Origin of the sequence: Streptomyces sp. NPDC051172, from assembly GCF_040682555.1 — a bacterium.
Classification (GTDB): domain Bacteria; phylum Actinomycetota; class Actinomycetes; order Streptomycetales; family Streptomycetaceae; genus Streptomyces.
In genome coordinates, this window is the sequence record NZ_JBFBBE010000053.1 from 1 (window position 1) to 56,328 (window position 56,328).

Annotated in this window: 49 protein-coding genes and 8 pseudogenes (1 of these 57 only partly in view); 30 read left to right on the forward strand and 27 right to left on the reverse strand. The window is 71.4% G+C overall.

The features are described from left to right. Positions 1-172 precede the first annotated feature (172 nt). The 6 genes and pseudogenes from AB0N07_RS28340 to AB0N07_RS28365 form a co-directional block, all read left to right on the forward strand. A pseudogene (locus AB0N07_RS28340) lies at positions 173-739 on the forward strand (transposase); the annotation flags it as partial. Continuing rightward, positions 684-878, forward strand: a pseudogene (locus AB0N07_RS28345) (transposase); the annotation flags it as partial. The pseudogenes AB0N07_RS28340 and AB0N07_RS28345, both read left to right, overlap by 56 nt. A 36-nt stretch (positions 879-914) precedes the next feature. Continuing rightward, positions 915-1,184: a hypothetical protein gene (locus tag AB0N07_RS28350; protein WP_365839862.1), complete on the forward strand. Its 270-nt coding sequence runs from the start codon at positions 915-917 to the stop codon at positions 1,182-1,184. A gap of 188 nt (positions 1,185-1,372) precedes the next feature. Then, positions 1,373-2,929 (forward strand): hypothetical protein, encoded by a 1,557-nt coding sequence (locus AB0N07_RS28355; protein WP_365839760.1) that lies wholly within the window; start codon positions 1,373-1,375, stop codon positions 2,927-2,929. A 7-nt stretch (positions 2,930-2,936) separates the two neighbouring features. Next, a complete protein-coding gene (locus AB0N07_RS28360; protein WP_365839762.1) occupies positions 2,937-3,878 on the forward strand; it encodes a lysylphosphatidylglycerol synthase domain-containing protein in 942 nt (313 codons plus the stop codon). A 67-nt stretch (positions 3,879-3,945) separates the two neighbouring features. Further along, complete coding sequence (locus AB0N07_RS28365; protein ID WP_365839764.1) at positions 3,946-5,175, forward strand: hypothetical protein; 1,230 nt, start codon at positions 3,946-3,948, stop codon at positions 5,173-5,175. 39 nt (positions 5,176-5,214) lie between these two features. Here the strand turns inward: AB0N07_RS28365 and AB0N07_RS28370 are convergent, their stop codons facing one another. Genes AB0N07_RS28370 through AB0N07_RS28390 form a run of 5 tightly spaced genes read right to left on the reverse strand, consistent with a single transcriptional unit; the run spans position 5,215 to position 10,758 of the window. Next, positions 5,215-5,961 carry a response regulator transcription factor gene (locus AB0N07_RS28370; protein ID WP_365839766.1) on the reverse strand — a complete coding sequence of 249 codons (747 nt, stop codon included), beginning with the start codon at positions 5,959-5,961 and terminating at the stop codon, positions 5,215-5,217. A gap of 38 nt (positions 5,962-5,999) precedes the next feature. After that, entirely contained in the window at positions 6,000-8,645 is a 2,646-nt protein-coding gene (locus AB0N07_RS28375) for an FtsX-like permease family protein (protein WP_365839768.1), read from the reverse strand. Further along, positions 8,642-9,358, reverse strand: coding sequence for an ABC transporter ATP-binding protein (locus tag AB0N07_RS28380; protein WP_365839770.1), 717 nt, complete (start codon positions 9,356-9,358; stop codon positions 8,642-8,644). The genes AB0N07_RS28375 and AB0N07_RS28380 overlap by 4 nt, the downstream gene beginning before the upstream one ends. Continuing rightward, positions 9,345-10,085: an ABC transporter ATP-binding protein gene (locus AB0N07_RS28385; protein WP_365839772.1), complete on the reverse strand. Its 741-nt coding sequence runs from the start codon at positions 10,083-10,085 to the stop codon at positions 9,345-9,347. Before AB0N07_RS28385 ends, AB0N07_RS28380 begins: the two co-directional genes overlap by 14 nt. Positions 10,086-10,089: 4 nt before the next feature. After that, positions 10,090-10,758: a hypothetical protein gene (locus AB0N07_RS28390; protein ID WP_365839774.1), complete on the reverse strand. Its 669-nt coding sequence runs from the start codon at positions 10,756-10,758 to the stop codon at positions 10,090-10,092. Positions 10,759-10,912: 154 nt separating this feature from the next. Here AB0N07_RS28390 and AB0N07_RS28395 point away from each other — a divergent pair, with 154 nt between their 5' ends. Beyond that, positions 10,913-12,241: a HAMP domain-containing sensor histidine kinase gene (locus AB0N07_RS28395; protein WP_365839776.1), complete on the forward strand. Its 1,329-nt coding sequence runs from the start codon at positions 10,913-10,915 to the stop codon at positions 12,239-12,241. On the opposite strand, the gene AB0N07_RS28400 is transcribed toward AB0N07_RS28395, so the two are convergent. From AB0N07_RS28400 to AB0N07_RS28415, 4 genes are all read right to left on the reverse strand, one after another. Beyond that, a complete protein-coding gene (locus AB0N07_RS28400; protein ID WP_365839778.1) occupies positions 12,211-13,284 on the reverse strand; it encodes a sodium-dependent transporter in 1,074 nt (357 codons plus the stop codon). The genes AB0N07_RS28395 and AB0N07_RS28400 overlap by 31 nt on opposite strands. 587 nt (positions 13,285-13,871) lie before the next feature. Beyond that, on the reverse strand, positions 13,872-14,183 hold the full coding sequence (locus tag AB0N07_RS28405; RefSeq protein ID WP_365839780.1) for a hypothetical protein: 312 nt from the start codon (positions 14,181-14,183) through the stop codon (positions 13,872-13,874). Between the two features lie 336 nt (positions 14,184-14,519). Beyond that, positions 14,520-15,947, reverse strand: a complete 1,428-nt coding sequence (locus AB0N07_RS28410; protein WP_365839782.1) for an ATP-binding protein — start codon at positions 15,945-15,947, stop codon at positions 14,520-14,522. A 6-nt stretch (positions 15,948-15,953) separates the two neighbouring features. Next, positions 15,954-16,643, reverse strand: coding sequence for a response regulator transcription factor (locus AB0N07_RS28415; RefSeq protein WP_365839858.1), 690 nt, complete (start codon positions 16,641-16,643; stop codon positions 15,954-15,956). 496 nt (positions 16,644-17,139) lie between these two features. Here AB0N07_RS28415 and AB0N07_RS28420 point away from each other — a divergent pair, with 496 nt between their 5' ends. The 4 genes from AB0N07_RS28420 (at position 17,140) to AB0N07_RS28435 (ending at position 21,688) form a co-directional block, all read left to right on the forward strand. Next, entirely contained in the window at positions 17,140-17,568 is a 429-nt protein-coding gene (locus AB0N07_RS28420; RefSeq protein WP_365839784.1) for a hypothetical protein, read from the forward strand. Between the two features lie 209 nt (positions 17,569-17,777). Beyond that, on the forward strand, positions 17,778-18,950 hold the full coding sequence (locus AB0N07_RS28425) for a hypothetical protein (protein WP_365839786.1): 1,173 nt from the start codon (positions 17,778-17,780) through the stop codon (positions 18,948-18,950). Between the two features lie 744 nt (positions 18,951-19,694). Continuing rightward, complete coding sequence (locus tag AB0N07_RS28430) at positions 19,695-20,828, forward strand: alpha/beta hydrolase-fold protein (protein WP_365839788.1); 1,134 nt, start codon at positions 19,695-19,697, stop codon at positions 20,826-20,828. A 65-nt stretch (positions 20,829-20,893) separates the two neighbouring features. Next, complete coding sequence (locus tag AB0N07_RS28435) at positions 20,894-21,688, forward strand: DUF998 domain-containing protein (RefSeq protein ID WP_365839790.1); 795 nt, start codon at positions 20,894-20,896, stop codon at positions 21,686-21,688. Between the two features lie 68 nt (positions 21,689-21,756). On the opposite strand, the pseudogene AB0N07_RS28440 reads toward AB0N07_RS28435, so the two are convergent. Then, positions 21,757-22,440, reverse strand: a pseudogene (locus AB0N07_RS28440) (phosphopyruvate hydratase); the annotation flags it as partial. 434 nt (positions 22,441-22,874) lie between these two features. Here AB0N07_RS28440 and AB0N07_RS28445 point away from each other — a divergent pair. From AB0N07_RS28445 to AB0N07_RS28455, 3 genes and pseudogenes are all read left to right on the forward strand, one after another. Continuing rightward, positions 22,875-23,372, forward strand: coding sequence for a hypothetical protein (locus tag AB0N07_RS28445; RefSeq protein ID WP_365839792.1), 498 nt, complete (start codon positions 22,875-22,877; stop codon positions 23,370-23,372). A 130-nt stretch (positions 23,373-23,502) separates the two neighbouring features. Next, positions 23,503-25,239 carry a S8 family serine peptidase gene (locus AB0N07_RS28450; RefSeq protein WP_365839794.1) on the forward strand — a complete coding sequence of 579 codons (1,737 nt, stop codon included), beginning with the start codon at positions 23,503-23,505 and terminating at the stop codon, positions 25,237-25,239. Positions 25,240-26,099: 860 nt separating this feature from the next. Beyond that, a pseudogene (locus AB0N07_RS28455) lies at positions 26,100-26,373 on the forward strand (DNA-binding protein). 346 nt (positions 26,374-26,719) lie between these two features. On the opposite strand, the gene AB0N07_RS28460 reads toward AB0N07_RS28455, so the two are convergent. Both AB0N07_RS28460 and AB0N07_RS28465 read right to left on the reverse strand, forming a co-directional pair. Beyond that, entirely contained in the window at positions 26,720-27,682 is a 963-nt protein-coding gene (locus tag AB0N07_RS28460) for a M56 family metallopeptidase (protein ID WP_365839796.1), read from the reverse strand. 13 nt (positions 27,683-27,695) lie between these two features. Continuing rightward, positions 27,696-28,079 (reverse strand): BlaI/MecI/CopY family transcriptional regulator, encoded by a 384-nt coding sequence (locus AB0N07_RS28465; protein ID WP_365839798.1) that lies wholly within the window; start codon positions 28,077-28,079, stop codon positions 27,696-27,698. 187 nt (positions 28,080-28,266) lie between these two features. On the opposite strand from AB0N07_RS28465, the gene AB0N07_RS28470 reads away from it, so the two are divergent. Both AB0N07_RS28470 and AB0N07_RS28475 read left to right on the forward strand, forming a co-directional pair. After that, a complete protein-coding gene (locus AB0N07_RS28470; protein WP_365839800.1) occupies positions 28,267-28,914 on the forward strand; it encodes a phosphatase PAP2 family protein in 648 nt (215 codons plus the stop codon). Between the two features lie 59 nt (positions 28,915-28,973). Next, entirely contained in the window at positions 28,974-29,462 is a 489-nt protein-coding gene (locus AB0N07_RS28475) for a sensor histidine kinase (RefSeq protein ID WP_365839802.1), read from the forward strand. Here AB0N07_RS28475 and AB0N07_RS28480 read toward each other — a convergent pair whose 3' ends face one another. Both AB0N07_RS28480 and AB0N07_RS28485 read right to left on the reverse strand, forming a co-directional pair. After that, positions 29,463-30,362: a hypothetical protein gene (locus AB0N07_RS28480; RefSeq protein WP_365839804.1), complete on the reverse strand. Its 900-nt coding sequence runs from the start codon at positions 30,360-30,362 to the stop codon at positions 29,463-29,465. 151 nt (positions 30,363-30,513) lie between these two features. Continuing rightward, positions 30,514-30,767 (reverse strand): annotated as a pseudogene (locus AB0N07_RS28485) (hypothetical protein); the annotation flags it as partial. A gap of 92 nt (positions 30,768-30,859) precedes the next feature. On the opposite strand from AB0N07_RS28485, the pseudogene AB0N07_RS28490 reads away from it, so the two are divergent. Next, positions 30,860-31,015, forward strand: a pseudogene (locus tag AB0N07_RS28490) (sodium-dependent transporter); the annotation flags it as partial. Here the strand turns inward: AB0N07_RS28490 and AB0N07_RS28495 are convergent. Both AB0N07_RS28495 and AB0N07_RS28500 read right to left on the reverse strand, forming a co-directional pair. Next, on the reverse strand, positions 30,976-31,101 hold the full coding sequence (locus tag AB0N07_RS28495) for a hypothetical protein (RefSeq protein WP_365839864.1): 126 nt from the start codon (positions 31,099-31,101) through the stop codon (positions 30,976-30,978). The pseudogene AB0N07_RS28490 and the gene AB0N07_RS28495 overlap by 40 nt on opposite strands. After that, a complete protein-coding gene (locus AB0N07_RS28500) occupies positions 31,095-32,525 on the reverse strand; it encodes a HAMP domain-containing sensor histidine kinase (RefSeq protein WP_365839806.1) in 1,431 nt (476 codons plus the stop codon). The genes AB0N07_RS28495 and AB0N07_RS28500 overlap by 7 nt, the downstream gene beginning before the upstream one ends. Before the next feature lie 154 nt (positions 32,526-32,679). Between AB0N07_RS28500 and AB0N07_RS28505 the strand changes: the two genes are divergently transcribed. The 5 genes from AB0N07_RS28505 to AB0N07_RS28525 are packed head-to-tail and all read left to right on the forward strand — an operon-like array spanning position 32,680 to position 38,185. Beyond that, complete coding sequence (locus AB0N07_RS28505) at positions 32,680-33,315, forward strand: hypothetical protein (RefSeq protein ID WP_365839808.1); 636 nt, start codon at positions 32,680-32,682, stop codon at positions 33,313-33,315. Positions 33,316-33,320: 5 nt separating this feature from the next. Further along, positions 33,321-34,061: an ABC transporter ATP-binding protein gene (locus AB0N07_RS28510; RefSeq protein WP_365839860.1), complete on the forward strand. Its 741-nt coding sequence runs from the start codon at positions 33,321-33,323 to the stop codon at positions 34,059-34,061. Then, positions 34,048-34,758 (forward strand): ATP-binding cassette domain-containing protein, encoded by a 711-nt coding sequence (locus AB0N07_RS28515; protein ID WP_365839810.1) that lies wholly within the window; start codon positions 34,048-34,050, stop codon positions 34,756-34,758. The genes AB0N07_RS28510 and AB0N07_RS28515 overlap by 14 nt, the downstream gene beginning before the upstream one ends. Beyond that, positions 34,755-37,400, forward strand: a complete 2,646-nt coding sequence (locus tag AB0N07_RS28520; protein WP_365839812.1) for an ABC transporter permease — start codon at positions 34,755-34,757, stop codon at positions 37,398-37,400. The genes AB0N07_RS28515 and AB0N07_RS28520 overlap by 4 nt, the downstream gene beginning before the upstream one ends. 38 nt (positions 37,401-37,438) lie before the next feature. Next, the gene (locus tag AB0N07_RS28525; protein WP_365839814.1) at positions 37,439-38,185 is read left to right on the forward strand and encodes a response regulator transcription factor; all 747 of its coding nucleotides are present in this window, start codon (positions 37,439-37,441) and stop codon (positions 38,183-38,185) included. Positions 38,186-38,599: 414 nt separating this feature from the next. Here the strand turns inward: AB0N07_RS28525 and AB0N07_RS28530 are convergent, their stop codons facing one another. The 8 genes from AB0N07_RS28530 to AB0N07_RS28565 all read right to left on the reverse strand — a co-directional run bounded on the left by AB0N07_RS28530 (position 38,600) and on the right by AB0N07_RS28565 (position 46,101). After that, complete coding sequence (locus tag AB0N07_RS28530) at positions 38,600-39,871, reverse strand: hypothetical protein (protein ID WP_365839816.1); 1,272 nt, start codon at positions 39,869-39,871, stop codon at positions 38,600-38,602. Between the two features lie 38 nt (positions 39,872-39,909). Next, a complete protein-coding gene (locus AB0N07_RS28535) occupies positions 39,910-41,178 on the reverse strand; it encodes a HAMP domain-containing sensor histidine kinase (protein ID WP_365839818.1) in 1,269 nt (422 codons plus the stop codon). Further along, a complete protein-coding gene (locus tag AB0N07_RS28540) occupies positions 41,169-41,822 on the reverse strand; it encodes a response regulator transcription factor (protein WP_365839820.1) in 654 nt (217 codons plus the stop codon). Before AB0N07_RS28540 ends, AB0N07_RS28535 begins: the two co-directional genes overlap by 10 nt. 463 nt (positions 41,823-42,285) lie before the next feature. Then, complete coding sequence (locus AB0N07_RS28545) at positions 42,286-43,113, reverse strand: ZIP family metal transporter (protein WP_365839822.1); 828 nt, start codon at positions 43,111-43,113, stop codon at positions 42,286-42,288. A 485-nt stretch (positions 43,114-43,598) separates the two neighbouring features. Beyond that, complete coding sequence (locus tag AB0N07_RS28550) at positions 43,599-43,898, reverse strand: hypothetical protein (RefSeq protein WP_365839824.1); 300 nt, start codon at positions 43,896-43,898, stop codon at positions 43,599-43,601. Between the two features lie 293 nt (positions 43,899-44,191). Next, entirely contained in the window at positions 44,192-44,599 is a 408-nt protein-coding gene (locus AB0N07_RS28555; protein WP_365839826.1) for a DNA-binding protein, read from the reverse strand. Continuing rightward, the gene (locus AB0N07_RS28560) at positions 44,596-44,871 is read right to left on the reverse strand and encodes a hypothetical protein (RefSeq protein ID WP_365839828.1); all 276 of its coding nucleotides are present in this window, start codon (positions 44,869-44,871) and stop codon (positions 44,596-44,598) included. Before AB0N07_RS28560 ends, AB0N07_RS28555 begins: the two co-directional genes overlap by 4 nt. Before the next feature lie 264 nt (positions 44,872-45,135). Beyond that, positions 45,136-46,101: a LysR substrate-binding domain-containing protein gene (locus AB0N07_RS28565; RefSeq protein WP_365839830.1), complete on the reverse strand. Its 966-nt coding sequence runs from the start codon at positions 46,099-46,101 to the stop codon at positions 45,136-45,138. 105 nt (positions 46,102-46,206) lie between these two features. On the opposite strand from AB0N07_RS28565, the gene AB0N07_RS28570 reads away from it, so the two are divergent. Next, positions 46,207-47,031, forward strand: a complete 825-nt coding sequence (locus AB0N07_RS28570) for an SDR family NAD(P)-dependent oxidoreductase (protein ID WP_365839832.1) — start codon at positions 46,207-46,209, stop codon at positions 47,029-47,031. A 16-nt stretch (positions 47,032-47,047) separates the two neighbouring features. Here AB0N07_RS28570 and AB0N07_RS28575 read toward each other — a convergent pair whose 3' ends face one another. Then, the gene (locus AB0N07_RS28575; RefSeq protein WP_365839834.1) at positions 47,048-47,179 is read right to left on the reverse strand and encodes a hypothetical protein; all 132 of its coding nucleotides are present in this window, start codon (positions 47,177-47,179) and stop codon (positions 47,048-47,050) included. Between the two features lie 271 nt (positions 47,180-47,450). Between AB0N07_RS28575 and AB0N07_RS28580 the strand changes: the two genes are divergently transcribed. The 6 genes from AB0N07_RS28580 (at position 47,451) to AB0N07_RS28605 (ending at position 54,025) form a co-directional block, all read left to right on the forward strand. Next, positions 47,451-48,569 carry a DUF4190 domain-containing protein gene (locus tag AB0N07_RS28580; protein ID WP_365839836.1) on the forward strand — a complete coding sequence of 373 codons (1,119 nt, stop codon included), beginning with the start codon at positions 47,451-47,453 and terminating at the stop codon, positions 48,567-48,569. 147 nt (positions 48,570-48,716) lie between these two features. After that, positions 48,717-49,469, forward strand: a complete 753-nt coding sequence (locus AB0N07_RS28585; RefSeq protein ID WP_365839838.1) for a GntR family transcriptional regulator — start codon at positions 48,717-48,719, stop codon at positions 49,467-49,469. A 352-nt stretch (positions 49,470-49,821) separates the two neighbouring features. Further along, on the forward strand, positions 49,822-50,022 hold the full coding sequence (locus AB0N07_RS28590) for an SPOR domain-containing protein (RefSeq protein ID WP_344405510.1): 201 nt from the start codon (positions 49,822-49,824) through the stop codon (positions 50,020-50,022). Positions 50,023-50,041: 19 nt separating this feature from the next. Further along, positions 50,042-50,440, forward strand: coding sequence for a (deoxy)nucleoside triphosphate pyrophosphohydrolase (locus AB0N07_RS28595; RefSeq protein WP_365839840.1), 399 nt, complete (start codon positions 50,042-50,044; stop codon positions 50,438-50,440). Positions 50,441-50,605: 165 nt separating this feature from the next. Continuing rightward, entirely contained in the window at positions 50,606-51,064 is a 459-nt protein-coding gene (locus AB0N07_RS28600; protein ID WP_365839842.1) for an ATP-binding protein, read from the forward strand. Positions 51,065-51,337: 273 nt separating this feature from the next. Further along, entirely contained in the window at positions 51,338-54,025 is a 2,688-nt protein-coding gene (locus AB0N07_RS28605; protein ID WP_365839844.1) for a SpoIIE family protein phosphatase, read from the forward strand. A gap of 267 nt (positions 54,026-54,292) precedes the next feature. Here AB0N07_RS28605 and AB0N07_RS28610 read toward each other — a convergent pair. Together AB0N07_RS28610 and AB0N07_RS28615 are read right to left on the reverse strand one after the other, a co-directional pair. Next, positions 54,293-55,015, reverse strand: a pseudogene (locus AB0N07_RS28610) (IS5 family transposase). Positions 55,016-55,162: 147 nt separating this feature from the next. Next, positions 55,163-55,860, reverse strand: a pseudogene (locus AB0N07_RS28615) (SDR family NAD(P)-dependent oxidoreductase). A gap of 105 nt (positions 55,861-55,965) precedes the next feature. On the opposite strand from AB0N07_RS28615, the gene AB0N07_RS28620 reads away from it, so the two are divergent. Further along, on the forward strand, positions 55,966-56,328 hold the beginning of the coding sequence (locus AB0N07_RS28620; RefSeq protein WP_365839846.1) for a helix-turn-helix transcriptional regulator. The gene runs 513 nt beyond the window's last position; only the first 363 of its 876 coding nucleotides appear in the window; its start codon is at positions 55,966-55,968; its stop codon lies beyond the right edge, outside the window.

Below are 56,328 nucleotides of genomic sequence, written 5' to 3' on the forward strand. Positions count from 1 at the left end.
ACCGGTCGGACCTGATCGACGGCTGCCTCATCGAGACCGGACTGATCATGGGAGCCGGATGATCGATCGGCCCGCCACCGCGAGTTCAACCCCGGTGAAGGCTGCGCCGCGCAATGCCAGGTGAATTTCACACTGGCGGGGGGCGTTCTACCTGCTGGAGGACTGCCTGAACGTGATCCTGGTCAACGCCGCGCACGCCAAGGGCCTGCCCGGCCGCAAGACCGACGTCGCGGATGCCGCCTGGCTGTGCCAGCTGGGTGAATGCGGTCTGCTCAAGGCGTCGTTCGTGCCGCCCGAGCCGGTCCGGCACCTGCGGGATCTGACCCGCTACCGCACCACCCTGACCGCAGAGCGGTCCCGGGAAGTCCAGCGCCTGGAGAAGGAGCTGGAGGATGCGGGCATCAAGCTCTCCAGCGTGGCCACCGACATCATGGGTGTCTCCGGCCGGGCCATGCTCGCCGCCCTCATCGACGGCGAACGCGATGTCCACACCCTGGCCCAGATGGCCAAGGCCCGGATGCGGCCCAAGATCCCCGCGCTGGTGGAGGCACTGACCGGGAACTTCGGCGAACACCACGCCTTCCTCTGCCGGCTGCACCTGGAACGCGTCGACCATCTCACCGCGGCCATCGGCGAGCTGTCGGTACGGATCGAGGCCGAGATGCTCCCTTTCGCCCAGCAGATTGAGCTGCTGCAGACCATCCCCGGGGTCGGCCGGGCCACCGCCGAGGCCATCATCGCGGAGACCGGGGGCGACATGGGCCGCTTCCGCACCGCAGGGCACCTGGCCTCCTGGCCTCCTGGCCTCCTGGGCCGGGGTCTGCCCCGGCCACCACGAATCCGCCGGCAAGCACAAGTCCGGCCGCAGACGCCACGGCAACCGATGGCTCAGTGCCGCACTCGGCACCGCCGCCATGGCCGCCTCCCGCACCAAGGACACCACCTACCTCGGCGCCCGCTACCACCGCCTGGTGCCCCGCCTCGGCAAGAAGAAGGCCCTCGTCGCTCTCGAACACTCGATCCTCACCGCGGTCTGGCACATGCTCACCGGCAACGTCGCCTTCCACGACCTCGGCGGCGACTACTACGCCAAACACGACCCCGAACGCGCCATGCGCCGGATCACCCGCCAGGCCAACGCCCTCGGCTACACCGTCCGCTTCGAACCCATCGAGGCCACCTGAACTCACCGGCCAACCGAACCTCAGAGGTTATTTTCGGACCAGGGCCGCCAGGACGGCAGCTTCCAGCGCGCCCGCACTACGCCGTTCGGGCCTCTCGCGTTGGCCGCCGCCCGCCATGCCGGTCACCTTACAGAGGTGAGGGGAGAGGCTTTCACACCCGCCTCTAACCCTACGAACCGTAGGGTGGGATGACCACCTACGGGTTGCAGGAGCAGTGGATTCCGGATTGCGCGGTGCGCAGCGACGGGAGGTGGAAGATGGCCGACGGCTCGAGTGCCACGACGACCGGCGCCCCTCGGACCGGCCCTCGACCGCAGACCGCTCGGCCCCGGTGCCGCCTGGGCGAACCCCGGCTCGCGGCGGTCGCGGCCGCCTTCACGATCACCCAGATCGTGCTAGTACGACCGGGTCTCGGTCTCGGCTGGGACGAGACCGTCTATGTCAGCCAGGTCAGCGGCCAGGTTCCCGCCGCCTTCTTCAGCGCCCCCCGCGCCCGCGGCATCTCCCTCCTTGCCGCTCCGATTGCCTCGTGGTCCGACTCCACCGCTCTCCTCCGGATATACCTGGCCGTCCTCTCCGGCCTGGCCCTCTACTTCGCTCTGCGTGTCTGGCGAGCCCACGTCATGCCACGCATCCTCGCTTTGGCTGGTGCCCTCTACGCCTCCTTGTGGGTGACGTTGTTCTACGGGCCGCAGGCCATGCCCAACTCCTGGGTCGCCATCGGGGCGCTGGCCTGCGTCGGCTGCTATCTGCGCGCCCGCGCCAACGCAGGGGACCGGGCAGCCTGGTGGGGCGTGTTCGCCGGGGTGGCGCTGATGACGTGGATGCGCCCGATGGACGCGGTCTACGTCGTGCTGCCCCTGCTCGTCCTCTCCCTGCGCCGCCCACGCCTGCTGCTCGTGCTGGTCGCAGGGCTGCTTGCGGGCGCAGGCGAGTGGGTGATCGAGGCGTACGCGAGCTACGGCGGCCTCGTACAACGCCTTTCCGATGCCTCTCGCATCCAGGGCGGCCTCGGCTGGCACCTCGCCGTCGTCGACCAACTGCGCAGCCTCGGCGGACGCACGCTGTGCCGGCCCTGCACCGGCCCGATGCCCAGCCCGGTGATGACTCTGTGGTGGTTCGTGCTGCCGCTCCTGGCCGCTCTGGGTGTGGTGGTCGCGGTCCGCGCCCGGCGTGCCCTGCCCGTCCTGCTCCCAGGCGCCTGCGCCGTCACGGCCGCCGTTCCCTACCTGTTCCTCATCGGCTACGCAGCCCCTCGGTTCCTGCTGCCCGCGTACGCCCTGCTCGCCGTTCCGGTCGCCCACGGCCTCGCTCACCTGGTCGCCGCCCCGGCCCGCGGGAGGGCGCGCACCCTTGCGGTCAGCCTGGTGGCGGTCTGCCTGGCGGGGCACCTGGCCGTGCAGTACGTCGTCCTGGAGCGCACCGTGCACAGCTCTGCCGCCAACCGCGCCGACTGGTCCCGTACCGCGGCCGCCCTCCATACGCTCGGCGTACGGCCGCCGTGCCTGCTCAGCGGTGACGAGGCCGTGCCGATCGCCTTCTACGCAGGGTGCGGTTCCGCCCAGACCGGAGGCCACGACGCCAGCACGAGTGCGGCCGACCTGGCCCGAGCCGCCCACAGAACTCCCCTCGCCGTGCTCACCGCGCCCGGTGGCCGCCCGCCCGCTTACGCGCGCACCTGGCCCGTGAAGCGGGTCGGCGTCCTTCAGGCGTTTGTGGCTCCCGACGTGACGCAGGGGCGGTGAGGTAACCATGACCTTGACCGACGGACCGGCGGCGACCATGGGCAGGCGCCTGTACTGCCGGCTGGGGATCACTTTGGCGGTTTTCGCGGGCGCCTGTGGGGTCCTCGCCGCGCATCGGGCCACGCTGGACAGTGGAACGGACAGTCTGGCGGCGGCCGACGGGGAGTGGCTGCTGCTCGCCTGCCTCGCTGCCGTGGCCACCTGGGTGTGCGCGGCCGTGGCGCAACAGGGGGCCGTCACCGAACGCCTGCCCAGGGGGCGGCTGGTGGCCGTGCAGTTCGCCGCGTCCGCCGCCAACCACCTCCTCCCGGCGGGCGCGGGTGCGACCGTGGTCAACCTGCGGTTCCTGAAGCGGTGCGGTCTGTCCACCCGGCGCTCGGCGACCGCGCTGGCAGTGAAGGCGGTCGTCGGCGGGGTGGTCCGGTTGGTGCTGGGTGTGGTCCTGCTGGTGACCTCGCCGGGCACGGTCCGGCTGTCGGCGCGGGTGCCGCACTTGGTGGAGGTGCTGTTGCCGGTGGCGGCCGGAGCGTTCCTGCTGCTAGTCGTGACGAGTGGCCGGCTGCGGCGGGCGGCAAGCCGGGCTTTCGCCGACGTGCGTGAAGTGCACCGGAGCCGCGCACGGGCGTGTGCGCTGTGGGGCGGCTCGCTCGCGTTCGCGCTGCTCCACGCCGGCGTGGTGGTCGCCGTCGTCCACGCGCTCGGTCTCGGACTGCCGACCGGCCACGTGGTCATGGCGTACCTCGTCGCCAGCGGCGCGGCGGCACTGCTGCCCACACCCGGCGGACTGGGGTCGCTGGATGCCGCGCTCGCCCTCGCGCTCACGGCGGCCGGCGCGCCAGGGCAGACCGCGATCTCCGCGGTCCTCGGCTACCGCCTGCTGACCGGATGGCTACCGATGGCCCCCGGGCTGCTGGTCATGGGCTTGCTGGCCCGCCGTTCGGTGCTGTGAGCCGGCGACGGTGCCCCCTGTCCCGGCCTCCGGCCGCACCCTCCTGCATGAAGAGAAGGAAATCGAAATGGGCGACAGCCTCATGAAGAAGAGCGACCCGCTCACGCGGCGGTTCGCGCCGAGGCTGGGTCCGCCGCCGCCGCCGCCTCAGCAGCAGCAGCAGCGGCGGCGGTGGCGTGTCGAGTTGGGGAAGGCGCTGCCGGCACTGTCGTTGTTCGCCTCTGTGCGGCTGACGGGTGTGATCATGGCGACCTTGTGGTCGCTGCACCTGGGCAAGCACCCGCGCACGGTGCTCGGTCTGGAATGGGACGGCCGCTGGTACCGGCACATCGCCGATCACGGCTACGGCCTGATCGAGCATGCCAAGACGGGCGGCTTCATCTGGAACGACCGGGCGTTCTTCCCGCTCTTCCCCGGCCTGATCCGTGCGGTGAACACGGTGCTGCCGATCGGCTCCGTCAACGTGGCGCTGCTCATCGCCTGGACTGCCGCCCTGGTGGCGGCCTGGGGTGTCTACGGGGTGGGTGAGCTGCTGCACAGCCGCCGGGTGGGGATCATCCTCGTGGCGCTGTGGGCGCTGCTGCCGCACGCGATCATCCTGACGATGGCGTACACCGAGCCCCTGATGACGGCTTTTGCCGCGTGGGCGCTGTATGCGGTGCTGACCCGTCGCTGGCTGACCGCGGGGACGCTGGCGGTGCTGGCCGGGCTGTGCCGTCCCAATGGTCTCGCGGTGGCGGCCGCCGTTTTCGCCGGTGCCGTCGTTTACCTGTGGCAGCTGCGCCGTGCCGGTGAGCCCACCGCTGCGCGCGCCTGGGCGGCCGCGGCCGTGGCTCCCCTGGGATGGTTCGGCTACATCGGCTGGGTGGGGTTCAAGACCCACAGCCTCCTTGGCTACTTCCACGTGCAGAGCCGGTGGGGCTCACGGTTCGACTTCGGTGTCGGCACGGCCGACACGTTCAAGCACCTGATCGTCGGGCACGACACCCTCGTCGTCTATGCGACCGCTGCGATCGTCCTCGGCTACCTGCTGCTGTTCGTCTTCTGCGTCCTGAACAGGATGCCTCTGCCCCTGCTCGCGTACTGCGCGGTGCTCATAGTGATGGCCGTCGGCGGCACCCACTTCTTCAGCAGCAAGCCGAGGTTCCTGCTGCCGGCCTTCCCGCTGCTGATCCCCCTCGCCCTGCATCTGGCGCGAAGCCGCCTGCGCACGATCGTCGTCCTGCTCACCGCCCTGGCCGGCGTCTCCCTCTTCTACGGCACCTACCTGCTCACCGTCTCCCATCGGGCCCTTTGACGGGAGGAGGGACCGCCCGGCGCCGTCGCTCCCTGCTTCTCAGTCCGCCGGATCCGGCTGCCGTTCCAGCCGGTATCCGTGCCCTCGCAGCGTGGTGATCTGCGGCAGGCGGACCGGGCCGCCGCCCGCCTGCGCCGCCTCGGTCAGGCTGCGCCTCAGGCCCGCCATCGTCACATCGAGCGTCTTGGTGGGCCCGAACCAGTTCTCGTCCCACACCTCGGCCATCAACGTCTCCCGCGACACCACTTCGCCGGCTCGCTCGGCCAGCACCGCGATCAGGTCGAACTCCTTGGCCCGCAGCGGAACTTCAGCACCCTTCAGCTCGCAGCGCCGGGCCATGACGTCGACGACCAGATCGCCCAGCCGCACCGGTTCCCGCGCCGAGGCCGCCACGGTATGCCGCCGCAGATGCGCCCGCAGCCGGGCGAGGAGGACGGTCAGGCTGAAGGCTTTGACGAGGTAGTCGTCGGCTCCGGCATCCAGGCCGGCGATGACGTCGATGTCGTCGGTGCGGGCGGTGAGGATGATGATGAGCAGGTCGGGGAAGTGGGCGCGCAGGGTGCGGGCGACGTCGAGGCCGTCCATGTCGGGCAGGCCGAGGTCCAGGAGCAGCACGTCGTACGACGCCTGTGAAGCCTCGGTGAGTGCGCCCGCGCCGGTGCGGCTCCAGGTGGGTGCGTAGCCGTTGCTGCGCAGGCCGGTTTCGAGGTGGCGGCCGATGGTGTCGTCGTCCTCGACGACGAGGACGCCGAAACGGCCCCGGTCCGGTGCTGCGGGTGTGCGCATGCTCGGTAGCGTACGAGGTGCGGGGCCGTTCGGTGTGATCACAGGTCGCGCAGTTCCTCGACGGCGGGGCGTCGGGCCCGGCGTACGCCGTTGAGGGCGGCGGCGAGTACGGCGGCCACGGCGGCGGCCGCGGTGAGTGTCAGATAGCCGCCGGGGACGGCGAGCGCGGCCGGGGGTGGGTCGAAGACGCCGGTGAGGACCTTGACCAGCATTTCGGACAGTGCCCAGCCGATCAGGGCACCACCGAGCAGGCCGCCGGCCGTGAGCACGATCGCCTCGGTGAGGACCATGCCGCGCAGGTGGCGGCGGGTGGCGCCCAGCACGGTGGTGATGGCGAAGGTGCGGCGGCGTTCGGCGAGTCCGAGGGCGAGGACCAGTCCGCCGGCGCCGGCGGCCAGCAGGACGGCGAAGGCCAGCTCGATCCGGGTCAGCCCGGCCAGGTCGACCGAGGTGAGGCTGGTGCCGACGGTGCCCCGGGTCTGGGTGAGGTCAGTGACGGTGGCACTCGGGCCCAGTTGCCCCCGCAGCTGCGCGGCCACGGCCTTCTGGTTGCTGCCGCCGGTGTCGACGAGGAAGGCGCCGACCACGTCGCTGCCGGTCGCCTTGGTGATGTAGGAGGCGTTGGCGACGAAGAAGCTGTCCTTCGGTGCGGTGGGGAACTCCTTGACGATCCCGGCGTAGTGGAACGGCACCGTCCGCAGCGCCTTCGTTGTGGCGTCCTGGATACGGAGGTTGATCGTGTCGCCGGGAGAGAGCTGGAAGTCCTTCACGGTCTCCTCGCTGACCAGAAGGTTGTCGGGCCGCTGGGCGAGCCGCCGCATGAGCTGCTGCACGGTGCCGCCGGAGAAGTACGCGTCCTGCAGCGAGGTCGCGGAGGCGATGGTGTCCGGGCGTACGCCGTAGAGGTCCTGGAGGTCGGAGCCGACGTAGGCGAACCGGTGCTGGAGCGGCTCGACATGGCGCACGCCGCTGACCTTCAGCGCACCGTCGGCGCTCGGCGGTGTCTGCGCGCCGGGTGGCTCGGTGACCGTGACGTCGGCGCCGTTGGTCAGGCGGGCGTCCACCTCGGCCTGCTGCTTGTAGGTGGAGTTGAAGACCGATGTGGACACGGCGAAGGACACCGCGAGCGCCAGCAGCACCATCGAGCGGGCCAGGGTGCGGCGGCGCCGGGCCAGGACGGCCGCCGTCGTGCCGGCCAGTGTCGACGTCAGCGGACGTGAGAGCCGGGCCAGCACCGGTCGGCCGCGGGTGAGCGCGAGGAGAGTGAGGCGCCACAGCAGCAGGGCGGCCCCGATCCACAGCAGGGCGGGCCCCAGGAAGGCCCAGTACGACACGGAGATACTGGGTACGCCCTCGGGGGCGAGGACGAGGGCGTACTGGTTGCCGGAGGAGGCGCGGAAGACCAGCCAGGAGCCGATCAGCAGCACGAAGTCCAGGCCGATCCGCATCCACCACGGGGAACCGGTGCGGCGCGTGGTCCTTCGGGTGTCGGCGACCGTCACCGTCCGCAGGTCGCGCACGGCGGGCACGAGCACCGATCCCGCGGCGACCGCCGCACCGAGGACGAACGCGATGGCGTACCAGACGATCCAGGTTCCCGCGCTCGCGCCGAACGAGGCCGTTCCGAAGGCGAGTCGGCCCGTCAGCGCCGCGATCCCGAGACCGGCGAGCCCGCCGCCGAGACCGACGAGCGCTGCCTCCAGGCCCGCCAGGGCCATGATCCGACGGGGGGCGAGACCGCGCAGCCGCAGCAACGCCTGCTCCTGGCGGCGCCGTTCACCGCCCGCGCCGGCGACCGCAGCGGTCAGCGCGGCGGCCAGCACCGCTCCGGGCACGCCGAGGAAGAGGAAGAGGATCTGTGCGTACAGGGCGTCCTGGCGGGCCGAGTCGAGGGCTGCGCCCAGGTTGTCGCCGACGAGCACCGAACCGGCGCCCTTGGCTTCCAGGTTGTGGGCGGCGCCGGTCACCGAGGTGAACGCGGCGGCGGGGTCGTGAGGCAGGGCGGCGTCGCGGGCGACGTGGATCTGCGTGGTGACGGCCGTGGCGCCGCGGGTCAGGGAGGCGAACTGGGCGGCGGGAACGAGCAGCACGTTGTCGGGCGGTGCGACGGGCTGGGACTGGGGCGGTGCGCCGACCTTCTGGAACAGCGAGTCGGCCTGCGGGAGGTCGACGACCCCGTCCACGCGGACCTGGCGCACGCCCGTCGTCCCCGGCAGCCGGACGCCGACAGCGGAGCCGGGGGCGGCGTGCAGGTTGGAGGCGGTCTGCTGGGCCAGGAGCACGCCCGTGGGGCGGCCGGTCAGGGAGCGGATCGCGCCGGGGAAGAGGGTGCGGTAGTTGTCGGGGATGCCGAGGATCATGCCGGGGCCGGTGGTCTGGGTGCTGCCCTGCGCGGTGGCGGTGAAGCCGCTGGTGTGTGCGAAGCCGACCGGGACGGCGGAGCCGACGCCGGGGGTCTTGTGCACCAGGGACAGTGCTGTGTTCGGGTCGGCGCCGGTCTGTACCTCGACCTGCCAGTCCACGGCGACCGAGCGCACCGCGCGCTGCGCCATGGTCGCCTTGGACGCGGTCAGGAACGAGCCGAGCGCGGCGACGAGGGCGACGGCGAGGGCGATCCCGGTCATGGCGGCGATCAGTCGTCCGGTGCGGTGGCGGGCGAGACCGCTCACCCATGAGCTGATCATGAGGGCTCTCCAAGGCTGCGAGCGGTGTCCGCTTCCACGCCGTCCGCATCGCCTCTGCCGGCGTCCCGGAGCTGTAGGCGACCGTCGCGCATGGTGTGGCGTGTGGTGAGGCGGGCGGCGATCGCCGGGTCGTGGGTGGTGACAACGAGGGCCGCGCCCGTCGCGTCGGCAGCGGTCAGCAGCGCGTCCAGGACCCGGCCGCCGGTGGCGTGGTCGAGGCGGCCGGTGGGCTCGTCGGCCAGGATCACCCGTGGCGCCTGCGCGAGCACCCGGGCGGCGGCGACGCGTTGGGCCTGGCCGCCGGAGATCTCCTCGGGCAGCCGGTCGGCCAGGTCGGCGGCGTCGACCAGGGCGAGCGCGGCCAGGGCGGCCTCGCGCGCCCGGTCCTCCGGTGCCCCGCCGAGGACGAGCGGCAGCGCGGTGTTCTCGGCGACGTCGAGCGCCGGGATGAGGCTGTCGCCCTGGAAGACCAGCCCGATGTCCCGCAGCCCGGCAAGTCCGGGCCAGGTCACGGTGCCGCTGGTGGGCTGTTCCAGCCCGGCCAGCAGATGCAGCAAAGACGACTTTCCCGACCCCGACGGGCCGACGATGGCGAGCCGGTCTCCGGCGTGGATCCGCAGCCCGGCGCCGTGGACGGCGACGACCGCGTTCGGGCCGCGGCCGAAAGTGAGGGCGGCGTCCTGGCAGTCGATCAGCACGTCAGCCGGAGACATGGCGCACCTCCGCAACGTCGGCGTCGCAGACCTCGGCACCACTCTCGGCGGCCTCTGCCGCCCGGCCGTCGTCGAGCCTGATCACCCGGTCGGCGATCCGGACGGCCTCCGGACTGTGGGTGACGATCAGGACGGCGCAGCCGACCTTCGCGCGGTCCCGCAGCATCTGCAGGACCATCCGCTCGGTGCCGCCGTCGAGTTCGCCGGTCGGCTCGTCCGCGAGCAGCACGGCGGGCGAGTTGGCCAGCGCGACGGCGAGCCCGGCGCGGGCCGTCTCCCCACCGGACAGCTGCCTCGGCAGCGCGTGCCGGCGTTCCGTCAGCCCCACCTGGTCCAGCAGTGCATCGGCGGAGGTGGCGGGCCGGCCGCGTACAGCCCCTTGGGCGAGCGTTACGTTGTCGCGCACGCTGAGGTGGGGCAGCAGGTTGCGGGTCTGCAGCAGGACGCCGATGTGCCGGGCCCGCAGGCGGGCGCGTTCGGTCTCGGGCCGGTGGCTGATACGGACGCCGTCCACGTGCACGTCGCCGCCCGAGGGCTCGTCCAGTCCGGCCAGGCAGGCCAGCAGCGTGGACTTGCCGGCCCCCGACGGGCCGATCACGGCGACCGTCTCGCCGCGCGCGACGCGCAGCGACACCCCGCGCAGCGCGAGGGTCTCCTCCTCGCCGGCCCGGAAGAAGCGGTACAGCTCCCGGGCAGTCAGGGCGTCGTCGTACGACTGTGTGGGCATGCCGTCACCGCCAGGCGAAGGAGTCGGTGACGATCCGCCACGGGTCCACGTTGTCGGCGTTGACCGGACCGGACAGCGTGAGGTCCACCTCGTGACCCTGCTTGTAGAAGGCGTACCGCTCGAAGGCGTCCCGCACGACCTTGCCGGTGACCGGGTCGGGGGCCGAGTCGCCCTGGTACGTCAGCAGCACCGCGCTGCCCGTCTTGCGCTGGACGGTGGTCACCTTGGGGCTGGCGAACTTCGGTACCTGCGTGCGCAGTTGGGGCACGACCGTGTTGGTGACCGAACCGGAGGCGGGCGCGGCGGAGGCGGAGACGGCGGAGATCTGGACGCGGTTGAGTTTGTCCGTGAAGACGGTCGTGGTGCCCTTCACGGTACGGGCCCAGCCCTCGGGCACCTTCACCGTGAAGCCGGTGAAGCCGGTGAAGCCGGTGGACGGCTGGAAGGCGACGTACGCCTGGTTGTCGGGGATGTCGCCGGGCGGATTGGTCTCCGTGGCCGCGGCGTTCGGCGCGGCCACGGTCGACGGCGTCTTCGATGTGGAGGACGTCGACGACGAGCTTGATCCGGATCCTGAGCCGGAACCGGATGCGCCGCCGGAGCACCCGGAGATCACCGCCGAGACGACCACCAGCCCGCCCACGATGGCGACGGACTTCCGCACATATGTCATGGCCAATGCCCTCCAGAGAACGTCTGGGACCGGACGGTCACGCTCCCGACGCTAGGAGGGAGCCGGTTAACGGCCCGCCCGCCGACGGTTAGACGACGGCAAAAGCCCGTACCGCGTCCCGCATGGGCTGCTGGGAGGCCCGCATGATGAGGACATGAGACAGCGTGTGGTGCGGGTGGCTCTGACCGCCGCCCTGGTCGCCCTGGTCCTCCTCGCCGTGCCCCTGGCCCTGGCGATCAGGTCCTCCCTGTACGCAGGCCAGCGGGACGCGCTGGAACGGGCGGCCCTGGCCGGAGCCGTCCGGGTGAACCCGGACTACACCAGGGGCGACCCGGCGGAGCTGCCGGCGGCCGCGCCCCACCAGCTGCTGGGACTGTACGACCCGCAGCCGGGGCTGCGTGCCGGAACCGGCCCCCGGGGCGGCGACGACGCGGTCCGCCGGGCGCTGGCCGGCAAGGTGGCCCGGTCGTCGTCGGGCGGTGAGCTGGTGGCCGCCGTGCCCGTCTCGCACGCCGAGCAGGTGATCGGCGTCGTCCGCGCCTCCTCCCCCGTGGCGGACGTGCGGGGCCGTGTGCTGGTCGGCTGGGGCGCCCTGGGGGGTGTGTGCGGGGTCGCGCTCACCGTCGCCGTCCTGGTCGCCCGCCGCCAGGCGCGGGCACTCGCCGCACCACTGGAGGACCTCTCGCGTCACTGCCGGGCGGTGGCCGAGGGCGACCTGACCGCCAGGGCCGCGCCCAGCACCGTCGCCGAGATCGACCAGGTCGCCCGCACCCACAACGACATGCTGCACAGCCTGTCCGAGCTCCTGCGACACGAGCGGGACTTCAGCGCCAACGCCTCCCACCAGCTGCGCACCCCACTGACCGGCCTCCAGCTCACCCTGGAGGCCGGACTCGCCCAGGACGACGCCCGGTCGGCACTTCAGGAGGCTCTGGCCGCCACCCGCCGCCTGCACGAGACCGTGGAGGAGGTGCTCCGGTTGTCGCACACCGCCGGACTGCCCCGGCCCGGGGCGCCGGTCCGGCCGGTGGGGCAGCTGCTGGCGCAGGCCGAAGAGCGGTGGCACGGACTGTTCGCCCGTGACGGCAGGCGGCTGGAGTTCGCCGCCGCGGACGTGCCGAAGGATGCACGCGTCCCGGGCGGGCCCGTCGCCGAGATCCTGGGTGTGCTGCTGGACAACGCCCGCATCCACGGACGTGGCACCGTGCGCGTCACTGTCCGGGACCTCGATGACGCACTGGCCTTCGACATCGCCGACGAGGGCACCGTGACCGGCGACGGCGTACGGTTGTTCGAGCGCGGCCACTCCGTCGGCGAAGCGGGCGCGGGCATCGGCCTGGCCCTCGCCCGTGACCTCGCCGTCTCCCTCGGCGGGCGTCTGACGCTGGCTCACGGCGCGCCCACCACCACGTTCACGTTGCTGTTGCCCGTAAGCCGGGAGAGGACGGGGGTTCAGGGCGATGCCGGGCAGAGCGGGGCCTGAGGGCGTACCGTCCGTACGACCCGGTTCGCGGCCGTCTTCTGCAGCAGCCCGTACGCCAGGACCGGCAGCAGCAGATGCGGCCTGTCCGGCAGGGCCGTGCTGATCAGGACCGCACTGGCGCTGCTGTTGTTCATCCCGCACGCGAGCGTCAGCGACGAGGCGGCGGGCGCGTCCAGGCGCAGCAGCCGTGCCGCGGTCCGGCCCACCGTGAAGGACAACGCGCACACCAGGCTCGCCACCACCAGGGCCGCGACCAGCAGCTGCGGACGCGGGTGGGCCACGAAGGATCCCAGGGCGCCGCTGGCGTTCGTGTACGTCAGCACCAGCGAGCCCACCATGGCCACCGGAACGACGACGCGCAGCGCATGCTTCAGCCCGCGCTCGGGAAGCAGCACCCGGACGACCATGCCCGCCGCGCAGGGCAGGACCACCCCAGTAAGCGTGGATCCGCCGCTCAGGGTGGGCCAGGCGGTGCTCAGGGCGTGCGCGTATCCGGTGCTGAGCAGTGGCGTCAGCACGCCCACGACGGCGGGGATGGTGAGCGGACTGACCAGGGTGGAGGCGATCACGAGGCCGACCATGGTCGGCTGGTCGCCGTTGCCCGTGCCGGTCCACACCGTCGCCCCGGCAGCCACGGGCATCGCGACGATCAGGATCATAGCCGTGACCAGGCCGCTGCCGCCGTCCGTATCGGGTGAGTGCCACAGCAGGAACGCCAGCACCGGGATGATCAGCAGCGGCGCCGCAAGGTGCAGGGCCAGCCCCGCCAGCAGGGCCCGGGGATGACGCAGCAGCTGCCCCAGCGCGTGCACGGGCACCTGGAGACCCGCCGAGAACAGCAGCAGGGACAGCAACAGCGGGGCGGTGTGCAGGGTCAGGCCGGTGCGGGGCAGCAGGTGCGGGTGACGTAACCACAGGCCCGGGCCGGTCATCAGCAGCGCGGCGATGTAGGCGACGACGACGGCCCTCCCGAGGCGTCGCCGCAGCCAGTCCGTCGCGCGCTCGGCAGCAGTGGCGGAACGGGCAACGGGCGAGGCGGTCATGATGGCGCTCTTCCGTCGTGGGGGACTCGGCTGGGACCGAGCGCAGGTATGACGGTGATGGCTGCGTTCGGTGCCCTGTGCGCCGTGTGGGTGTGCATGGCAGCATGATCCCCGTACCAGACGAGCAGGGCGAGTTGTGCCGCGGCGCGGTCAGGACGCGTTCAGGTTCCCGTGGGCATGGTCGGGCTTCGTTTCTGACAGGACATGGGAGACGTCGGCGGTCCGCCGCTGCCGCTCCCCGCCACCGGCCGAGCTGGACGAAGGGAGCGGGAGCCTTCACCAGTTCCTGTACGCGCGAGACAGACGCGTCGACGGCAGGCTCCTGAGTCAGTACGTCTCACGGTGTTTGCTTGATCCTGCGGCGCAGCCCCGGTCAGCTGTGATGCCCCGTCAGGCGGTGCCCGCGGACTGGTTACCGCCAGCCCCTCATGGCTGGATGGTCCGTGCTCGGCAAGCCGGTCACGTATCTGCCGGGTAGCCGAGGCAGCGGTCGTCGGTGTACGGCGGCGCCATCGGATGAGGCTCCGAGAAGGAGGCGCGGCCGCGTGTTGAGGTCGCAGCCGACGTCCCGATTGTCACTCCTTCTCTCACTTCTCGGCGCTGCCCGCTTCGTGCTGGGCGCCTGCGGACGCGTCGGCGTGCCCGCCGGGGCCGTCGGCGCCCTCCGGGGTCTCCGCCTGACCGTGTTCGCCCTGCCGCTCGTTGTCGGGGGCGTTCTGGTCGCCGTGCTGGATGTTGTCCGTGTCCGGTCCGGCCGGCTCCGGCGGCGTGTCCTGTCGCACGACGGACGCGGCCGGAGCCGCGCTTGGGCTGGACGCGGCGACGGCAGAGCCGATCCCTGCCCCGCCAACGGTCAGGACGACGACCGCCGTGGCTGCGATCTTCCGGTGGAACTTCATGATGTCCGCCTTCCGAACGGATCGATGTAGTGATGCCCTCAGTGTGCAAAGCGGCTCATGAGGCGACCGTGTACGGCCGATGTGAAGGCTGACATCGAGGAAATCCGCGCGGGATCAACTGAATCTCCCAGTGTGGCGGCCCGATCGGGTACGGACCGCTCCACGGTGCGCCCATGCTCTACGTTCTCTTGCGGGAGCGGTTGAGCGCCTTGAGCGAAGCTCCTGCGGAAGGATTTCCCGACCGGCGCCGGATCCGCGCACGGCGCCGCAGGGCCGCCCGCCGGTGGCCGGATGCATACGAGGCGCCCCCCATGTCACGGCCGAGTCGGCCCATGCTCACGCGGGCGGACCGGGGGCGAGCGGGAGCTCCAAGCGGACCCGGGCGCCGCCTCCCTCGGGGTTGTCCGCGACCACGCTGCCGCCGTGGGCCTCGGCGATGGACCGCACGATCGCCAGGCCCAGCCCGGCGCCGCCGCCGGCCCGGGCCCGTGCGGCATCGGCACGCCGGAACCGCTCGAAGGCCAGGGGGAGGAACGCGGGCGGGAAGCCGGGCCCGTGGTCACGTACCTCGATCACGGCGACGTCGGCTCCGGGCCCGTGACGGGTGCTGAGCGTCACGTCGATGACGGCGCCGTCCGGGCTGTGGCGCAGGGCGTTGTCGAGGAGGTTGTCCACCGCCTGACGCAGCCGGTCGGGATCGGCCACGATGCGCACCTGCGCGTCGGCGTGTAGGTTCAGGCGGACGCCGCGGGTCTCGGCGCGTGCCGAAGCCGCGTGGACCGCTCGGGTCAGAGCGTCGGCGGGGGCTGTCGGTTCGTTTCGCAGGAAGGCGTGGCCTTCGTCCGCGCGGGCGAGTACCAGCAGGTCCTCGGCCAGCCTGATCAGCCGGTCGGTGTCGTCCGCCGCCGCGGTGATCGCGTCCACCAGTGCCTGGTGGGAGCGGCCCGGCCGGCACGCCAGTTCCAGCACGGCCTTCAGCGTGGTCAGCGGAGTGCGCAGTTCGTGGCCGGCGTCGGCGATGAAGCTGCGTTCCCGGGCCAGGGCCTGGGCCAGGCGGTCCAGTACGGCATTCATGGTGGTCGCCAGCGTCGCGATCTCATCGCGGGTGCTGGGCACCTGGAGGCGGGCTGCGGTGTCGTGCTCGGAGATGTCTGCCAGGCGTCGTCGCATGCGTTCCACCGGGCGCAGCGCGGAGCCGGTCAGGGCGTAGGCGCCGAGTCCGGCGAGGACGACGGCCGGGGGTCCGGCGATCCACAGCGCGGTGCGGGTGCGTGCGGTCGCCTCTTCGGCCAGATGGGAGCCGGTGCCCACCACGACGAGGACGGGCCGGGCGCCGTTACGGGCCGGCACGGCCAGCATCCGGTACTTCTCGCCCTCCACAGTGGTGGTGAACCTCACCGGGGTGTGCGCGGCGGCCCGCCGTTGCGCGGCGTCCGCCAGAAATTGCCGGCCGGCCGGGTCGGTGGTCGCCAGCACCGTGCCATCGCGAGCGAGGACCTGCGTGATGTCGTCCGATGCCGGGTTCTGGCCGTGCTGGTCCCCCTGCTGGCCGCTGTCCCGGCTCTCGGATGGCGGGGGGAGCGGCGGCAGCGGCCCGGCGGAGGCGAGGCGCGCGACTTCTGCGTCGGCCCGCGCGCGCAGCGTGGAGTCCAGGGAATTGTTCAGACCTGCCGTCAGATGCTGGAGGAACAGCAGCCCGGCGGTTGCGATGACGATCGCGGTGCCCAGCGCGAACAGCAGCGCCAGCCGCCACCTCAGGGGCATGACGGCTCATCCGCCCTTCGCGGGAGCCGACATCCGCAGTCGGTATCCGGCTCCGCGCACGGTCTCCAGATGGGATTCTCCGCCGGGCTCGTCGATCTTGCGGCGCAGGTAGGCCACGTACTGGTCGACGACGTTGGACACCCCGTCGTAGGCGAAGTCCCACACGTGCTCCAGGATCCGGGTGCGGGTCAGTACATCGCCGGGATACCGCAGGAACAGCTCCAGCAGCGCGAACTCCCTGGGCGACAGCTGAAGCTCCGACTGCCCACGCCACACCCGCCGACTCGACGGGTCCAGCCGCAGATCACCCACGGCGAGCAGCGCGGGCCGCACCCCGGCCCCGCGTCGTACCAGCGCCCGCAGCCGCGCGAACAGCTCGGCGAAGCTGAACGGCTTGGTCAGGTAGTCGTCCGCACCCGAGTCCAGCCCCCGCACCCGGTCGGTGACCGCGTCCCGGGCCGTCAGCAACAGCACCGGCGACCAGCATCCCCCGGCCCGCAGCCTGCGGCACACCTCGAACCCGTCGAAACCCGGCAGCATCACATCCAGCACGATCACGTCATAGGGGCTCTCCTCCGCCCGCCACACCGCCTCCGGACCATCCCCGGCGACATCGACGGCATACCCCTCCTCACACAGCCCGCGCTGCAGCAGCGCCGCCGTGCGGACCTCGTCCTCGACCACCAGCACCCGCACACCACCACCGTAGAAGCCCCCGCATGTGAACAGCATGTGAGGACAGCCCATGGCCATGCCGCGCTCTGACCGTCACGGTGGGGGCGGGGCCGGCTGTTCCGCACGCTCCGCCGCTGGGTCACTTTTCATCGACCGATAGGGGGTCACGGTTCAAGGAACGGCGACACGGGCCCACCGTGGCACAGGGATGTTCGACGCCCCGGGAATGTCCCCGGCCGCTACGGCTGGGGCGGCAGGCACAGGCACAACGGCCCCCCTCGTTCTGGCGGGGGACCGCGCAGGCGGAGCACGATCGGGCGGCGACAAGAAGGCACAAGAGTAAACGAGGTCGCGTCCGGGTGAGCTGCGCCTTCGCGTCAAACACGCACTCTTCCGCACCATCTCCGACCTCTCCCGAGTGGCCGCAGGGACGATCCTGGGCAAACCTGGAGGGGCGCGATCAGCCTTGTGGGGCGTACGCGTCGCGGGGGGAATCCGTCGACCAACGGAGACCACCATGCATGTCACTCTCCGCAGCCGCTGTGCCCGTGCGCTCGCCGCAGGCGCCCTGTCCGCCGCGCTGGTATCGGCGGGATCGGCCGGAGCCTTCGCCGCTGGCAACGCGCCGATGCCGACGCCGAGCGCCACACACAGCAAGACGCCGATGACCAAGGCATCGATCACGGTCAAGGCCAACCACACGTCCGTCAAGGCCGGGCAGAGCGTCACATTCACCGGTCAGACGAACGGGCTGAAGTCCGGCACGAAGCTGGTCCTGCAGCACCTGCGCAACGGCAAATGGACCACGCTGAGCTCGAGCACCAAGGTGACGAAGGCCCACACCTACACACTGACCGGCAAGCTCAGCACCAAGGGCATGCAGCACCTCCGGGTGTCGACGTCCGGCAAGACGCACTCCCCCACGGTGACCGTCAAGGTGTCCTGACCGAGGCCGGGACCCGCAGTCCGGGTCCGTGGCCCGCAGCGGGAGATCGAGGACCGCCTGGAACTCGTCCTCGATCTCCGGCCGCTCCCACTCCCGTGCGCAGCACCCGGTCGTGGAAGCGGCCGGTCGGAAACGGCTGCCGCCCTGCCCGACCACCAACTCGACCGACGCGGTTTGCGTGCGGTGACCACCAGGGAGCTGCTGAGTTGATGCATCCCACGACCATCGCCCGTGTACTGATCGCGGGTGCTGCCCTTGTTTCGCTCGCCGGCTGCAGCAGCGGAACCCCTCACAAGGATGAAGCCCTCGGCTCCAAGGCCCCCGTCAACCCCGCCCAGCAGCAGAAGAGCCAGGGCCTGGCGGGCATGCCGCCCGTGCTGGACCCGAACGACCTCTACGCGGCCGACCACCCGAACCAGCTCTCCCCAGTGGTCAGGGGTTTCCCGTCCCGGGTCTACGTCCCCAACACCAACTCCGACACCGTCTCCGTCATCGACCCGACGACGTACAAGGTCATCGAGACGATCCCGGTCGGCCGCCAGCCGCAGCACGTCGTGCCGTCCTGGGACCTGAAGACGCTGTGGGTCAACAACGACCTGGGCAACTCCCTCACCCCCATCGACCCGAGGACCGGCGAGGCGGGCAAGCCGGTCGCCGTGCATGACCCGTACAACCTCTACTTCACGCCGAATGGCAAGTACGCGGTCGTGATGGCCTCCGACGACCGCCAGCTGGTCTTCCGCGACGCGCACACCATGAAGGTGGCGAAGGCCGTCCCGGTCAGCTGCCACGGCGTCAACCATGCCGACTTCTCCATGGACGGCCGCTACTTCATCGTCTCGTGCGAGTTCAGCGGCGAGCTGCTGAAGGTCGACACCGAGAAGATGGAGGTGATCGGGCAGCAGAAGCTGCCCTTCCAGGGTGCCATGCCGCAGGACGTGAAGATCTCCCCGGACGGCAAGAAGTTCTACATCGCCGACATGATGGCCGACGGCCTGTGGGTCCTGGACGGCGACACCTTCGCCATGCCGTCCCTCCTGCCCACCGGAAAGGGCGCGCACGGTCTTTACATCAGCCGTGACTCCCGCGAGATGTACATCTCCAACCGGGGCGAGGGCACCATCTCCGTGTTCGACTTCGCAGAGGACCGGCTGGCCAAGAAGTGGCGGCTGCCGAACGGCGGCAGCCCCGACATGGGCGGCGTCTCCGCGGACGGCAAGGTCCTGTGGCTGTCCGGCCGCTACGACTCCGAGGTCTACGCCATCGACACCGCCACCGGCGAACAGCTCGCCCGCATCAGGGTGGGCCGCGGCCCGCACGGCCTCGCGGTCTATCCGCAGCCGGGCCGCTACTCGCTGGGGCACACGGGCATCTTCCGCTGATGTAAGGGCAGTTCGGGTGACCAGGGCGGTGTTGTCGACCGTGGCGAGATCCGGCTCGACCGCAACCGCAAGGGGGTGACACTCATGAACAGGCTGGCGCGAGTGTCGGCCGCGAAGCGGAAGCAGACCCTGGAGGATCGTGGAGGAGATGTTCCAGGGGCTCGACACAGCGGACCCGGTGATCCGCGCCCGGTCGGAGCTGACCAAGCGAGTACAACCCGGAGCAGGGCTTCACCGTCCCGCAGGACGTCCCCGAGGACGTGGGCGCGTCCTTCGAGCGGTTGGCCGACGGCGGGTTCGACGGTCACCTACTGCGTCGCTGACCTGCACAGACAGGCCGGTGCCCCCGTGAAGGAGTCACTCCGCACGCTGGAGGATGACCGCGCGCCCGCTGCCCCTGCCCGAGGCACACTGGAGTATCGATACAGGTGGCGGCGGTCCGAGCGGTCCACGCCGGTACGACCCCGGCCGTCAGCGATCGCCCAGCCGTCCGCTTGCGCCCACGAACGCATGGGCTCCACCGGTGAGGCTCTGCGGTCTGAAAGGGGGTGCCGTGAGGAACCAGCTGTTCCTGGACCCAGCGCGCGCCGCTGGGGTGTGCCACTTTGGCCTGCCGGCCAATGAGCCCCGGCCCGGCGTAGTCGACCCTGCCGATCGGTACCCGGCCACCACGGCCGCGGGACGGGCGCGCCCTCCTGGCACGCCAGGGCTGAACGCGGTCCGGCACACGGCCGCGACGGACCCGTGACCAGGGCCGGGCCGTTCCGCGTCGCCGGGGTGATGGCGCTGACCGGCTGGCCGTTCCTGGGTCTGCTGTGCGCGTTCTCGGTCGCGTTGATCACCGTGACGATGATGATGTGGAACCGCTGGCCGAAGGGCTGGGCGCTGGTGCTGCGACTGGGGTGCCTGTTGCTGCTGATGGTGGCGGGGGCTGTCCTGACGGCGGATGTCGTCAACCGCGAGTTCGGTTTCTACGCCTCGTTCGACGACCTCCTCGGCCGGCTGCCGCCCGTCACCGTGACGCCCTGCTCCGGCGGCATCGACAGGCCGCCCGCCGTGTCGGCGCACGGACGGGTCGAGCACGTTCGGCTGGCCGGTGCCGTCTCCGGCATCTCGCGCGACGCGTTGGTCTACCTCCCGGCCGTATACGTGTCGCCGGCTGCTGCCCGCAGCCGCTTTCCGGTGATCGAGCTGTTCCACGGTTACCCGGGCGGGCCCGGTGCCTGGCAGCGCCACCTGGACCTGACCGCCGTGCTGGACCGGGAGATCGCCGCGCGCTGCATACCGCCGGTGATCGTCGTCGTCCCGACGGACAGCGATCCGGGGCACGACGGCGAGTGCGTGGACGCGGTGGGCGGCCGACGCAACGAGACCTATCTGGCGGTGGACGTACCGGCGCAGCTGGCGGCCCGCTACCGGGTCTCGGCAGCGCCCCGGAGCTGGGCGGCGATGGGGTACTCCACCGGCGGCTTCTGTGCCGTCAACGTCGCCTTCCACCATCCGTCACGCTACGCGGCCGCCGCTGCTCTGTCCGGCTACTTCACCCCGGTCACCGACGCCTCCACCGGGGACCTGTACCGGGGCAGGCGCGGCGTGCGGCAGTGGAACAACCCGCAATGGCAGGCCGCACACCGGCACATCGGCGTGCCCCTGTACGTCGTGGCGGGACGGGCCGACCCCGAGGCACAGCGCGCCATCGAGCATCTGAAGGCCGCTGCCCGGGGCCGCGTTCCCATCACCACAGGTGAGTCCCCGGCGGGCGGACACAACTTCACCGTGTGGTCGAAGGCATGCCCAGCCGCGTTCGACTGGCTCGCCGGCCACCTCCCGGTGTCCGTGCCCTCGCTCGCACCCCCACCCCAGGACTTGGGTGGGTGAGCCATGGGAACCACAACAGGACCTCACATCAGGACCTACGCCTTCGGCCCGGCGCCGTCCTCGGGATGATCGGCGCGCTCGCCTACAGCTCGTTCGTGCTGGAAGCCTTCCTCCACACGGGCCTCAGCCCGCTGCGCTCCTATGTCAGCGAACTGTCCGTCGCCGACAGGCCGTACGCGTTCCTGTTCCGCGCGGGCGATGTCACCGCAGGCTGCTGCCTGCTGGCCTTGGCCATGGCCCTCGCCCGGCGGCTGCCCGCCACGCGCGGGCGCGCGTGTGGATGCGTGGCTCTGGCCGTCACCGCGGTGGCCTCGATCGGCGATGGTCTGTGGCCCATGCCCTGCGCGCCGTCCGTCGACCCGGTCTGCCGCGCGACCGACAGCGCCGACCTGGACCAGCAGCTCGGCCAGATCCACACCCTGTCGAGTCTGGCGGAGTTCACCGGCGCGATACTCGCCATGCTCCTGTTGAGCAAGGTCCTTCAGCGCACCGGCCACCGCCGCCCGGCCCGGTGGAGTCTCCGCGCAGGCGTCGCCACCGCCGCACTCGGAGCCCTGGAGATCGCCATGGCGCTCACGGGGGTGCGCTGGGTCGGCCTGCCCGAACGCGCACAGGTCGTGCTGGTCTCGGCCTGGTGCGCCGCTATGGCACGCTTCCTCAGGCGCATACGGGGCTTCCCCCTTGTAGGTGGACACCTTCGATCCGGCCCCGCTGGGGACCGGTGCTGCGGGCGCTCCCGCCTCGTGGCATGCTTCGAGGTCGCCTCCGGCGGGGAGGTGAGCAAGGCACGCGCGCTCCGATCCTCCGTCCCCGTCATCTTCGACGGTGACCGTACTGGCCGGGCGCCGCGCCCTGGATGAACGGGCGGCTAGCAAGGGGGAAGTGGAAGCGGCGCTGGCCTGGGCTTCCAGGACCGGGACGCGCGTCTGGCGTCGACGATCAGCTGCAGGACATCCTCGGGGCGGTCGATGGCCGGGGCGAAACCTCCCTCGTCGCCCAGCCCGGTGGGCTGGCCCTGTGCTGCCAGGCGGGCCTTGAGTCTGGAGTACACCTCGGCGCCGGCGCGGATGGCCTCGGGCAGGCTCGGGGCGCCGAGCGGGGCCAGCATGAACTCCTGGAAGTCGAGGTTGTTCGCGGCATGGGCGCCGCCGTTGACGACGTTGAAGTGCGGCACCGGCAGGCGCGGGGTGGTGCCCGCGACGCGGGCGAGGTGCTGCCACAGCTCCCGTCCGGCGATGGCGGCTTCGGCACGGAAGGCGGCCAGGGAGACTCCGATGACGGCGTTGGCGCCGAGCCGCGACTTCGTGTCGGTGCCGTCCAGTTCGAGCAGGGCGCGGTCGATCTGTGTGGCCGAGGCGAAGGTGCGCCCGGTCAGGGCCTGGGCGATCTCGCCGTTGACGTGACCGACGGCCGTGCGCATGCCCTGGCCGTTGTAGCGGGTCTGGTCGCCGTCGCGGAGTTCGACGGCCTCCCGGGTGCCGGTGGACACCCCGGAGGGGACGCCGGCGCGGACGCGGGTCCCGTCGGCGGCGGTGAGAAGGACGGCGAGGGTGGGGCGGGCGCGGGAGTCGAGGATCTCGACGGCGTGCAGGTCCGTGATCTGCAAGGACATGGTCTTCCCTTGTTCGGGTGGTGGCGGCCGTAGGGCTGGTGGTGGCCTTCGGCGGCGACCGGTTCGGCCTCGCGGCGGCACCGAGAAGGCGCGGCGGCCAGGCCATGGACGTCAACCCGGCAACGGGCGTGCGCCACCACCGGAGGCCGGATACCGGGGGGTGCTTGCGTCGAGGTACCCGCCGAGGGCCTCGGCGCGCGCCGGCATGCCGCGCAGCGCGCGAGGGGCCGCCGCCCGCCATTCAGCAGCCCTTCTCGCTACGCCACCCACGGCCCCTCGGTCGCCGGATCCGATCGGGTGGCTTCCTTCCCGGGGGCGGCTCCTCCGATTGCGGTCCCGGCGTCGTCAACCTAGCTTCAACACGTCGGATTTGTTCAGATAAGACCAACATAATTCCATGTGTTGGCTTTCCCCTGGCATCGAACGGAGCATTCATGTCGGTGATGACCGGTACCCAACCCCTCCAGCAGTACGGCACGCAGTTCGGCGGTCAGCAGCTGGCCGGACCCCAGCAGATCGCCCAGATGGTCCAGCAGACCATCCAGCAGGCGTGTCAGCAGACGGCCCAGCAGGTCGCGCAGCAGGTGCAGCAGACGTTCCAGCAGATCCAGCAGATCCAGCAGCAGCTGCAGCAGCGGCCTGACCTGGCCCAGCAGGTACACCCGTACCTGGCCCTCACGCTGCACCGCTCGCTGGCCGGGGCCGTCCGCCACGCCGTGGAGCAGTCCGTGCAGCAGGCGCTGCCGAACGCGATCGTGACCCTGCTCCAGCAGAGCTCGCAGGGCGCCCAGGGCCAGCAGGGCTTCCAGCCCCAGCAGGGTCAGCAGCCGTGGGGCGGCGGGTACGGTCCGCACGCGTCCGGCCAGCAGTTCCCGCAGTACCAGCAGTCCGGCTTCGGCCAGATGGGTGGTCAGCCCTTCGGTATCGGCTGACATCCGGCGGCTCGCGATGCGGTGTGCCCAAGACTGGTTCCTGGGCACACCGCATCACCGTGGGAGCACGAGCCGCCCGGCACGGGATCAGGAGCACAGGGACGACGTTGGCGTGGTGAAGGTGGACGTAATGGTCAAGGAAAGGCCCAGAAACAACAGCGAGAGCGGGTCCGAGGGCGCGGGGGGCGGCGGCTCGGCGCCCGGGGGAAAGGAAGAGGCGCTACGCAAGAAGGGAGCGCCGTCACCGATCGCGGTGCAGCCGCGCCGGGAGCGGTACATGGTGACACCGCTGCCGCAGCATCTGCTCCCACCGGGAGTGCCCGAACTGAGTATGGACGCGGTGTGTGACCGGCTGGAGCGCATGCCCGAGGTCAGGGTGACCCGCAGACTCAGGCCGTCGGAGAAGCTCCAGTCGGCAGGGCTGCCCCCCTCCTGCCCGGAGATCGCGGTCGTCGAGGCGCCCGACACTCAGCTACCGGCGATGCGGTCGCTGCACGTGCACGTCGAACCCGACCTGCCGCTGTGCGGACCCGCACCCGCCGCCCCGCAGACCGCGAGCATGCTGGCGCTGCGCGATCCGGGGCTGTTCACGCCCCTGGAACAACCCGTGGAGATCTCACTGCGCGTCTGCGGCCCCAACGAGGAACCGCTGGCCGGCGCCGGGGTGTTCCTGATCGGGGCGACCTGGCCGGGCCAGGGCATCACCGGAGCTGACGGCACGGTCACCATCACCTTGGCGACGGAGACGGCCGAGTCCATCCAGTCCCTGTACGTGCGGCCCGCGGGAGGTTACACGGACCGCTGGATCCCCCGCCCCGACCTGTCGCCGACCCAGGAAAACCTCGTCACCCTCACCCCGCTCGCCAAGGTCTACCCGGAACTGGAGCAGCGCCAGCAGTACGGCTGGGGCCAACAGGCCATGCGGCTCGACCGGCTGCCTCCCACGTTCCGCGCCTTCGGCATCAAGGTCGGCGTGATCGGTTCGGGCGTCAGCTCCGAGCACCCCGATCTGAAGCAACGCGTGAGCTCCGGGGCCGACATCGTCCACGGCACGGACGAGGGATGGGCACACGACACGGTGGGCAGCGGTACCCACGCGGCGGGCGTCATCGCCGGGGCCGACACCGGCCAAGGCGTCATCGGCATCGCCGTCGACGCCGAGATCGAGGTCTGCCAGGTCATGCCCGACGGCCACTTCAGCGACCTGATCGCCGCCCTGGACCACTGCGTCGAGCGCGAGGTCGACATCGCCCACATCGCGGTCGCGTCCCCGTACCCCTCGGCGCTGGTCTCCCGCAAACTCGCCGATGCCAACGCGGCGGGCATCGCCTGCGTCGCCCCAGCAGGCGACACCGGCGGACCGGTCGCCTTCCCGGGCGCGCTGCCCACCGTGTTCGCCGTCGGCGCGCTGGGAGTCTTCGGTTCCTATCCGCAGGACACCTCCCAAGCCACTCACACGGGGCCGCAATTGAGTCCGGAAGGGCTGTTCGCGGCACCGTTCAGTTGCTATGGATCCGGAGTGGATGCCGTCGCCCCCGGCGTGGCGGTCCTGTCGTGCGCCGCGCAAGGTGGATACACGGCTCTCGACGGCACCGGCACGGCTTCGGCCCACGTCGCCGGTCTCGCCGCGCTCGTGCTCGCTCATCACGAGGACTTCCACGGCCAGTTGCTGCCCCGCGGCCCCGGTCGGGTGCGGCATCTGTTCGAGATCATCGCGGCCAGCTGCCGCCAGCTGGCCGCGCCGGCAACTCCGGAGGCGGCCCGCGTCGGACGCGGTCTGCCCGACGCTCTCGTCGCCCTCGGCCTGGCCCCCGGAGTACAGCTCGCCCCCGCCCTGTCGCCCTACACGGTCTCCGTGGCCGGATAGGCCCCTTCCCACGGCAAGCCGGACGGCACCCCCTGGAAATGAGCGGACTGCCGTTCGGCTTGCCGACCAACCACCGAACCCGCGGCAGCGGCCACCAGAATCGAGGAACTGCCGGAAACCCCCCTCTCGCCGCGGTCCTGCCATCCCTACTCGCGACCGGCGTCAGGACCGGAGCCAGGATCCTCAGCGACGTTCGCGACGGCAGCAGCTCCCCCACCGCCTGCCACTTCGCCGCCTACGTCGGAGCCGGCACTGTGGCACCCGCAGCACCGGCAGTGAGCCATCCCTCCGGCCCGCCGACGGCCAGCAGCAGCCGCACCCGGACGGTGGGGTCCCGCAAGACGGCGCTCAAGCAGGAAAAGCCCGGTCTTGGAGGACCATCACCGTCTTCCGCGGCACGAGGGCTCGGAAGGGCGCGAACTGACGGGCTCATGGCCACGAGGTCGATCAGCACGGCGAAGTGGGCCACGGACAAGGAACAGCTCTCGACGCTGCCACAGATGGAGAAGTCGTCGCGCATCCCGCAGCCACACGTCTACCGCGCCTGGCAGCTGCGTGTCCTCGTACTCCTCACGGGGCAGCACCTCGACCACTGCGCTCCCGCCTCGGCGAGGCGCGCACCTCGTACCTGTCCATCAGCCGTGCGGGCATCGTATCCATCCCCTGTGTGCTGCGTTGCCAAGCTGCGAGGGGGTAGCGACCTCGATACGGCGGATCTCTGAGCAGCCAAGGCCGACACTCCGAGGGGGCCCTGGAACACCTGGCAGGCCGCCATGAACCGGGCATCACGCAACTACGCCGAAGCCGTATCCAGTAGACCAACGACCCGAGCTCGCCCTCTCGCACCGCCGACCTGGCGCGTGATCACCACCACGGCCACCCCAGTCGAAGTGGTCTACCCTCGGATCAACCGGCCGGCCGTGGAGTGGACACTGTCCCGCCTGGTCGTCGAACCTGTCACCAAGCATCGCCCGTCACGCTGCCGCCCTCGCCGACGCCGACCTGCACGGCCACGGGTGCGCCATCGACGCCATGCTCAGCGCCACCATCCCCGGCCCCGTCATGATCCTCACTTCCGGTCCCGAGGACCTGACGGCACTCTGCGGCGGACAGGTCGCTGTGATCAAGATCTGAGCGTGAACACACAGGTGAGGTCCAGATCGTCGCGTGCTGCCTTTCGACGGGTGGTCAGGAGGTGGCGGGGGAAGAAGTGGCGGTGGAGCTGCAAGTATTCGGCGGATCCCCGGGCGGTGACCTTGGAGCTCGTCGCTCGCGATCTCCTGTAGCGACCGCTGCCGGGCGCGCAGACAGCATCGCCATGCAAGACCAAAAGGCTGAGTGCGCATTGGCGTCGAGCCGCACTTGCGAGTAGGGGCGACTGACTGGCGGCTTCCCGGCCAGCGCACCGGTCGCCAGTGCAGCAGTGTGGGTGCCACGGGATCCCCGGTATCTCGGGGTGAGTTTCTCAGCGGGCGGGAGGTCAGCCGGATCCGGCGAGTTCGAGCAGGACATGCAGATCGTGGGCGGCCGCGAACGCGCACAGGGCGCTGGCTCCGATCACGGCGGCGGTCGCAGCCAGCGGCAGCAGCGGGACGTTGAACGGCCGAGAGTTCGCGCGGGATTCGGTGAGCAGGGCGGCGACGCGACGGGGGACGGGCCCGGCGGAGGCGAGCGGATCGCGGCGCCGCCCCAACAGCCCCATGACCGCTCCTGGGATGCGCCTGCGGGAGGGGGCGTGGGCGGTGGCCAAGGCCGCCTTGCCGACCGCGCGCGCCACCTGGCGGCGATCCCCGCAGGCGGACGCAGCGCACTCGTCAGCCCAGCGTTCCACCGTGAAGGCGACGGCGGTTGCAGCTGGCCGCAGGAGCGGGTTGACGGCTGCGGCCAGGTGGGCGGCGGCGACGAAGGCGTAGTGATGGCACGCCAGATGGGCCCGTTCGTGCGCGAGCATCGCCTCGCGGTCCGGCTCGTCCAGGGCATCGAGCATGCCGGTGGAGACCACGATGCGGCCCGGCAGGCCGGGCAGCGCGTAGGCGTCGGGGGCAGCGTCGTCGAGGACCACCAGCCGCTCGGGGCCCGGCAGGCATGCGGCCTCCAGCGCCGCGGCGGCCAGCGCCCGCACCCGGCACCACAGCATCCGCAACCCGGCCGCCGCCGCGACGGCCAGCACCAGCCCGGCCACGACCGCCTCGCCGGTGGAGACGGGATCGCCCGCGCGCACGGCCTGCGCCGACCAGCCGCCCAACAGCGCAGCCGGCGGCAGCCGCACCAGACCGGCCACCGCCAGGACACCCAGGGCGGCGCAGCTCAGTGCGGACAGGGCCAGCGCGCCGCAAGCCAGCAGCCAGGTCGCCAGCCTCGGCTCCAGGCGCTCGGCCAGCGGCCGGGCCGCGAGCGCCGCTGGGACGGGGAAGAGCAGCGGCAGGTAAGCGAGCAGATGCATCACCACGACGGGCTCACCACTTCTCGGGCAGGTCGCCGAGCAGCTGCCGCAGCAGCTGCTCGTCCGTGGCGGGCAGGTTCTCGACGAACCGGGCGAGCACCGCTTGGCGGTCCGGGTCGGACTCCAGTGCCTGCCGCATCCGGCGGGCGGTCATCCCCGGGGCGTCGGTGACCGGCGCGTAGGCGTAGGCGCGACCCTGTTTGGTGCGGGTCAGCAGCCCCTTGTCGAACATCCGCGACAGCACTGTCACCACCGTGCTGTACGCCAGGTCGTCACCCAGACTCCGGAGCATCTCACCGGGGGTCAGTGCCTGGCCGGAGGACTGCAGCAGGGCGAGGACCTCGGCCTCCAGCGCGCCGCCCGGCCGCCGGCCGCCGGGGGCAGGGCCGGTGTTCACGAATTGGTTTCCTTCCGTTCATCGTCTACAGTCCCGTAGAAGTTTTACGGCTGTGTAGACGTTCGACGTGCCGCCGAGTCTGCCATGCCACCCCGAAAGCCGCCCACCCCGGTCAGTGCGCCTCCGATGCCCTCGGAGCGCGCCGCAAATGTCCACACGGCCGTAGATGACAGGGAGACACCGCCCGATGACAGCCCATTCCGTCGTCAGCCTCGCCTTCGACGGTTCCGGCCTGGACGGCTCGCTGTTCACTGCCGTCACCGGTCTCGCCCGGGACACCCGGTGGCTGAACACTCCGCTGGAGGTGTGGACCAACGCCGGGCTCGGAGTGTTCGCGGTGCTGATGCTGGTTGGCTGGTGGAACGCCCGACGCCGCGACACGCGCGCTATGGCCCTCGCCCTGGCCGCCCCCCTCGCCGTAGTGGTCGCCTTCGCCGTCGCTGAGATCATCAAGAAGGTGGTCGCGGAGGTACGGCCGTGCTACTCGCTGCCGCACGACTACTTCGTGGATGCCTGCCCCGCCCGCAGCGACTACGCCTTCCCCAGCGGTCACAGCACCGTCGCCGCCGCCACCGTGGCCGCACTGTGGCTGCTCGACCGGCGCCTTGCGGTGATCGCCGCCGCCTTCGCCCTCTTCGAGGGCTTCACCCGCGTCTACGTCGGCGCCCACTACCCCCACGACGTGCTCGGCGCCGCCCTCCTCGCCCTGCCCGTCGCCTACCTGACCAGCCAGATCCTCGGCCGCGTCGCCGTCCCGCTGGTGAACCGACTGCGCACCGGGATCCTGCAGCCACTGCTGACCGCCGCCCCCATCGGCGCGCACACCCCCCGCTGAGCCCGCGGCCCGCCCGCGCACGGACGCCGATACCAGGGCCACCCAGGCGGTGATCGCCGGTGCCGCCCAGTCGATGCGCACCATGGGCAACACCCTTTCTGAACGACGGCCGCGAGGGCACGCCCACGGCTCCCGGCACGGCCGAGGTCCTGCCGATCGTGCGGCGGCTCGCGGCCGGACTGGACGTCCCGGCCCGGGTGGGGGCCGAGGTCCACGGCGGGGACGAGTGCTCGGAGGCCGGGGCCCAGGCCGCCCTGCTCGAACGGATCGTGAGCCCGCTGCTCGCCAACGCCCTGCGCTACGCCCACTCGCACGTCATCGTCGAGGCCCGGCGCACCCCCGACGGCGTCCCCATCGACGCCGCGGACGACGGCCCCGGCGTGCCGGAGTCGTTCACCGGACAGCTCTTCAAGCCCGGACGGAGGGCCGATCCGGACGACGGACACCGCGGAGCGGGGCTGGGTCTGCCGCTGGCGCGACGTCTTGCCCGCTCCGCCGGCGGCGAGGCCCACCACGATTCACGGCACACGCAGGCGCCCGGTTCATAGTCAGCCTGCCCGCCGGGTGACCCGATCCGGCTCGGCATCGGTGTCCGCAAGCGCGGCGCGCTTCTTGCGCTCCTGTACGTGGGCGTACGCCATCAGCCCGAACAGGACCGCGAGCAGCACGGCCGACGAGCCCGCGGTGCCGAGGTTCAGGCCGCCCTTGGCGACCGGCTTGGTGAGGAAGTCGCCGGCGGTGGCGCCGAGCGGGCGGGTAAGGACGAACGCGATCCAGAACAGCAGCACGTTGGGCACCGCGGAGACCCGCATCAGCACGGCTAGTACTACCAGTGCGCTGGTCACGAGGGCCGCGCCGCCCCCGTAGCCGAGGCCGGAGCTGTCGGAGAGGAAGTCGCCCATCGAAGTGCCGAGAGTGTTGGAGACAAGGATCGCCGACCAGAACAGGGCCTCGCCGCGGAGGGTGACGATCTCGCGGATCACGAATGTCATTCCGGTCAGCTTCCACACGCCGAAGACGGCGATCAGGATCGAGATGAGGATTGCGGCGCCCTCGGGGTAGCCGAGACCCAGGCCCTGCGGGCCCCAGCCGAGCGATGTGGCGCCGTGCGAGAGGAACTCGGCGCTGGCGTCGCGGTTCATGAAGTCGGACATCGTCGTGCCCGCCATGCTGGTCGACAGGATGACGGTCCAGTAGAAGAACGGGTTGTAACGCCGGGAGCGGAGCTGGACGGCCAGGGTCACCACGAAGATCAGGAACAGGGCGATGGTGGTGAGGAAGTAGCCCAGCTTGAGGGTCTGTGCGAACAGGTCGCCCGCCGTCTCGCCCAGGGTGGTCGCCGCGATCTTCATGATCCAGAAGGTCAGGGTGACCTCCGGCAGCTTCTTCACCACGTTTTTTCGGGCCTCGGCGACCTCGAGATCGGTGAGGACTTGAGACTTCTGCAAGGTACGGACACTCCGTTCGGTCCATGCCACAGGGCGCTCGCCCGGCGGCGAGCGCCCTGTGGGGAGTGGGGGACGACTGCGCACGGCAGCCGCGTCGTGTCCGACCCTCTCAGCGGTGATAGGAACGGATCCTGAATGCATGACGGATTCATTACGCTGCGTGTCGCGTGGCCTGTTCCGGCTCGGTGACGTCCGAATGGGTCGACGTCAGGTAGATGAACAGGCCGAAAACGACCGCGAGGAACAGCACGCTGGTCACCGTGGTGCCCAGGCCAAGGCCCCGTCGCCGGTCGGCTGCGAGAGGTAATCACCCATCGGGGTGCCCAGCGGACGGGTGAGGCTGCACGCGATCCCAAAGCTCCACACGGCGTCCAGGCTGAGCGCGAATCGGGCTGCGGCGACGGCTCGGGAGGGCCGTCGCCGCCTCGCATCTCGCCGCCCTGCTGGTGGGGCTGGCCCTGGACGTCTCGACGCCACTGCTGATCATCCCGGTGGTGGTGTTCCTGCTGTGGCGCTCGCCCGAGACGGACGGCGGCGGTGGGCTGAGCACGGCGATGATCCTGAACGCGGCGATGCCTGCGACGGCCGGGGGGAGGGTGTGGACCGGCAAGGGTCACGGTGACCAGCCGACCATGGTGGGCGTCGTGATCGTCTCCACCCTGGTCGGCCCGCTCACCGCCGCTGCCGTCGTGAGTGCGTTGACGCCGCTGCTCAGCGCAAGCGCGGTGCTGATCACCACGGCCCTGCCGGACAAGCCGCATCTGCTGCTGCCGGTGCTGGCGTACGGGGCCGCTGTAGAAGAGGGCCGCGAACCGGGTCGTGCGGACGGTGCGTCCTCAGCGCCTGCCCTGTCCGGCATCGTCCTGATGGCAGGTCCGCTCCCCGGCGTACGGGCAGCAGCAGCGTGAACGTGGTGGGTGCGCCGCGCGCGAGCGAGAGGCGCCCGCCGAGGGAGACGGCGAGGTCGCGGGCGAGGGCGAGGCCGATACCGGCGCCCGGCCCGCCGCCGGAGTGGCCGCGCTCGAACAGCCGCACGCCATCGTCGTCCACGGTGCCCTCGTCGGCGACGTCAAGGGCGAAGGCGTCATCGAGGTCTCGGACGGTGACGGACACGGTGCCACGTCCGTGGACACGCGCGTTGTCCAGCAGCACCTGGAGGATCTCGGCGACGGGCCCGCCCGGGACGTGTACGTCGTCCGGCACGTCCTGGACGGCGAGCTCAAGCCGTCTGCCGTCGCGGGCAAGCAGTCCGTGCCACCGCTCCTCGGTCCGTGCCAGCAGCTCCCTCACCGGCCTGTCCGGCGCGGTGGCCCGGGGCAGACCGGCGGAGTGCGACAGCCGGAGCACTTCCTCCACGGTCTCGTGCAGCCTGCGGGTGGCTTCCAGGGCCTCCTCCAGCGCAGGCCGGGCGTCGTCCTGGGCGAGTCCGGACTCCAGGGTGAGCTGAAGCCCGGTCAGCGGGGTGCGCAGCTGGTGTGAGGCGTTGGCGCTGAAGTTCCGCTCGTGACGCAGGAGTTCGGTAAGGCTGTGCAGCATGTCGTTGTGGGTGCGGGCGACCTGGTCGATCTCGGCGATGGTACCGGGTGCGGCACGTGCGGTCAGATCGCCCTCGGCCACCGCCCGGCAGTGCCGAGAGAGGTCCTCCAGCGGTGCGGCGAGCGCCCGCGCCTGTCGGCGGGCGACGAGAACGGCGACGGTCAGCGCGACCACTGCCACGCCCGCCAGGGCGGCCCAGCCGGCGAGCACCCGGCCTCGTACGTCCGTCAGGGGGGAGGAGGCACGGACGACGCCGATGACCTGCTCGGCGTGCGAGACGGGCACGGCAACGACCAGCTCACCGCCCGACGAGGACCGGGACACCTTGCCGTCCAGGGCCCGACGGACCGCGTCGTCGCCGGTCCGTGGCCCGGTTCCGGTGCGCAGCAGCAGCCGCGGATCGTACAGGCCCAGACGCTGCCCGGACGCGGCCGCGGGCAGCTCCGCAGGGTCGCCGGCCGCGTAGTCCGGGTTCACCCGGACGGCGGCGGCCAGGGCCGCCCGTTCCAGCGCGTCCCGCTGGCCGGCGTACAGGGAGGACCTGATAGCAAGGGCCAGGGGCACGGCGAGCAGGACCAGGGCGACCAGGACCGCGGTCAGGGCCACCCGCACCACACGCTGTCTCATGCCCTCATCATGCGGGCCGCCCACCAGGTCGTACGGGACCCGTCACGCGCTTTTGCCGTCGTCTAACCGTCGGCGCGCGGTCCGTTAACCGCATCCCTCCTAGCGTCTGGAGCGTGACCGTCCGGTCCCAGGCATTTGGTGGAGGGCAGTGGCCATGACATGTGTACGGAAGTCCGCCGTCGTAGGGGTCGGGCTGGTGCTCGCAGCGGCGGTGACCGCCGGGTGTTCCGGCACCGGATCGGGCGCCGGGGGCGGTTCGTCCTCGGCATCGACGTCATCGACCGGGTCCGCGCCGAACGCGGCGCCCACGGAGACAAATCCTCCCGGCGACATCCCCGACAACCAGGCGTACGTCGCCTTCCAGCCGTCCACCGGCTTCACCGGCTTCACGGTGAAGGTGCCCGAGGGCTGGGCCCGTACCGTGCAGGGCACCACGACCGTTTTCACGGACAAGCTCAATCGCGTCCAGATCTCCGCTGTCTCCGCCCCGGCAGCGCCCACCACCGGTTCGGTGACCAACACCGTCGTGCCTCGACTGCGCAGCCAGGTAACGAAGTTCGCGAATCCGAAGGTGACCGTCGTCAAGCGGAAGTCAGGCAGCGCCGTACTGCTGACCTACCAGGGCGACTCCGCCCCGGACCCGGTCACCGGCAAGGTCGTGCGGGACGCCTTCGAGCGGTACGCCTTCTACAAGCAGGGTCACGAGGTAGACCTCACGCTGTCCGGTCCGGTGAACGCCGACAACGTGGACCCGTGGCGTATCGTCAGCGACTCCTTCGGCTGGCGGTGAGCGGCATGTCCGCAGGGGCGTACGACGACGGGCTCACCGCCCGCGAGCTGTACCGTTTCTTCCGGGCCGGCGAGGAGGAGACACTCGCGCTGCGCGGGGTGTCGCTGCGGGTGGCGCGCGGCGAGACGGTGGCTGTGGTGGGCCCGTCCGGGGCCGGCAAGTCCACGCTGCTGTCCTGTCTGGCCGGGCTCGACGAGCCCTCGGGTGGCGATGTGCACGTGGATGGCGTGCGCATCAGCCACCGGCCCGAGACCGAGCGCGCCCGGCTGCGGGCCCGGCACATCGGCGTGCTGCTGCAGACCCGCAATCTGCTGCCCCATCTGAGCGCGCGCGACAACGTGCGCCTGGCACAAGGCGCGGTACGCGGCCGGCCCGCCGCGTCCGCGGAGGCGCTGCTGGAGCAGGTGGGGCTGGGGGAACGCCGGCACGCGCTGCCCCGGCAGCTGTCCGGCGGGGAGCTGGCACGCGCCGGGCTGGCCGTCGCGCTGGCCAACTCGCCCTCCGTGCTGCTCGCGGACGAGCCGACCGGCGAACTCGACGGCGGCACCGAGCATCTGGTCCTGCAGATGCTGCGAGACCGCGCCAAGGACGGCTGCGCGGTCCTGATTGTCACGCACAGCGCGGAGGCGGTACGGATCGCCGACCGAATGATCACGCTGGACGACGGCCGGGTGACGGAGGCCGCAGAGGCGAGTGCCGGAATGTCCGGCCGGAACGTTCGGGAGATGCGCCATGTCTCCGGCTGACGTACTGATCGACTGCCAGGACGCCGCCCTCACCTTCGGCCGCGGCCCGAACGCGGTCGTCGCCGTGCACGGGGCCGGGCTGCGGATCCACGCCGGGGACCGGCTCGCGATCGTCGGGCCCTCAGGTTCGGGCAAGTCCTCACTGCTGCACCTGCTCGCGGGTCTGGAACAGCCCACCAATGGCACGGTGACCTGGCCCGGGCTGACCGGGCTACGGGACATCGGACTGGTCTTCCAGGGGGACAGCCTGATCCCGGCACTCGACGTCGTCGAGAACACCGCGCTGTCGCTGGTGCTCGACGGGGTGCCCGAGGACCGGGCCCGCGAAGCGGCTCTGGGCGCGCTCGCCATGGTGGGCGCCGCCGACCTGGCCGACCGGCTGCCGGAGGAGATCTCCGGCGGCCAGGCCCAGCGTGTGGCCGCCGCCCGGGTACTGGCGCAGGCACCGCGGGTCATCCTGGCCGACGAGCCCACCGGCCGCCTCGACCACGCCACCGGCAGCCGCGTACTGGACGCGCTGCTGACCGCGGCCGACGAGACGGGTGCGGCCCTGGTCGTCACCACCCACGACCCTGTGGTCGCCGCCCGCCTCACCGAGCGGCACGCCATGCGCGACGGGCGGCTGACGTCCGCGGACAGCGTGGATGCCGACCGCGTGGATGCGGACACTGCCCACCGTCTTGGAGAACCCTCATGATCAGCTCCTGGGCGAGCGGTCTCGCGCGCCACCGCACCGGCAGACTCCTCGCCGCCATGGCCGGGATCGCCCTCGCCGTCGCCCTCGTCGCGGCGCTCGGCTCCTTCCTGACCGCGTCCAAGGCGACCATGACGCAGCGCGCGGTGCGCTCGGTCGCCGTGGACTGGCAGGTCGAGGTGCAGCCCGGCGCCGATCCGAACGCGGCACTGTCCCTGGTGCGCAAGACGCCCGGCGTACGAGCGGCCGTCCCGGTCGGCTTCGCGCACACCAGCGGCTTCACAGCCACCACGCAGGGCAGCACCCAGACCACCGGCCCCGGCATAATCCTCGGCCTCCCCGACAACTACCGCACCCTCTTCCCCGGCGAGGTCCGCGCCCTGACCGGCCATCCCACCGGCGTGCTCCTGGCCCAGCAGACCGCCTCGAACCTGCACGCGGCCCCCGGCTCCACCGTCGGCATCAGGCTGCCCGGGACGACAGGGGTGCGCCAGGTCCGCGTGGACGGGGTCGTGGACCTCCCGCAGGCCGACTCGCTGTTCCAGAAGGTCGGCGCGCCCACCCAGTCCCAGCCCGTCGCGCCGCCCGACAACGTGCTGCTCCTGCCCGCCGCGCAGTTCGCCTCCCTGACCCGGGGCGCCACCTCCGTGACTACACAGGTCCACGTCGCCCGCGACGCCGCCCTGCCCCACGACCCGGCCGCCGCGTTCACCTCGGTGACCGGCGCCGCCCACAACCTGGAGGCCCGGGGCGCGGGTTCGGTGCTTGTCGGCGACAACCTGGGCGCCGCACTTGACTCGGCCCGCCAGGACGCCCTGTACGCGCAGATCCTCTTCCTCTTCCTCGGCGTGCCCGGCGCGGTTCTCGCCGCCTCGCTGACCGTCGCGGTCGCGGGCGCCGGCGGTGAACGGCGCCGCCAGGAGCAGGCGCTGCTGCGGCTGCGGGGTCTCGCGCCCCGCCGGATCGTGTCCCTGGCGGGCCTGGAGGCGGTGCTCGTCGGCGTGGTCGGCGGGCTCGCCGGCCTCGGCATCGCCGCGCTGACCGGCCGACTCGCCTTCGGGGCCGTCTCATTCGGTGCCGGTGCAGGCACCTGGGTCCTTTGGTACGCCGTCGCGTTCACCCTCGGCGCCGCGGTCGCCGCGGGTGCGGTACTGGTTCCCGCCGTGCGCGACCTGCGCACGGTGACGGTCGCCGACACCCGCAGGAGCGCCCGGCGCACCGGTTCGCCCTGGTGGATGCGGATCGGCCTGGACTTCATGCTGCTGATCGGTTCATGGCTGGTCTTCCGCGCGTCGTCCGGCAACCAGTACGCGCTCGTCCTCGCCCCCGAGGGCGTACCGAGCATCTCCGTGTCGTACTGGGCCTTTCTGGGGCCGGCGCTGCTATGGATCGGAGCCGCTCTGCTGCTGTGGCGGCTCACGCTCCTGGCACTCGCCCACGGCCGCCCCGTCCTGGCCAGGCTCGCGCGTCCCCTCACGTCGACACTGGCCGGGACGACAGCGGCGGTCCTCGCCCGGCGCCGCCGCACCCTGGCCCGTTCCATGGTGCTGCTGGCACTCGCGGTGTCGTTCGCCGTGTCCACGTCGGTCTTCAACTCCACGTACCAGCAGCAGGCCGAGGTGGACGCCCGCCTGACCAACGGCGCCGACGTCACCGTTACCGAACCGCCCGGGACCCAGACCCCGCCGAGCGCGGCCGGGGCTCTCAAGGTCCCCGGCGTCCGCCACGTCGAGCCGCTCCAGCACCGGTTCGCCTACGTCGGCTCCGACCTCCAGGACCTCTATGGCGTACGCCCGGACACCATCGCCTCGGCGACCTCCCTTCAGGACGCGTACTTCGCCGGCGGGACCGCCCGGCAGCTGATGCAACGCCTTGCCCAGCGCCCCGACAACCTCCTGGTCAGCGCCGAGACCGTGCAGGACTTCCAACTCTCGCCCGGCGACACCCTCAACCTGCGCATCCAGGACGCCAAGACAAAGGCTCTGCGCACGGTGCCGTTCCACTACGCCGGGATCGCCAAGGAGTTCCCGACCGCGCCGAAGGACAGCTTCTTCGTCGCCAACGCCTCGTACGTGGCCAAGGCGACCGGCAGCGACGCGGTCGGCGCCTTCCTCGTCGATACCGGCGGCACCCACCAGAAGGCTGCGGCCACACAACTGCGCAAGCAGCTGGGCGCAACGGCCACCGTCACCGACCTCACCCAGACCCGGGGCACCGTCGGCACCAGCCTGACCTCGGTCGACCTGGCCGGCCTGACCCGGATCGAGCTGGCCTTCGCGGTCCTGCTGGCCGCCGGGGCCGGCGGCCTGGTCCTCGCCCTCGGACTCGCCGAGCGCCGCCGCACCTTCGCGATCACCACCGTGCTGGGTGCGACGCGCCGCCACCTGCGCGGCATGGTGCTCACCGAGGCGGTCCTGCTGACCGTCGGCGGCCTGGCAGGCGGTGCGCTGATCGGCTGGGCGCTGTCCGAGATGCTGGTCAAGGTCCTCAGCGGCGTCTTCGACCCCCCGCCGGCCTCACTCGCCGTCCCGGGCGGCTATCTGACGCTCACCGCGGCCGCCGCCATGGCCGCCGTGCTCGCCGCCGCCCTGAACGGAGTGCGGCGGGCCCGACGCCCAGCCGTCGAGGAACTGCGCGACCTGTGAACACACCGAACGGCCCTGCGGCCCGTACGCTGCCGACCATGCGCACACCAGCAGCACCGGACCGGGGCCGTTTGGGTGTCCTCGTCGTGGAGGACGACGACACCATCGGCCGCCACCTCGAAACGGGGCTCCGCAGCAACGGCTACGCCCCCGCCTGGAGGCGCACCGGGGCGGGAGCCCTCGCCGAGGCGGGGCAGGGACCCTACGACGTGCTGCTCCTGGACCTGGGCCTGCCCGACATGGACGGTCTCGATGTCGCCCGGACACTGCGCGCCCGCTTCCCCGACCTGCTGATCATCATCCTCACCGCCCGCACCGACGACATCGACGTCATCGCCGGCCTGGACGCGGGGGCCGACGACTACCTCGTCAAACCCTTCAGCCTGACCGTGCTCCTCGCCCGGCTCCGCGCCCATCTGCGCCGCCGGACCCCCGCCTCCCCGCCACCGGAACCGGTCATGCTCGGTGACCTCGTCCTGGACGAGACGGCCCGCCGCTGCACCCTGCACGGCGTCGATGTCCCGCTGCGCCCCAAGGAGTTCGAACTGCTCGCCCTGCTCGCCCTGCTCGGCCGGCACCCCGGCGAGGCCGTCTCCCGCGAGAAGCTCATGGCGGAGGTCTGGGACGAGAACTGGTTCGGCTCCACCAAGACCCTCGACGTCACGATGGCCGGCCTACGCCGCCGCCTCACCGCCGCGGCGAAGTCCTCCCCCCGCCCCGCACGCCTGCCGCAGATCACCACCCTGCGAGGCCACGGCTACCGGCTGGAGCAGGAACCCCGGTAGCTGCTCGATCGAGGGACCGAGCCGGTGCCGGGCGGTGTGCAGGCTGCGAACCGGGTTCCGCCATGGGCGCCTTGGAAGGCCGGCAGGTCGCAGACAGACCGGTCGAGAACCTGACGCCCAGCGCAACGATGTCGCCACCCGGGCGCAGCCATTGACGGCAGTCCTCGCACGCCGAGCGTGCTTCCATGAGGCAGTCCCAGGTCCTACTCCGGCCCAGGTCGGCAGCCGTGGGGATGATGTGGCGGTCGTGTTCCTCAGGGCACGCCAGCAGGGTGCGGCCATCGGTGACGCGCAGCAGCTCGGGCAGCACCTGGTCGAAGACGGGCGCGTCGGCGACCATTGCGTCACTGATCCAGTGCACCGCGAGAGCGTGATCGGCGGCGGCCCCAGGGGAGTCGCCGCCGATCATGTTTGTCAGCGCATGTCTGTGAGGAGGGTGTTGAGTTCGGCCTCCTGCCGGGCCGGCGACATCGGCGGGTTCGGGTGGTCGATGCCGAAGGTCTTCAGGACGCTGTCCATCTGGGCGTCGATGAACGTCCAGCCGGTGTTGTCCAGCGGCTGCAACGATGCCTGGTCGGCATCCCAGAGATCACGCAGCGACTGGGTGGCGGTGTGGGCCCCGGTCGCGTTCCCCGACCGTGCGTCCTTGAGCGCGGTCGATGCGAGTGCCTTCAGAGCGTCGACCTTCGTGGACGGGAACTTCTTCACGGCCTGGCCAGGGGCGAGGTGAACGGTGGAGGTGGCGTCGGTCTCCGGCGCCGGGCCGGTGTGCGGCTGGCTGTGCGCCCAGACCAGCAGGCCCGTGGTGGCAACGGCGAGGAGGCCGAAGCCCGCCAGTCCGATGCGCTCCCTGCGCGGGTCGCCGGTGGCGTGTGCGGCGTGGGCGGCCTCGTAGGTCTCGGTCACATCGGAGCGCGTCACCGTCAGGTAGACCACGGTCGCCAGGATCAGGCCAAGGAAGATCAGACTGGTGGTGAAGGTGCCCAGTGCGAGGCCGGTCGGTTCGCCCGGCTGAGCGACCTTCGGGGAGGCGAGCCAGTCGCCGATGTTGGCGCCCAGCGGGCGGGTCAGGATGTAGGCGAGCCAGAAGGAAAGCACCGGGTTCGCGCCGAACTTCCACAGCAGCGTGATCGCCGCGATGAGGCCGAGCGGCAACAGCACCGAGACTCCCGGGCTCCAGCCGGTGAGCTCGAGGGTCCAGTCGCCGGTCGCGGTGCCGAGCGCGAAGGTGACGAGAACGGCGAGCCAGTAGAACGACTCACGCGGCAGCGTCGTCACCGAGTGGATCGAGAGGGTGCGCTCGCGCAGCCACCACACGCCGAAGACCACGGCGAGCAGGACCGAGAACACGGCGGAGCTGATCCACAGCGGCACGTTGAGCTGGTCGGTCAGGATGTCGGTGTACAGGGTGCCCGTGACACTGACAACGACCACGGTCAGCCAGTACGGGAACGGGACGTACCGCTTCAGCCGCAACTGGACGCCGAGAACCACCACGAACACCGCGGTGAAGATCCAGGCCGTGTTCACCAGGCCGACGCCCAGCTTCATGTTGATCCAGTCGGCGAAGCTCTCACCCACGGTCGTGCACAGGATCTTGATCACCCAGAACCAGATGGTGACCTCGGGGACCTTGTTGAGCATGAGGCGCCCGCTGCGCGTGCGTGCTTCCGTTGTCGTTGTCATGCAGGGAGGTTTACGCGGGGAACCTGCAAGCAACCTGACTACGTGGTCCCCCGCGCCGCCGGGAGTGTCACCTCGACGTGGCCGCGGCCGTCCGCGATCGCGCGGACCTCCACACCGGCCGAGGTGGCGATGCGCCGGACCACCGGCAACCCCAGCCCGTACCCGTCGCCGCCGGTCACACCCGCTTCGAAGACCCGGTCGACCTCGGCGGGATCGAACCCTGGGCCGTCGTCCAGGACATCGACCACGATGGCCCCGCCCAGGTTGCGCGCAGTGATCCACACCCGGGACTTCGCATGCCGCAGGCCGTTCTCCAGCAGGGGTGACAGCAGCGACACGGCGACGTCGGGCGCCACGGCCACCTCGATCTTCGCGGGAAAGGCGATCTCGACCGCGCGGCTGCCGATCGCCTGCCGCGCTGCGGAACGCAGATCGCACCGGGTCCCCTCCTCCGTCCGTGCGCGTGCTGCACGGAGAATCGTCGTGATCGCCGCATCGAGGCGGTCGACCTCGCTCAGCACTGCCTCCGGCGTCACCGGGTCGCCGGACAGCTGAGCCAGCTGCGCCTCGCCCCGCAGGACCGTGAGCGGTGTGCGCAGTTCGTGGGCGATCTCGTCGGTGAGCCGGCGCTCGTCCGCCAGCGCGTTGTCGACGCGCTCCAGGAGGCGGTCCAGGGTCTGTCCCAGTTCCCCGAACTCGTCGCGGGGGACGCCGAGGTTGAAGCGGCGCCCGGGTTCGTGATGACCCCAGTCGTCGGCGAGAGCGGCCATCTCGTGCACGACCCGCAGCGCGCGATGCACCACGAGGTGCGCGACGCCGCCGGCCAGGAGGATCGTGAGGCCGCCCAGGATCAGCGACAAGGTCAGGCTGCGCTGCTCGGAAGTCTCGTAGGGCGTGAGGTCCACCCGGACGATCACCATGACGTGATGGCCGTCGACCGGGACCTGCCGCGCGTACAGGAGGTAGTCGCCGACGGTCGCGGTCTGCGATCGCCCCGAGTCCGCCATCTCGTCCACGCGATCGACAACGCTCGGCGGCACGTTCCCGTCGATCAGACGGCCGTCGGCATACACCCAGGCGACCTCGTCCAGCGCCTCGCTGCTGTTCTCCGTGAGCACGACACGGCCACCCCTGGCGCTGACGTTCGCCGCGACCGCCTCGGCGCGCGTACGGGCCAGATCGTGCGCGTCGGCGTCCGTCACCCTGCTCAGCAGCACGTGCGAGACGACGACCAGGATGGCGACCACGGCGGTGGCGATCAGGACCGTGAGCGCGACGACGCTTCTGCGGAAGCCCGTCACTGCCATCGGTAGCCCACGCCGCGGACGGTCGCCAGACGTTCGGCCACACCCAGCGGACCGAGCTTGGCCCGCAGCCGGCGCACGTAGGAGTCGAGGGTGTTGTCGCTGACCTGCGCTCCGTGCGGCCAGCCGGCGGCGACGAGGGCGTGCCGACGCACCGCGTCGCCCTGCGAAGCGATCAGGCGGCCCAGTAGCCGGAACTCGGTCGGCGTCAGACTCATGCTCACCGCATCGCAGGTCACCACATGCTTCGCCGGATCGAGGACGACCTCGTGCGGCGCGGGCGCCACGGTGGCCCGGCGCAGCAGCGCCCGGACGCGGACCAGCAGTTCCGGGATGTCGAAGGGTTTGGTCATGTAGTCGTCGGCGCCAGCCTCGAAGCCGCCCACCTTGTGATGCAGGCCGTCCAAGGCGGTGAGCATCAACACCGGCACGTCGACGCCGCGAGCCCTCAGGGCCAGGCAGACATCGCGGCCGTCGGCGTCCGGCAACCCGAGATCCAGGACGACCAGCTGGGGAGCCGGTGCGAGCTGCCGCAGCAGGCTGTCGGCCGTGGCGGCGACGGAGACCGTGTGACCGTCGTGCTCCAGGGCGCGCTTGAGGATCCCGCGGACCGCCGCGTCGTCTTCGCACACCACAATAAAAGCCACGCGCTGACCCTAGATACTCCAGCGAGAGTTCTCCATTCTCCCTGGTCAGGGCCTGGTGGTCCGCGAGATCCGAGACGGCTTCCAGGATCCAGCGGCCCACCCAGGTCGACGGGTGCGACGTCACACTCGACTCCGCACTCCACGGCGGTCTCGACGCCCGCATCCGGCTCCGGCCTGCGCGCGTCGCCCGCGCACGAGGACACCCCGTCAGCCGCACGGGGCCACCACACCTCGCCCGTGCCGGGTCGGCCGACGACGAACACAGGCAGGCCCTACTCCTGGGCTACGACTCGGGCAACCGGGCCCGGACCGAGGGTCCGGAGGAAATCGCCCTCGCGGTGGCGACCCCGCACCGGCGGGCAGACGATGGCGCGCTCCGGGATCGGCACCCGGCCCGTGACGCTGGCTGGGAACCAGGGACACGGAGGTTCAGTGGTCACCGGCGCGGGAGTGTCGCCGTCTTTCAGGCGCCGGCTGCCGTGACCACGGCGTCGGTGGCGAAACCGAGCAGGAGGCCGAGCAGGATGCACCAGGTCGTGAGGGTCTTCAGCCCGGTCTTGCGGGCGACGGCGAGCAGTTCGATGACCACGTAGAGGATCGACCCGGCGGCGAGGCCGAGGAAGGCGATCGACAGGGTGTCGTCGACCAGGTGCTGGCCGATGAGCGTACCGAGGAAGGTGGGGCCGCCGCCGATCAGGCCGAGCCACAGCAGGGTCGCCCAGGACGGGCGTTCGCCTTCGGCGGCCAGGGGGGCGACGATGCCGAAGCCCTCGGTGGCGTTGTGCAGGCCGAAGCCGATGATCAGCAGGAGGGCGAGGGAGATCTCGCCCTGGGCGGCGGAGTTGCCGATGGCCAGGCCCTCGGCGAAGTTGTGCAGGCCGATGCCGGTGGCGATCATCAGGGCCAGCGAACTGGCCTGGCTGCGGGTCGTCGGGGCCAGTTCGGCGGTGGCAGCGGCACCGGGCCCCGTGGGCCGCGCGGCGGCCGTACGGCGGCGGCTGACCCAGGCGTCGTAGTGGACGAGCCCGGCCAGCCCGATCGTGAGTCCTACGGCCAGGGTGACACCCCCGGACGCGACGTTCGCCCATGTGTGCTTGCTCAGCGCCTCGTCGACCGGTTCCCAGGCGTGGGTCAGGACGTCCCAGACGAGGAAGGTCAGGATGCCGATGGCCACGGCGTTCAGGCCCGCCTTGAGGCGCGGTGTGGGCGTGCGCAGGCGACCGACGGGAAGGCCGAGGTAGATGGTGAAACCCGCGATGGCGCCGAGCAGGGCGATGTTCGCGCTGGACATGAGGGACTCCGGTCTTTCGTGCACAGGAAGCACACCGAAGTTAAGTCAGGTAAGGCTCACCTAACAAGGTGTGGGGGCTCTGCTGCTGGGAGATTTGGCGAAACCATTACGGGCGGCGCGGGATTCCTTTGCGGGTGGCCTCCGTGCGCCGTTCGCCGACTCTCGTGACCGGGCCTGTCGCACACGCGTTGCCGTTCCTGGACAGCGCAGCCCTTGGCCGGCCGATTCCACGGCCGCCGCCGCGGTGACGGTGCACCGCCGTGATGCCGGCAGTGCCCACCCGCCGCGCAGGGGATGGGCCCACCACACCACAGAGTCTGCCGGGTGACGCGCCTCATGGGAGCCTGCGGAAGACCTCCATCACCGAGTTCATCCGGTCGAGATCGAAGTGCCCGCGACCGGAAGGACAGGCTCGAGCCCCGGATCGTCAAGATGCGGCAGCAACCCCGGACGGCGTGGACGTGCTGCCCCTTTCAGTCGCAGGCTCACCCACTGGGAGACATCTGCGCATCTGACCGCGCAGCCCGGGTGGTCCACAGCAGGACGAGCGCCGCGGCCTGGATGCCGGCGACAACGATGACCGGAACGGGGACGGATACGTCGTACAGCGCCCCGGTCGGCGCCCCACCGGCCAGCGCGGCGACGCCCATGTTCCTGGCGAAGACGCCGTAGGCGGTGGCCCGGCGACCGGTCGGCACCAGATCGGCGATGGTGGCGCGCAGAGTGGACTCCTGGACACCGACAGCGGCGCCCCACGCCAGGGCACCCACCACCGCGATGGCCACCGTGTCGGTGAAGGCGAGCGCCGAAACGGCGGCGGACAGCAGCGGCAGAACGACCAGGACCTGGGCGCCGAACCGGTCGATCGTACAGCCAGCCCGTGGCCAACGCCGCCACCGCGTCCGCGGCCATGCCCGCCGCGTACAGCAGGGGTACCGTCGCGGTGGCCATGAGATGGCGGGTCACCAGGTGATGGGAGAGCACGCCGAAGGTGGCGAAACCGGTCAGGGTCGCGGCGGTGAAGGCCCGCGTAGGCACAGAAGGATCGCGGCAGCCCCGAGTCAGACGTCCTTTAGAGTCAGACGTCCTTTATCTGTACGCGGTCGTCGCACAGTCTCGACCAGTCGTCGCGGTCCGAGGCCAGCACCAGGACGGGCGCCGGGACGCGGAGCGCCATCGCGGTGACGAGAGCGTCGATGGCGTACTTGTGGCCGTGCAGGCCACCGGCGTCGCTCAGCAGCTGCACCGCGGTGAGGCTGTCCGCCTGGGTGACTTCCTGGACCTGAAGGCGGGAGAGCACCCAGTGCAGCCGGGCGGTGTCCGTCTTCCCGTAGGCGGCCTCCACCACCGTCAGGGCCGACACGAGGACGGGCACGCCCACCCGCCGGGCGGCCTCGATCCGGGTGATCATCCGGCGGTCGTTGCGCAGGAGCAGCGACAACGCCTGGGAGTCCAGAACCAGGGACCTGGCCGCGGGTGCCTTCATGCGGCGCTGTCGCCGGACGCGTACGGCGCCGGTGCGTCACCGAATAGTTCGTGCTGCGCGGCCTGCACCTCGGCCTCGCTCAGCGGCTCGTACTCGTCTTCGTAGGCGGCCACGATCTCGGCGAGCCCGTCCATCGCCAGCTGATGCCGGACTGCCGCAGTCACGTACGCGGACACGCCACGCTTGCCGGTGCGCGTGCGCAGAGCACCAAGGAGTTCCGAGGGCATCGAGACGGAGATGTTCTCCGTGCCTCCGGGGCGGGGCGACTTCACGGGGGTTAGTCTAGTACAGGAACTATTACAGCGTCTGGAGAGCTGTACGGCCGGCTTGGGGGCGTAGCCTTGGATCTTCTTGTACTTTGTCGCGGCTCCCGTGCTGGGATGGTGCTGGGATGTGCCCGCATTCCCGCAGGTCAGAGCCTTGTCATGGAATCCCGGTTCAACGTGTAGGCGCGGTCCCACCACAGCGTGGCTTCACGCTGCCCCGGGCGGCAGCACGGATGATGGCCGACGGGTCGGCGGGTCGGCGGTGCAGGCTCACTCGCCGTCATCGTGGCTGCTCGCCGCCGCCCTCGATGGGGCGGTCAGGCCTCCGCGGGCCTGCTCCGTGACCCGGCGGCAGGCATCCGCGTACGCCCGTACCAGTGGCCTGCGGTCTCCTTTTCGCCAGGCCAGCACGTACCGGCTGGGTGCGAGTCCGCGGACGGGGCGGGTCACGACGCCGCCCAGGGTGATCAGCGGGACGTTGCCCACCGCCACCAGGCAGACGCCTAGGCCCGCGACCAGGGCCTCGTAGGTCTCCTCCGTGCTGGCGATCTCCGCGCCGACGCGGGGGAGCCGGCCCGCGCGTTCCTCGACCGCCAGCCAGTGGTCCCGCAGCGGTCCCGCGCTCTTCGGCAGGGCCAGGAACGGTTCCTCGGCCAGGTCCGTGAAGTCGATCTCGGGGCGGGAGGCGAGCGGGTGGGTACCGGGGAGGGCGACCAGGCGGGGTTCCTCGGCGACGACCGTCCAGGCGTAGCGGTCCTGACCGGGCAGGGGCAGCCAGACGAAGGCCAGGTCCGTGTCGCCGTCCGCCAGGCCCGCGGTCGCGTCGTCCCAGCGCACCTGGCGCAGGCGGACCGCCGCCTCCGGATGCGAGGCGGTGAAGCGGGAGCGGAGCGCGGGCAGCAGACCGCCGCGGCCGGGGCTGGTGCTCATGCCCACCACCAGGGTGCTGCGCTGCGCGGCCCGCGCCTGAGCCACCACGGACGCACCCTGCGCCCACGCGTCCAGCACCCTCCGGGCGTGCGGCAGCAGCGCCGCGCCCTCCGCGGTGAGCGCCACGCCGTGCCGGTCGCGCCGCAGCAGCTCCACCCCCAACTGCCGCTCCAACGCCCGGATCTGCTTGCTCAGTGCGGGCTGCGAGACGTACAGCCGCTCGGCCGCACGCGTGAAGTGCAGCTCCTCGGCGACCGTGACGAAATACCGCAGGTCCCGCACATGAACGTCCGCCGTCATAGCCATCGGTTGTCACCGTAGGTCTTGGACGGACAACTCGCCACAGGAGCAGCCTGGTTCAGGAGTTGCTCAGAGAGGCACTCGGAGCATTGCTCGGAGAGGTGGGTTCTCGTGAACAAGGTGTGGCTGATCACCGGTGCCGGCAGCGGACTCGGGCGGGCCATCGCCGAGGCGGCCGTCGCCGACGGCGATGTCGTGGTGGGCGCCGTGCGGCGGCCCGAGGGGCTGGACGACCTCGTGGCCGCCCACCCCGACCAGGTCGAGGCGCTGCGTCTGGACGTCGCCGACACGGCCGCCGCCGAACCGGCGGTACGGGACGTGGTGGCGCGGCACGGGCGGATAGACGTCCTGGTCAACAACGCCGGCCGCGGCCATGTCGGTGCCTTCGAGGAGACCACCGAGGACGAGCTGCGCGCCCTGTTCGACGTGCACGTCTTCGGCCCGGCCGCCCTGGTGCGCGCCGTACTGCCGTACATGCGCTCGCGGCGCTCGGGCGCGATCGTGCAGATGAGCAGCATGGGCGGGCAGACGTCCTACCCCGGCTTCTCTGCGTACAGCGGGACGAAGTTCGCCCTGGAGGGCATGTCCGAGGCGCTCGCGGGCGAGGTCGCCGAGTACGGCATCAAGGTCCTCGTCGTCGAGCCGGGCGCCTTCCGTACCTCGCTGTACGACGCGACGCAGGCCAGCGCCGACGGCGGGGCGTACGCCACCGTGGGCGGTACGCGGGCGATGGTCGACGCGGGCTTCGACGACCGGGCCGGCGACCCGGCCAAGGCGGCGGCGCTCATCCTGGCCGCGCTGGAGGCGGGGCAGACCCCGCTGCGCCTGCCGCTCGGCGACGACGGCGTGAGTGCGGTCCTCGCCCACCTCGACCAGGTACGCGAGGACGTCCTCGCCTGGGAGAAGCGCACCCGCCGCACGGGCTTCCGCGACTGAACCGCCGGGGCGGCCCTCAGATCCCGTCCACCCACGCCACGGTGAACGGCTCCGGTGCGGGCGAGGCGCCGGTGCGCGCGTCCGATGCGATGCCTTCGGCGGCTGCCCGCGCCGCGCCCTCCCGCCCGCCCGCCGGTGACGACGGCATCGGCCAACCTGGACGCACCTCCGGCCCAGACCGGAGCAGAAGCGCAACGGCTCTCAGCGCCTGTGCGGTGTTCGAACGCACCCCGGACGAGAAACGCGAGGCGCCGACCGCTGGGGCGGTGCGTGGCACTGCTGCAGACAGAGCGTGGGCAGGTGTAACGGAGGCGGGGGGTCCTCTTCTCCTCACCGCACGCTTACCATGCGCCCAGTCGTACGTCCGTTCCGTACGCCAGTTCTGTGCGTCAGTCGTCCGAACCAGGAGCACGGCAGCCGTGTCCACACCACCCCCGCCTCCCGGGCCGTACCCGTACCAGCCCTGGGGGCAGGGCTACCGCCCGCACAACACGCCTGCGCCGGTCAACGGGGTCGCCGTAGCCGCCCTGGTGCTCGGCATCCTCTGCTGCGTTCCGGCCCTCGGGCTGCTGCTGGGGCTGGTCGCGCTGCGCCAGATCAGGAGGACCGGCGAGCGGGGACGCGCGATGGCCGTCACCGGTGCGGTCCTCTCAAGCCTCGGGCTCGTGCTGTGGGTGGCCGTGCCGGTCGGCGGCGCCGCGCTCGGCTACCGGGTGAAGGGCGCCGCACGCGACCACGGCAGCGCCTACTCCCTCACCAAGGGCGAGTGCTTCGACTCTCCGAGCGGTTCCCTGGATGGCGTGGCCTACGACGTCGACAAGGTGCCCTGCACCGGCCTGCACGACGCCGAGGTCTTCGCCACCTTCCGGATGCCGGGCGGCGCCGACTACCCCGGCGACGGTGAGATCACGGACGCCGCCGACACCAGGTGCTACGCGCTGCGCTACGGCTACGCCATGGACGCCTGGGCCGTGCCCGACGACGTCGACGTGTACTACCTGACGCCGAGCCGGCAGAGCTGGCGCTACGGCGACCGCGAGGTCACCTGCCTGTTCGGCAACACCGACGAGAAGGCCGGTGTGGAGGGTTCGTTGCGCAACGACGAGCAGACCCTGAACGCCGATCAGGCCGCCTATCTCAAGGCCGTCGACGTCGAGAACGCCGCCCTGGACCGGCAGCCCACGGACAGCCCCGACGACGATCTGCCGGCCAACCGCCAGTGGGCCGGACAGATGGCGGCCGCGCTCACCGAGGAGGCCCGGATGCTGCACGACCACTCCTGGGCGGCGGGTGCGCGGACGCCGGTCGCGAAGGTCGCCGAGGAGGTCGCGGCACGCCAGGAGGAATGGGCGCACGCCGCCGAGGCCGGTGACGCGAACGGCTTCTATGAGCACTACGACCTCGTCATGGCGCTCTCGACACCCGACCTCGCCGTCACCGCCCGCAAGGCTCTGGGCCTGGACGCCACCCCGCCCGAATCCAAGGACGGGGACGACGACGGGAACGGCGGCAAAGGCGCCTCCGAGTTCCAGGTGTGACCACGGCTATAGCGGGGAGAAAGTGCCTGCGTAAAGCCCTCCGCGGGCACATGTCATCACATCGAGTGATTCTCTGGCCTTCGCTTGCACGGCACAACCCACGGTTGCCACGCTGTTGCTGTCTGTACAACCTGATGGGAGCGGCCAGTGACTTTCGGTGAGCAGCCGGCGTACCTGCGTGTCGCGGGTGATCTCCGCAAGAAGATCGTCAATGGTTCGCTGCCACCGCACACCCGACTGCCCTCCCAGGCCAGAATCCGCGAGGAGTACGGCGTCTCGGACACCGTCGCGCTGGAGGCACGCAAGGTGCTGATGGCGGAGGGCCTGGTCGAGGGCCGCTCCGGATCGGGGACCTACGTCCGCGAGCGCCCCGTGCCCCGCAGCGTGGCCCGCTCCGGGTTCCGCCCGGCCGGCGGCGCGACCCCCTTCCGCCAGGAGCAGGCCGACGGCGAGGGGCGCGGCACCTGGGAGTCCAGCAGCGCCCAGGCCGAGGCGAGCAGCTGCGTCGCGGAGCGGCTCGGCATCAAGCCCGGCGACCGCGTGATGTGCACGAGGTACGTCTTCCGCGAGGCCGGCGAGGCGATGATGCTCTCCACCTCCTGGGAGCCCCTCGCGGTCACCGGCCGCACGCCCGTGATGCTTCCCGAGGAGGGCCCGCTCGGCGGCATGGGCGTCGTCGAGCGCATGGCGGCGATCGACGTGATCGTGGACAACGTCACGGAGGAGGTCGGCGCCCGCCCCGGCCTCGCCGAGGAACTCGTGACCCTCGGCGGTGTCCCCGGTCATGTCGTCCTGGTCATCCAGCGCACCTTCTTCGCCTCGGGTCGCCCCGTGGAGACGGCCGACGTCGTCATCCCCGCCGATCGCTACCGCGTGGCGTACCACCTCCCAGTGAAGTAGCGCACACCTTCACGGCAGTTGACCCCGCCGCCCCCTCGCCGCGACCCCCTCCGCGCGCCCTCGGAACCCGCCCGTCCGCCGCTGGAATCTGGCCGTTCTCGCAGGTCGCCCCACGCATGCCCGCCGTGCCGCTGACCGGACGCGTCGATGCCCGCGCGCGGCGCATTCGATTCCGTGCGCCCCCCTCGGTCTGGCCGGTTGCGTACCTCTTTGTGAAAAGGCGTGTTCGCTGCGTAAAGGTAAGGCGTAGGCTCGGGCATATGCGGATTGCGGTTTCCTTAGAGGGTGGGGCACGGCACGAACCGCGGGCGAGGAGCGGTCGGGCCGGGGCGGGAAGGGGCGGTGGGGCGCGATGAACGACGGCACGATCACGCTTCCCTGGCTCGTCATTCGGCAGGACGACAACGGCAATCGCTACCGCGTGGGCCGGTACGCGACCCGCGCCGAGGCCCAGAAGATCGCGGACAGCCTCGACGACCGCGGACACAAGCAGCTGTACTGGGTCGAGCGCATAGGCCAGAACGGGCAGAACGGATCAGCCGCGGCCAACTGACTCCCGTAGGCTCCCCCGCATGACGGAACGGATCGTGGTGGTGGGCGCCGCCCTGTTCGACGGCGACCGCCTGCTCGCCGCGCGCCGCAGCGCACCTCCCGAACTCGCCGGCCGCTGGGAACTCCCGGGCGGCAAGGTCGAACCCGGCGAGACCCCCGAGGCGGCCCTCGTACGCGAACTGCACGAAGAACTCGGCGTGGACGCCGCCCCCGTGGCTCCGGTGCCGGGCGAGTGGCCCCTGAGGCCGCCGTACGTCCTACAGGTATGGACGGCCCGCCTGCGCCCGGGTTCCGCTGCCCCCAAGTCCCTGCAGGACCACGACGAACTGCGCTGGCTCACTCGGGACGAGCTGTGGGACGTGCCCTGGCTGGACCAGGACATCCCGGCTGTCCAAGAGCTGGCCGCCCTCTGGGGGTAGGGGCGCGGGGCTGTGCAGATAGGCGGCTCCGCCGCGTGGGCGCGAACAGCCACAACGCACCTGCGGTCGCGAGGCAACACGCACCCCCGAGCCAACAGCCGCCCGGCACCCCCCTGCGGAGCAAGCTCCCACCGTGGACGGTACTCCGTCCCGGATATCGGGTATGTGCCCATTAACCCCACGAAACCGGACAAGGGTGGGCTTCTGGCCTGGGAAGTGATCGGCGTGATCGACACCGAAGGCGACTGCGCCGAGTGGAGCTTCCCCGCGGAACCGGGAGCCGCCCGCAGCGCCCGCACCGCCGTCCGCGGCCAACTGCGCACCTGGGAGCTCGACGTCCTCGGAGACCTCGCGGCCCTGCTCGTCAGCGAGCTGGTGACCAACTCCCTGCGGCACGCCGCCGGACCCATCGGCGTACGCCTCGTACGGCCCGCAGGCCTGGAGGACGTCCTGCTGGTGGAGGTCTCCGACCCGCTCCCCGACCCGCCGCGCGAGCGCGTCGCCCGCCTCGAGGACGAGAGCGGCCGTGGACTGCAACTCGTCGCCCACTCCTCGCGCCGCTGGGGCACCCGGCCCGGAGAGGCGGGCAAGACGGTGTGGTTCGAACTGGCCCTGCCCGGCTGAGCCGGCGCCCGGTCCGGCCCTTCGGACGCTGTACGCGAACACCCGCCTTGTAGAGCGATGGGATCAGGCCGGTGGCAGTGTCCGGCGAGCGGGATTCGACGAGGTGTCGGCTGGTTAGAAGACTGGAAGTGTTGTCGCAGCCGGGACCGAAAACCGTCGGGACCGTGCTGTGATCGTGAACACCGTGTTGTGCGGCGCCGTAGTGCTGGATACTGCGGGCAGCCGCCCCCGGTGACCGGTACCGGACGCGGTGAGCTGGAGGGGACGGTTCGCGTGAGCGAGATACCAGCGAAGGCCACGGAGTCCGAGGACCCGTCGGACGGCGCGAAGGCAAAGGCCGCGGGTGATGCCGCGGGTGATGCCGCGGCCGATGCGACGAGCGGGACGACGGGCGGGAGGGGCCTGTCTTCCTTCGGCGGATTCGACGGGACCGACGGAACACCTCACGGCGACGCCATGTGGCAGAGCAGTCCGCCCGGCTCCATCTACGACTACATCAGGGTCGCGTCCTTCTCCATCGGCCCGGACGGGCTCGTCGACCAGTGGAGTCTGCGCGCCGAGCAGCTCTTCGGCATCCCCGCCGAGCGTGCGGTCGGCATGGACCCCATCGAGGCGTTCATCGACCCCGACCTGCGGGAGCAGGGTCAGCGCAAGATGGCCGAGATCCTCGACGGGCGGGAGTGGACCGGAGTGGTCCCGTTCCGTCAGCCCGGTGCGGCGGCGGGGGAGACCGGGCGGGAGGGGCTCGCCGAGGTCTATGTGATGCCGACGCGGACCGAGGAGGGCGAGAAGGCCGCCGTCTGCATCGTGGTCGACGTACGCACCCTGCGCAGCATCGAGACCGACCTTGCCGCCTCGCAGTCGATTTTCGGTCAATCTCCTTTCGGTTTCCTTCTGATCGACCCCGACCTGCGGGTCCGTCGCGTCAACGAGCAGTTCGCGAACACCTTCGGCGGCACGCCCGACGACCACCGCGGGCGCGGAGTCCACGACTATCTCCAGCGGCCCGAGGCCGAGCGGGTCGCGGCGACTTTGCGGCGGGTCCTGGAGACTGGCAACTCCATCACGGACATGCATGTCACGGGCTTCGTGCCGGGTTCCGAGGACCGCCGGCACTGGTCCATCAACCTGTACCGCGTGCACAGCGGCTCCGGGCGCCCCATCGGCGTCGCATGGCTCGGAACCGACATCACCTCCCGCCGCGCCGCGGCCCGCGAGGCCGCTGCCGCGCGGCGCAATCTCGCCCTTCTCAACGAGGCAGGCGCCCGTATCGGCAACTCCCTCGACCTGGAGACCACGGCCCGCGAACTCCTCGACGTCGTCGTCCCCGGCTTCTGCGACCTCGCCACGGTCGACCTCTACCAAGGGCTGCTGGCGGGCGACGAGACCCCGCCGGGCCTGGCCGACGGCAGCGCGGAGCTGCGCCGGGTCGCCTTCGCCAGCGCGGTCTCCGACGCGCCGTTCGTCGGGGGCGGTGCGCCCGTCGCCGTCGGCGCGGTCCACCACTACCCCTTCAACTCCCCTTGTGCGGACGCCCTGCGCACCGCCCGCCCCCAGCTCGTCCCCGCCGAGGAGGGCGGACTCGTCCAGTCCACGCTGGCCGTGCCGATGGTCGCCCACGACACCGTCGTAGGACTCGCGCAGTTCGCCCGTACGAAGGGCAGCGAGCCGTTCGGGGACCGGGACCGGGACCTGGCGGTGGAGCTCGCGGCGCGCGCCGCCGTCTGTATCGACAACGCGCGTCTGTACCGCCGTGAGCACGAGCGGGCCCTGATACTGCAGCGGTCGCTGCTACCGCCGGGCGACCCGGTGGCCTCCGGTCTGGACATCGCCTGCCGCTACCTGCCGGGCAACTCCTCCGCCGACCGCCCCAGCGAGGTCGGCGGCGACTGGTTCGACGTGATCGAACTGCCGGGGCACCGCACGGCGTTGGTGGTCGGGGACGTCATGGGGCGCGGCCTGCGGGCGGCGGTGGCGATGGGCGAACTCCGGTCGGCGGTACGGACGCTCGCGCTCCTCGACCTCGAACCGGCGGAAGTCCTGAGCGCGTTGGACGAGATCGCCCGGGGCCTCGGCGCGCCCGGCGGTGTCCAGCAGGCCACCCGCGCGGCCCGCCGCCCCCGAGAGGCGGACCTCTCCGAGGTGTACCTCGCCACCTGCGTCTACGCGGTCTACGACTCCGTCACGCGTCGCTGCACGTTCGCCAACGCGGGCCATCTGCCGCCCGTGCTGGTCGAGCCCGGCGAGGACGCGCTGATGCTCGACGTGCCGCCGGGCATGCCGCTGGGCGTCGGCGGGGAGCCCTTCGAGGAGGTGGAGGTCGAACTACCCGAAGGCGCACTGTTGGCGCTCTACACGGATGGACTGGTCGAAAGCCGCGACCACCCCCTGGACGAGGGTCTCCAGGCGTTCGTCGGCGCGCTCACGGACCCCTCCGCGCCTCTGGAGGACGTCTGCGACCAGGTCCTCAACACCCTCGACACCCACCACGGCGAGGACGACATCGCCCTGCTGATGGCCCGCGTCCAGGGCTTGCCCGCCGATTCCGTCGGCGACTGGACGCTGCCGCGCGAGCCGCGCAGTGTGGGCAGGGCCCGGGAGTACGCCCGCGGGCAGCTGCTGTCCTGGGACCTCGAACCCCTCGTCGACACAACGGAGTTGCTGGTCAGCGAGCTGGTCACGAACGCCCTGCGGTACGGGGAGGGTGAGATAAGACTGCGGCTGCTGTTGGACCGCACCCTGGTCTGCGAGGTCTGGGACTCCGGTCTCGTCCAGCCCCGCCGCCGCCGCGCCCGCGACACCGACGAGGGCGGCCGGGGCCTCCAGCTGGTCGGCCTCCTGAGCGCGGCGTGGGGCTCCCGCCGTACGCCGCGCGGCAAGACGGTGTGGTTCGAACTGCCGCTGCCGGACGGGGAGACGGGGCTGGCGGATCCGGCGGAGGCGCTGCTGAGCCTGTTCTGAGCGGGGCGCTCCGCGCGCTGCGCGGATTCGCCCCGGCGCCGGGGCAATCGGCCCTCGACCGTCTGCCGGCACGCCGTGGCTGGTCGCGCCCGCGCGGCGGAGCCGCACATGGACACAGCCTCGCGCCCCTTTTGCGCGCGGGCGTCGGCGGCAGCGCCGTGGCTGGTCGCCGCGCGGCGGAGCCGCATGTCGACACGGCCTCGCGTTCCTGTGGGGCGCGTGACTTCGGCCGGGGCAGGTCCCCGAGGGCGCGTTTTTTGGTTGTGATCAAGGGGTGGTTCGTGTGAGGTCCTTGATCCAGATCATCGAGGCGCGCAGGTGGAGGCCCGCGAGGTAGCTGTCCGGGGTCTTGTCGTATCGGGTGGCGGTGCCTCGCCAGGCCCTGAGCTTGTTGATCAGGCGCTCGACGGTGTTCCTCTCCTTGTACAGGTCGGCGTCGTGCCTGACAGGCCGGCCGCCGACGCTGCCCTTCTTCTTCCGGTTGGCGGCCTGGTCCTTCTTCTCCGGGTGACGGCCTTGATGCCGCGTTTACGCAGATGGGCCCGGTTGCCGCGGGACGAGTAGGCCTTGTCCCCAGCGACCGCGTCCGGCCGAGTGCGGGGGCGGCCGACGGGCCCGCGGACGCGTATCTTGCCCAGCACGGGGATGAACTGCGGGCCGTCCGCGGCCTGACCCGCGGTCAGGACCAACGCCAGCGGGCGGCACTTCCGGTCGGCGGCGAGGTGGACCTTGCTGGTCTGCCTCCGCGATCAGGCCCTCCAGCAGGGCCTCGAAGACGCCTGCGTCACGCCACTGCCGGAAGCGGTTGTGAACGGTCGGCCAGGCACCGAACTCCTTCGGCATCTCCCGCCACTGGCCGCCGGTCTTGAACCGCCAAATCACGCCCCCGAACTGCTGCCGCAGCCGCTCGGGGTAGGGGCCGTACCCGCCGATCGGCAGGTACGGCTCGATGAACTCCCATTCGACGTCCTTCAGTTGCACTCGAGTCACGCAAGAAGATCTACCGGTTCGGGCCCGCCGCGAGGACGAATCCCGCAGATTGATCACGATCCGATCTGCGCCCTGGAGCTGCCCGAATACTGCGACGACTACGTGATGTCCTTGTCGCCTGGAGTGGCTGATCCGGCACGGCCGGTTTCAGGACCAAGCGATCTCGCCGTGGCGGGAGACAAAGCGTCCGGTGCCCGCACTGGACGCCTCGGTGGCGAGGGCGACGATCGCGTCCGTGCCCTCGGTGACGGTTTGGGGGCCGCTGTGACCGTTGAGGTCGGTCGCGGTGTAGCCGGGGTCGGCGGCGTTGACGCGGATGCCTTTGAGTCCCTTGGCGTACTGCGTGGTCAACATCGTCAGTGCCGCTTTCGAGGAGGTGTACAGCGGCGCAACGACGTGGGACTCGGGCCGGCTGGGATCGTGGGTGAGGGCGAGGGAGCCCATACCGCTGCTGACGTTGACGATCACAGGGTCGTCCGAGCGGCGCAGCAACGGCAAGAACGCAGTCGTGGTGCGACGACCCCGATGACGTTGACGTCGAGGACGGCGCGGGCGTCGGCGGCGGTGAGGTCGCTGGGATCGCCGACGGGGCCGTGCACACCAGCATTGTTGATCAGGACGTCGATCCTGCCCTCGTGTTCGGCGACGTTCGCGGCCGCGGCGGCCACGGACGCGTCGTCGGTCACGTCGATGGGGACGCAGCGTGCGCCGAGCGCGGCGGCAGCCTCCTCGCCCTGCTCGCGGTTGCGGGCTCCGACGAGCACAGTGTGGCCACACTCGATCAGGCGGCGGGCGGTCTCGCGGCCGAGACCCTTGTTGGCTCCGGTGATGAAGGTGATGGTCATGCGTTCGATACTGATCCCGACGAAGGAGGCGGACCAGGGACGCTTCGACGGTAGGAAGACAAGTACCACCCTCGCGTGCCCATGCACGTCCGGGGATGCAGGAGGATGGACGTCATGTCGACGACACCCGGTACCGGACTGGGCGTGATGATCCGCACGTGGCGGGACCGGCTGCCTCCGTCGGCCGCCGGGCTGCCGGTGGCCCGCGGGCGCCGGACGGCCGGGCTGCGGCGCGAGGAATTGGCTGACCTGGCCGGAGTATCGGTCGACTACATCGTGCGCCTGGAACAGGGGCGGGCCACGACACCCTCAGCGTCGGTGGTGGCGTCCCTGGCGCGCGCCCTGCAACTGTCCACCGCCGAGCGGGACCACCTGTACCGGCTGGCCCAGCTCGTACCGCCGGTGGACGGCGCGATCTCTGACCATCTCCCGCCCGGCGTCCAGCGGGTGCTCGCCCGCCTCGGGGAC

Bases quoted from the DNA above. Each gene is read 5' to 3' on its own strand.
- AB0N07_RS28350 (WP_365839862.1), top strand. From the start codon at position 915: ATGGCCGCCTCCCGCACCAAGGACACCACCTACCTCGGCGCCCGCTAC.
- AB0N07_RS28355 (WP_365839760.1), top strand. From the start codon at position 1,373: ATGACCACCTACGGGTTGCAGGAGCAGTGGATTCCGGATTGCGCGGTG.
- AB0N07_RS28360 (WP_365839762.1), top strand. From the start codon at position 2,937: ATGACCTTGACCGACGGACCGGCGGCGACCATGGGCAGGCGCCTGTAC.
- AB0N07_RS28365 (WP_365839764.1), top strand. From the start codon at position 3,946: ATGGGCGACAGCCTCATGAAGAAGAGCGACCCGCTCACGCGGCGGTTC.
- AB0N07_RS28370 (WP_365839766.1), bottom strand. From the start codon at position 5,961: ATGCGCACACCCGCAGCACCGGACCGGGGCCGTTTCGGCGTCCTCGTC.
- AB0N07_RS28375 (WP_365839768.1), bottom strand. From the start codon at position 8,645: ATGATCAGCTCATGGGTGAGCGGTCTCGCCCGCCACCGCACCGGACGA.
- AB0N07_RS28380 (WP_365839770.1), bottom strand. From the start codon at position 9,358: ATGTCTCCGGCTGACGTGCTGATCGACTGCCAGGACGCCGCCCTCACT.
- AB0N07_RS28385 (WP_365839772.1), bottom strand. From the start codon at position 10,085: ATGCCCACACAGTCGTACGACGACGCCCTGACTGCCCGGGAGCTGTAC.
- AB0N07_RS28390 (WP_365839774.1), bottom strand. From the start codon at position 10,758: ATGACATATGTGCGGAAGTCCGTCGCCATCGTGGGCGGGCTGGTGGTC.
- AB0N07_RS28395 (WP_365839776.1), top strand. From the start codon at position 10,913: ATGAGACAGCGTGTGGTGCGGGTGGCTCTGACCGCCGCCCTGGTCGCC.
- AB0N07_RS28400 (WP_365839778.1), bottom strand. From the start codon at position 13,284: ATGACCGCCTCGCCCGTTGCCCGTTCCGCCACTGCTGCCGAGCGCGCG.
- AB0N07_RS28405 (WP_365839780.1), bottom strand. From the start codon at position 14,183: ATGAAGTTCCACCGGAAGATCGCAGCCACGGCGGTCGTCGTCCTGACC.
- AB0N07_RS28410 (WP_365839782.1), bottom strand. From the start codon at position 15,947: ATGCCCCTGAGGTGGCGGCTGGCGCTGCTGTTCGCGCTGGGCACCGCG.
- AB0N07_RS28420 (WP_365839784.1), top strand. From the start codon at position 17,140: ATGCATGTCACTCTCCGCAGCCGCTGTGCCCGTGCGCTCGCCGCAGGC.
- AB0N07_RS28425 (WP_365839786.1), top strand. From the start codon at position 17,778: ATGCATCCCACGACCATCGCCCGTGTACTGATCGCGGGTGCTGCCCTT.
- AB0N07_RS28435 (WP_365839790.1), top strand. From the start codon at position 20,894: ATGATCGGCGCGCTCGCCTACAGCTCGTTCGTGCTGGAAGCCTTCCTC.
- AB0N07_RS28445 (WP_365839792.1), top strand. From the start codon at position 22,875: ATGTCGGTGATGACCGGTACCCAACCCCTCCAGCAGTACGGCACGCAG.
- AB0N07_RS28450 (WP_365839794.1), top strand. From the start codon at position 23,503: ATGGTCAAGGAAAGGCCCAGAAACAACAGCGAGAGCGGGTCCGAGGGC.
- AB0N07_RS28460 (WP_365839796.1), bottom strand. From the start codon at position 27,682: ATGCATCTGCTCGCTTACCTGCCGCTGCTCTTCCCCGTCCCAGCGGCG.
- AB0N07_RS28470 (WP_365839800.1), top strand. From the start codon at position 28,267: ATGACAGCCCATTCCGTCGTCAGCCTCGCCTTCGACGGTTCCGGCCTG.
- AB0N07_RS28500 (WP_365839806.1), bottom strand. From the start codon at position 32,525: ATGAGACAGCGTGTGGTGCGGGTGGCCCTGACCGCGGTCCTGGTCGCC.
- AB0N07_RS28505 (WP_365839808.1), top strand. From the start codon at position 32,680: ATGACATGTGTACGGAAGTCCGCCGTCGTAGGGGTCGGGCTGGTGCTC.
- AB0N07_RS28510 (WP_365839860.1), top strand. From the start codon at position 33,321: ATGTCCGCAGGGGCGTACGACGACGGGCTCACCGCCCGCGAGCTGTAC.
- AB0N07_RS28515 (WP_365839810.1), top strand. From the start codon at position 34,048: ATGTCTCCGGCTGACGTACTGATCGACTGCCAGGACGCCGCCCTCACC.
- AB0N07_RS28520 (WP_365839812.1), top strand. From the start codon at position 34,755: ATGATCAGCTCCTGGGCGAGCGGTCTCGCGCGCCACCGCACCGGCAGA.
- AB0N07_RS28525 (WP_365839814.1), top strand. From the start codon at position 37,439: ATGCGCACACCAGCAGCACCGGACCGGGGCCGTTTGGGTGTCCTCGTC.
- AB0N07_RS28530 (WP_365839816.1), bottom strand. From the start codon at position 39,871: ATGACAACGACAACGGAAGCACGCACGCGCAGCGGGCGCCTCATGCTC.
- AB0N07_RS28535 (WP_365839818.1), bottom strand. From the start codon at position 41,178: ATGGCAGTGACGGGCTTCCGCAGAAGCGTCGTCGCGCTCACGGTCCTG.
- AB0N07_RS28545 (WP_365839822.1), bottom strand. From the start codon at position 43,113: ATGTCCAGCGCGAACATCGCCCTGCTCGGCGCCATCGCGGGTTTCACC.
- AB0N07_RS28555 (WP_365839826.1), bottom strand. From the start codon at position 44,599: ATGAAGGCACCCGCGGCCAGGTCCCTGGTTCTGGACTCCCAGGCGTTG.
- AB0N07_RS28565 (WP_365839830.1), bottom strand. From the start codon at position 46,101: ATGGCTATGACGGCGGACGTTCATGTGCGGGACCTGCGGTATTTCGTC.
- AB0N07_RS28575 (WP_365839834.1), bottom strand. From the start codon at position 47,179: ATGCCGTCGTCACCGGCGGGCGGGCGGGAGGGCGCGGCGCGGGCAGCC.
- AB0N07_RS28590 (WP_344405510.1), top strand. From the start codon at position 49,822: ATGAACGACGGCACGATCACGCTTCCCTGGCTCGTCATTCGGCAGGAC.
- AB0N07_RS28595 (WP_365839840.1), top strand. From the start codon at position 50,042: ATGACGGAACGGATCGTGGTGGTGGGCGCCGCCCTGTTCGACGGCGAC.